Origin of the sequence: Paractinoplanes toevensis (assembly GCF_018332695.1) — a bacterium.
GTDB classification, from domain to species: Bacteria; Actinomycetota; Actinomycetes; order Mycobacteriales; family Micromonosporaceae; genus Actinoplanes; species Actinoplanes toevensis.
Genome location: NZ_BOQN01000070.1, coordinates 1 through 57457, shown reverse-complemented (window position 1 = coordinate 57457; position 57457 = coordinate 1). Strand labels below are relative to the sequence as shown.

Here is a 57457-nt window from a genome sequence, read left to right as displayed (position 1 = left end):
CGGCCGGAAAATCGGATGACACCGTACGCTGTCCGGCGCATCCTTCACCCATGACGTCACGCGGCGCACAAGCGTTCGGCCGGCCCCCGACGGTGGCCCGCTGACTTTCGCGTACGTCGTGATGGCCGCCCCACCGGGCGGCCGTTTTTGTCTCCGGCCGCCCTTCCCTGCCCGGAGGATCCCATGCCGTACCTGACCGAGGCCGCCCTCGCCGCCGACCTGGCCGTCCGTGACCTGACCGATCCGGCCGCCGGCCAGCACGCCGTCCAGCTCATCGTCGACGCCGTGCTGGCCGCCGCAACCGCCCGATGGCCGTCGGCAACCCTCACGGTCCACCGCGGATCCCGGATCGTCGACGTCGCCGACAACTACGACCGGCTCGGCTACTCCCCCGACGCCACCGCCCGGGACACGCGTCACACCCGCTACGTCTCCCCCGACCGGATGCTGCGCTCGCAGACGTCCGCCCTGGTCCCCGGCGCGGTGCGCGCGATGACCGGCACCGATGCGTTGCTCGCGTGCCCGGGTATCGTCTACCGGCGCGACTCCATCGACCGCCTGCACACCGGCACCCCGCACCAGCTCGACCTGTGGCGGATCACCGCCGGCCCACCGGCGTCTGGCCTGGCTCCGGTGCCGGCCGGCGGCGAGGAACGCGGGCTCCCCGGTGCGGCGGCGGATGAGCTGATCGAGCTCGTGGCCGTCGCGGTGAGTGCCGCGCTGCCCGGGACGTCGTGGCGGGTGCGCCCGGCCGCCCATCCCTACACCACCGACGGGCTGGAGATCGAGGCGTGGTCCGGGACGGAGTGGGTGGAGATCGGTGAGTGCGGTGTGGCGGCCGCGCACGTGCTCCGGCGGCCCGGGATCCGTGGGCTGGCGCTGGGCCTGGGCCTGGATCGCCTGGTCATGCTGCGCAAGGGGATCACCGACATCCGGCTGCTGCGTTCGGCGGACCCGCGCGTCGCCGGTCAGATGACGTCGCTCGCGCCCTACCGGCCGGTCCCGTCCGGGCCGGCCGCCCGCCGGGACCTGTCGGTGGCGATGCCGCCGGGAGTCACCGCCGAGGAGCTGGGTGACCGGGTGCGCGATCTCCTCGGCCCCGACGCCGGCCTGGTCGAGGAGGTCGCGATTCGCTCGGTGACCCCCGCCGCCGACCTGCCCGCCGCATCCCGCGAGCGGCTCGGCATCCGCGCCGACGAGGTGAACGTGCTGCTCCGGGTCATCCTCCGGGATCCGCACGGCACCCTGCCCGGCGACCGCGCCAACGATCTGCGCGACCGCATCTGGCACGGCCTGACCGCAGGCCACCACGAAACCGGCGACTCAGGGGGCCAAGCACCGGCGGAGCCGGCGGGCGCGGCGGTAGAAAGGGGACCATGACGCTCACGCCCTGCGAGGATCCGCTGCCGGCCGACTGGATCAGTCTCAGCGAGCTGCCGTGGCACCGACTCGTGACGTTCGGGCCGGAGGGCTACGAGAGCTACGCGCGGTTGCGGCTGCTGCCCGACCCGGCGCATCCGGGCGAGAGCGAGAACGACGTGTACGCGGAGGATTGGCGCGACGGTCAGCTCGCTCGCCTGTTCGGGCTGCTCGCCGCGCACACCGCAACCCCGGACGACTGTTACTTCTGCGCCTGGGAGGGCCTCGCCCAGGGCAACCCGCCCGCCCCGGCCCCGCAGGTGATCGTGCCGCACCGGCGTTACTGGCTGTTCCGCGGGCCGCTGGCCGACGCGGGTAACTGGCCGGAGTCCTACCGCCTCGGCGGCGCCGAGCCGGCCTTCGCCTGGCCGTCCGACCGGGCGTGGTGGGTCACCCTCGACGTCGACCCGCACTGGGCCGGGATCGCCGGCCCGGCCTCGCTGATCGGTTACCTCACCGCCGACCCGCACCTCGACGTCGTCGCGGCCGACCCGGCCGCGCCACAGCCGGCCTACCGCTGAGACGAGCAGAGACGGAGACGGCCGATCTCCCCGGGAGATCACGCGGATGTGGCGGATCTCAACCATGGGTGACCGGCCGTCACCACACCCGGCGGCCCCGAATCGGGGTCACCGGGCAGTTTTGTCAGAGCGGGCGAATGTTCTCCGCCTGCAGGCCCTTGGCACCCTGAGCGACATCGAACTCGACCCGCTGGTTCTCCTCGAGGGTGCGGAAGCCCGAGGTCGCGATGGCCGAGAAGTGCGCGAAGACGTCGCCGTCGCCGCTGTCCTGGGTGATGAAGCCGAAGCCTTTGTCCGCGTTGAACCACTTGACGATTCCGGTGGCCATTCTCTACTCCTTGTTGACCGTGAGGAACCGCACCGTGCGGGACCTCTCGCGTTGCCGTGTCGATCTCCCGACCTTGCCGACGAAACAGAAAACGCCTGGCGGGCCGAGATGCCCATCAGGCGTTCAGAACGTCTTAGGAAATCAAAACTGCAACGCGGCCAAGCTAGCACAGAAAGCACGCCGTCGGTGTGCCACACCACGGGCCGGAAACCGCCGCGGTGCCCGGGGACACCGCGGCGGCTCATCGATTCAGCTGGAGATCACCTTCCGCAGCAGACGGTACGCCCGGAGGTTGTCGCCCGACGTCTGGGCACGGTCGGCCTCGGCGAGGTCGGAAGCCCAGGTCAGGCCGCCGTGACCGGAGATCACCCGAGTCTGCGCGGCGTCCCGCAGAACGTCCAGCGCGCTCCCACCACCACCGGTCCGCAGGCCCCACCCGTACGGGAAAAGGGGTTGGTAGTTCGGATCTCCGACATTGATCGGGACCTGGTCCACGGTGGCCGGCCAGGACACCGGGAGGCGGCCGGTGAACGGGCGCTTGCCGAACAGCACATCGGCGACGCCGGCGCCCTCGCTGCCGGGCAGCCACGAGGCGACCAGCGCGTCGATCTCACCGAGCTGATCGGTGACGACCTGGGGACGACCGGAGACCAGCAGCACCACGCAGGTGCGGACGGCCGAACAGACCCGGTCGACGACGGCCCGGTCACCCGGCTGCAGGGTCAGGGACTTCGGTTCGGCCTGCGGCGGCGTGCACCAACCGCAGACCGGGCCGCCGACATCACCGAAACCTTCGGCGTACGGGGTCTCCCCCACCACGACCACCCCGACGTCGGCACCGCCGGTCGGGGCGGTGCCGTCCACGCTGTACGTGACCTGCGGCGCGACCTGGCGGATGGCCTGCAGGATGGTGGTGCCGGGGATCGCGGCCCCGGAGCGGCCCTGCCAGTCGATGGTCCAGCCGCCGGCCTGGTTGCCGATGTCGTCGGCGTTGCGGCCGGCCACGTAGATCTTCGCGGACTTCCGCAGCGGCAGCGCGCGGCCGGAGTTCTTCAGCAGCACCTGCGACTCGGCCACCGCTTCGCGGGCCAGGGCCCGGTGCGCGGCGCTGCCGACCTGCCCGGCGTTCGCGGCCGAGGCGTACGGGTGGGCGAACAGGCCGATCTCGAACTTCGTGCGCAGGATCCGCCGGACCGCGTCGTCGATCCGGGACATCGGCACGCCGCCCGACGCGACCTCGGCGCGCAGCAGCTCCTCGAAGCGGGGCGCCGTGTTGGGCTCCATGAACATGTCGGTGCCGGCGTTCACGCCCACCCGCACCTGGGTAGCGGTCGGCAGCGGCGAACCGGCCGGGGCGGACGGGTCGGGGATCTGGTGGATGCCCTCCCAGTCGCTGATCACCAGGCCGTCGAAGCCGAGGTCGTGCTTCAGGGTGCCGGTGATCAGCTCGCGGGAGGCGTGCATCTTGGTGGGGTTGCCGACGCCGTCCTCGGTCCAGTCCACACTGGAGAACGACGGCATCACGCTGCCGGCGTCGTGCTTGCGGATCGCCGCCCGGTACGGCGCCAGGTCGAGCCGGGCGAAGTCGGCCCGGCTGGTGACGGTGATGCCCTGGTCGATGGTGAAGTCGCCGTTGCCGGTGCCGTACTCGGTGTCGCCGTCCCCGGCGTAGTGCTTGACGGTGGCCAGAACCCCGCCGTCCTGCAGGCCGTCGATCGCCGTCTCCATCCGGATCACCAGGGCCGGGTCCTCGGCGAAGCTCTCGTAGGAGCGCCCCCAGCGTTCGTCGCGGGACACGCACACGCACGGCGCGAAGTCCCACGGGATGCCGGTGGCCCGCACCTCGGCGGCGGTCGCCCGGTAGACCCGTTCCACCAGGCCGGGGTCGCGGCCGGCACCGAGCCCGACGTTGTGCGGGAAGACCGTGGCGCCGTACACGTTGCCGTGACCGTGCACCGCGTCGATCCCGTAGATCATCGGGATCTGCAGGGGCGCGCTCAGGGCGTACGCCTGGAAGAGATTGACCATCTCCACCCAGGCGGCCGGGGTGTTGGGGGTGGGCACCGACCCGCCTCCGGAAAGGACCGAGCCGAGGCGAAGCGAGGCGACCTGGGCGGGGTCGGGCGCCATGGCGCCCCGCTCGGCCTGGGTCATCTGGCCGATCTTGTCGTCGAGCGTCATCCGCCGCAGGAGGTCCTCGACGCGCCGGCCGACGGGCAGCCGGCTGTCGAGGTACGGCAGGCCGTGCGCGTTGACGATCACGGCGGGCTTGTTCGTCAGGACGGCACCGCTGGCACGCAGGTCCAGGGGGAGCGGGCGGGCGAGCGACGGGCCGCCGGTGGGTGCGCGGACGGTGAGGGCGCGCACGGTGCCGGAGGCGGCGCCGGCCGGGAAGGTGAGGGTGCCGACGGTGGCGGGCGCGGTGAGGGCGCGGCCGTCGGAGGTGGTGACGGTGAACGGTACGGAAGTCGTGCCGCCGGCGTCGACGGTGGTGACCGCGCGCGCCGGGGCCAGGGTGACGGTCTGGACGGTCATCGCCGCCGGGAGCGGCAGCAGCATGGCGGCGAACGCGCCGGCCGCCGATCTTCTGAGGATGGTTGGACGCACGCCGTTCCTCCAGCAGTGGAGAAGGGACCTCGCTCGCTCGATCCTCACCCGAGCGTGACGAACAGGTAACCGTCGGGTTTCCACCCTGCCCGCACCAACTGGCATATCGACAGGAATCTCTACGTCCGCCTGCTGGACATGACAAGAACGGCCCGGCCGGAGCCGGGCCGTTCCGATAGGTACGTCAGAGGCGGTTGGAGGCCTCGGTCAGGACCGAGCGCAGGATCTGCTCGATCTCGATGAACTGGGCCTCGCCCGCGATCAGCGGCGGCGCCAGCTGGATCACCGGGTCGCCGCGGTCGTCGGCGCGGCAGTACAGGCCGGCCTCGAACAGGGCGCTGGAGAGGAAGCCGCGCAGCAGCCGCTCCGACTCCTCCTCGTTGAAGGTCTCCTTGGTGGCCTTGTCCTTCACCAGCTCGATGCCGAAGAAGTAGCCGTCACCGCGGACGTCGCCGACGATCGGCAGGTCGTAGAGACGCTCGAGGTACGACCGGAACAGGTCGCTGTTCTCCCGGACGTGGCCGTTCAGGTTTTCCCGCTCCATGATGTCCAGGTTGGCCAGGGCCACCGCCGAGCCGACCGGGTGGCCACCGTAGGTGATGCCGTGCGCGAACCAGTTGGTGCCCTGCAGGAACGGCTCGGCCAGGCGCTCCGACGCGATCATCGCACCGAGCGGCACGTAACCGCTGGTCAGGCCCTTGGCCACGGTGATGATGTCGGGCGTGTAGCCGTACTTCTGGCCGCCGAAGTATTCGCCGAGCCGGCCGAACCCGCTGATCACGTCGTCCGAGACCATGAGTACGTCGTACCGGTCGCAGATCTCCCGGACCCGCTGGAAGTAACCGGGCGGCGGCGGGAAGCAGCCGCCGGCGTTCTGCACCGGCTCGAGGAAGACCGCGGCGACCGTGTCGGGGCCCTCGAACTCGATGGCCTCGGCGATCCGGTCGGCCGCCCAGACACCGAACTCCTCAAGCGACATGTTCTCGTCGGGGCGCCGGTAGTAGTTGGTGTTCGGCACCCGGAAGGTGGACGGCACGAGCGGCTCGAAGTCCTGCTTGAGCGCCGGGATGCCGGTGATCGACAGGGCGCCCATCGAGGTGCCGTGGTAGGCGATCGACCGGGACAGCACCTTGGTCTTCAGCGGCTTGCCGGTGTGCTTGAAGTAGGAGCGGGCCAGCTTCCACGCCGACTCGACCGCCTCGGAACCGCCGGTGGTGAAGAAGACCCGGTTCAGGTCGCCGGGGGTGAGGTCGGCGAGCCGGTCGGCCAGCTCGACGGCCTTCGGGTGCGCGTACGACCAGATCGGGAAGTAGGCCAGCTCGCTGGCCTGTTTCGCGGCCGCCTCGGCCAGTTCCGTCCGGCCGTGCCCGGTCTGCACGACGAACAGCGCGGACAGGCCGTCGAGGAACTTACGGCCGGTGCTGTCCCAGACGTAGCAGCCGTCGCCGCGCACGATCATCGGGATGTCGTTCTTCTGGTACGACGACAGCCGGGTGAAGTGCATCCACAGGTGGTCGCGGGCGTCGCCGGCCAGCTTCGCGTAGTCGGGTGACTGAAGGTCGGTCAAGGTGAAACTCCTGCGCTCAGAGGGTGGCGAAAGCTTGTTCGAGAAGGGTGAGCCCGCGGTCGAGCTCGTCGTCGCTGATGATCAGCGGTGGCAGCAGCCGGATCACGTTGCCGTAGGTGCCGCAGGTGAGCAGCAGCAGCCCGGACTCGTGCGCGGCCTTGGCGACCGCGGCGGTGGCGGCGGCGTCCGGTTCGATCGAGCCGGGGACGACGAGTTCGACGGCGAGCATGGCGCCGCGGCCGCGGATCTCGCCGATGATCGGGTGCTTGGCGGCGAGGGCTTCGAGGCGGGGCCGGGCCACCGACTCGATGTGCCGGGCCGCACTGGCCAGGTCGAGTTCACGCATGGTCTCGATGCTGGCGAGGGCGGCCGCGCAGGCGATCGGGTTGCCGCCGTAGGTGCCGCCGAGGCCGCCCGGGTGCACCGCGTCCATCAGTTCGGCGCGGCCGGTGACCGCGGCCAGCGGCAGACCCCCGGCGATGCCCTTGGCCGTGGTGATCAGGTCGGGTTCGATGCCCTCGTCCTCGCTGGCGAACCAGGAGCCGGTGCGGCAGAAGCCGGTCTGGATCTCGTCGGCGATGAACACCGCGCCGGCCTGCTTGCTCCAGGCGGCGAGCGCCGGCAGGAAGCCGGCGGCGGGCACGACGAAACCACCCTCGCCCTGAACGGGCTCGATCAGGACCGCGGCGACATTGCTCGCGCCGACGTGCTTCTCGATCTGACCGGTGGCGTACGCGGCGGCCTGCGCGCCGTCCCGACCGCCGTCGCGGAACGGATAGGACATCGGAACGCGGTAGATCTCCGGGGCGAACGGCCCGAACCCCTGCTTGTACGGCATCACCTTGGCGGTCAGCGCCATCGTCAGGTTGGTGCGGCCGTGGTACGCGTGGTCGAACACGACGATCGCCTGCCGCCCGGTCGCGTGCCGGGCGATCTTCACGGCATTTTCCACCGCCTCGGCGCCGGAGTTGAACAGCGCCGACCGCTTCTCGAAGTCACCCGGGGTGAGCGCGGCCAGTTCCTCGCAGACCGCGACGTACTGCTCGTAGGGGGCGATCATGAAACAGGTGTGGGTGAACCGCTCGGCCTGCTCCTTGATCGCGGCGACCACCTTGGGCGCGCTGTTGCCGACGTTGGTGACCGCGATGCCGGCCGCGAAGTCGATCCACTCGCGTCCGTCCACATCGGTCATCGTGCCGCCGCCCGCGCTGCTCACGTAGGCCGGGATCATGCTGCTGACCCCGCGTGCCACCGCTGAGCTCCGGCGCCGGTGCAGGTCGTCGGAGGACGCCATGTCTCAACTCCTTCAAGCTTTGAACCCCGATCATTTCACTGATTCCGTCGTTTGCAAGAGCCAGGACAACTATTTCCGCGCTGGTAACTCGGTTACGCTGCCGCGGTGATCCCCTTCTACGTCGCCGGCCGCCCGACGGTCGGTCCGGAAAACCTCACGGTCCGTCACCCATTCGACACGTCGGTGGTCGGTGCGACCTCACTCGCCACGGAGGAACAGGTCGAAGAGGCGGTTGCCGCCGCATTTGCCGCGACCGGACCGGCCGCCGCGCTGAGCGCGGCCGACCGGGCCGGCGCGCTCGACGAGATCAGTACGCGGATCAGGCTCCGCGGCGAGGAGTTCGCTCAGCTGATCACCGCCGAGAACGGCAAACCGCTCAAGTGGGCCCGCGCCGAGGTGGCCCGCGCGGTGAGCACGTTCCGCTGGGCGGCCGAGGAGGCCCGCCGCTTCTCCGGCGACCTGCAGCGCCTGGACACCGACCCGTCGGCGGCCGGCCGGATCGCGCTGATCCGCCGGGTGCCGCGCGGCCCGGTGCTGGGCATCGCCCCGTTCAACTTCCCGCTGAACCTGGTCGCCCACAAGGTGGCGCCCGCGCTGGCGGTCGGTGCGCCGATCATCGTGAAGCCGGCCCCCGCCACTCCGCTGACGGCGTTGCTGCTCGGCGAGATCATGGCCGGCCTGGACCTGCCGTACGGCATGTTCTCGGTCCTGCCGATCCCGAACGACCGGGCCGCCGCCCTGGTCGCCGACCCGCGCCTGCCGGTCGTGTCGTTCACCGGTTCCGGCCCGGTGGGCGCCGGGATCCGCGCGGCCGTGCCGCAGAAGCACGTGACCCTGGAGCTGGGCGGCAACGCGGCCGCCCTGATCGCCCGGGACTGGGACGACCTGGACTTCGCCGCCCGGCGGATCGCCACGTTCGCCAACTACCAGGCCGGCCAGAGCTGTATCGCCGTCCAGCGCGTCTTCGTGCACCGCGACCACGCCGCGGCGTTCACGCCCAGGCTGATCGCCGCGGTCGAGGCCCTGCGCACCGGCGACCCGCGCGACGAGGCCACCGACGTCGGCCCGGTGGTCAACGCGGACGCGGCCCGGCGCATCGAGGACTGGATCGCCGAGGCGGTCACCAAGGGCGGCCGGATCCTGACCGGCGGCACCCGCTCCGGCACGACCGTCGCCCCCACCGTCCTGACCGATGTGCCGGCCGACGCGAAGGTGTGCGCCGACGAGGTCTTCGGCCCGGTCCTGGTGCTCACCGTGGTCGACGACGACGAGGCCGGCCTGGCCGCGATCGACGACTCGGCCTTCGGTCTGCAGGCCGGGGTCTTCACCCGCCGCCTGGATCTGGCCTTCCGGGCCCACCGCCGGCTCACCGTGGGCGGCGTGATCATCGGCGACGTCCCGAGCTTCCGGGCCGACCAGATGCCGTACGGCGGCGTGAAGGGCTCCGGCTCCGGTCGCGAGGGCGTCGCCAGCGCCATGGACGACTACACCGAGCCCCGGGTGATGGTGCTGACCGGCATCGATCTCTGATCGGGCCAGCGGGTCAGCGGGCGGGTTGCTCGAGCCCGGAAAGGATCAGGTCGAGCAGGCGCTCCCGGGCGATGGGTGCCTGCTCGGCGATCCAGGCGACCGCGGCGACCAGGGCGAACAGCTCGCCGGCGGTGAGGTCGGGGCGAATCGCGCCGGCCGCCTGCGCGGCCGTCAGCAGCCGTTGTACGGCGTTCTGCAGATCGACGCAGGCCGGATGCAGGGACGAGGTCTCGTCGGCGAACGTCGCGAGGATCTCGTCCGGCAGGCCGCGGTACGCCGCACAGCCGTACGCGAACTCGGTGAGCCACGCGGTCAGGGCACCGGCCGGGTCCGCGGCGTTCGCCAGTTGCGCGGCCCGCTTGCCGAGATGGTCGAACCGGCGGTGCGTCAGCTGGTCCAGCAGCGCCTCCCGGCTGGGGAAATGCCGGTAGAGGGTGCCCATCCCGACCTCGGCCCGCCGCGCGATCTCCCGCAACGAGGTCTGCGTACCCTGCTCCCGCACCGCGACCCGGGCGACCTCGAGGATCCGCTCGCGGTTGCGCCGTGCGTCATCCCGAACACCCTCCATTCCGCGATCTTGTCGATTTCCGAGGCGGCACGTACCCCAAATCGACAAGTTCGGGCCGGGGAAGGATCAGGAGTCGAAGCCCAGGCCCATCGCGTCCAGGGTGCGCAGCCAGAGGTTTCGCCTGCCCTGGTTGGCGTCGGCTCGGGCGATCGACCAGCGGGTCAGCTGGATGACGCCGCTGCGCACCGGCTCGGGCGGGAACGGGACCGGCTTGGAGCGGACCATCTTCAGCCTGGTCAACTCGGTCGGTGCGCCGGCGAGCAGGTCGAGCATGACCTTGGCGCCGAAGCGGGTCGCGCCCACGCCCAGGCCGGTGTAGCCGGCCGCGTAGGCCAGGCGGCCGCCGTGGGCCGTGCCGAAGAACGCGCTGAAGCGGCTGCAGCAGTCGATCACGCCGCCCCACTTGTTGGTGAAGCGCAACCCCTCCAGCTGTGGGAACGTGGTCGCGAAGTGGTCGGCCAGGACCTTGAAGGTCGACTCGCGCTGGTCGTGCGAGGGTTCGATCCGGCCGCCGTTGAAGTAGACGGCGTCGTAGCCGCCCCACAGGATGCGGTTGTCGGCCGTCAGCCGGTAGTAGTGGAATTGGTTGCCGGAGTCGCCGATGCCCTGCCGGTTACGCCAGCCGATCGCGGCCAGCTGCGCCTCGGAGAGCGGCTCGGTCATCAGCGCGTAGTCGTAGACCGGCACGATGAACTGCTGCAGGCGCTTGAGCAGCCGGCCGTGCGCGCCGGTGGCCAGGACCACCTGGCGGGCCCGCACCGAGCCGCGCCAGGTGTGCAGGGTCAGTGCCGCGGAGGAGGCGGCCACCCGCTGCACCGGCGAGTTCTCGTAGATCCGGACGCCGAGCGAGAGGCACGCCTGCCGCAGGCCCCAGGCCAGCCGGGCCGGGTCGACGAGCGCGCAGCCCGTACGGTCGAGAACCGCACCCCGGTAGGTGGGTGAGTCGACCTCCGCGCGCACCGCGTCCCGGTCCAGAAGTTCCACGTCCAGACCGTGCGCCGCCTCGGCGGCGAAGCCGGCCTGCAGCTCGCGCCACTGCCATTCCTCGGTGGCCACGTGCAACTCGCCGGAGCGGTGAAAGTCGCAGTCGATGGCGTAGCGATCGACGGCCGCGCCGATCTCGTCGAGATTTTCCTGGCCGAGGCGCAGGAGGGTGTCCATCTCGTCGGGGAAGCGGGACATGCCGTTGTCGAAGCCGTGGGTGATGCTGGCGGCGCAGAAGCCGCCGTTGCGGCCCGAGGCGGCCCAGCCGGCCGTGCCCGCCTCGACGATCACGACGTCGAGTGAGGGGTTCCGCTCCTTGGCGATCAGGGCGGTCCACAGGCCGCTGTACCCGGCGCCCACCACCGCGAGGTCCGCGGTGGTGACGCCGTCGAGCGGGTCGGCGGGGGCCGGAGCCCCCGCCTGGGTGAGCCAGAACGGCTCAGGAATCGCGTCTTTCAGATGGAACACGGGCGAACCCACGAGTTATCAATCCCGCTTACCTTGCCTGGAGCGAATGTTGGTCACGACGGCGATCAGGACGCCGGCCGCGAAGATCAGGGTGCCCATCACGTTGACCTGCGGGGGCAGGCCGACGCGGGTGGAGCCCCAGATCCACAGCGGGAACGTGGTGGTGCTTCCCGCGGTGAAGTTGGTGACGACGAAGTCGTCGATGGAGAGCGCGAACGCGAGCAGCACGCCGGAGAAGACCGCCGGCAGGATGATCGGGAACGTCACCTTCCAGAACGTGGTCCAGCCGGTGGCGCCCAGGTCGGCGGCCGCCTCCTCGATGGACCGGTCGAGCGTGACCACCCGGGCCCGGACGATGGTCGCGACGAACGAGATGGAGAACATCACGTGCGCGATCGTGATCGTCACCGCGCCGAGGCCGAGCGCGAGCGAGACGAACAGGCTGAGCAGGGACGCACCCATGATCAGCTCGGGCGACGAGATGGTGGCGAACATGATGATGTTCAGCGTGCCGGAGCCGCGGAACCGGTAGCGGCCGAGTGCGTAGCCGATGCCGGTGCCCAGGGCGCCGGAGATGATGCTGGAGATCACCGCGATGGCCAGGGAGGTCCACAGCGCCTTGGTCAGATCTTCGATCTCGAAGACCTTTCCGTACCACTTGAAGGTGAAGCCCTGCCACTCCTGGTTGTAGCGGCCCTTGGTGTCGTTGAAGCTGAACGCGATCATCACGAAGATGGGCACGACCAGCCAGATGATCACCAGCCAGGTGTAGATGAACAGAAGCGACTTGCCGCCGATGCGGCGCTTCGGCTTCGCCGCGTGCGACTTGGTTTCGGTCGGGCGATCGAGAACAGCCTGGCTCATCGGGCCGCCACCTTCATAACGTCCTCGGTGCCCAGCGCCCGGGCGTAGGCGAAGATGCCGATCAGCAGCACCGCCATCAGGATGAACGAGAGCGCCGACGCCGTCGGATAGTCCGAGTTGACCAGGTACTGCGCCTGGATCACCTGGCCGATCATCGTGGTCGACGAACTGCCGAGGACCTCCGAGTTGACGTAGTCCGCGCTGACCGGCACGAACGACATCAGCACGCCGGCGAACACACCGGGCAGCGCGAGCGGGAAGATCACCTTGCGGAACGAGGTGGCCGGGTTCGCGTACAGGTCACGCGCCGCCTCCACGACCCGGGGGTCGATCCGCTCGAGGGCCACGTAGATCGGCAGCACCATGAACGGCAGGAAGTTGTAGACCAGGCCGCCGATGACCGCCGGCGCCGTACCCAAAATATGGTACGAATCGGACAGTAGACCGAGGTCCTTGAGCGGTCCCAGCACCGGTCCTTCGTCCGTCAGGATCTGCCGCCACGAGATCGTCCGCAGCACGAACGACACGAAGAACGGAAGAAGCAGAAGGAAGAGGTACGTCGGTTTGCGCTTGCCGCCGTAGAACGCGATGTAGTACGCCACCGGGAAGGCCAGGACGATCAGGATGACCGTGGCGATCGCGCCGTAGATCAGGGACCGGATCAGCTGGCTGTTGTAGGCCTCGATCGCCTCGGTGTAGTTCTGCCAGTGGAACGTGAAGCGGTAACCGTTGACGACGTCACCCTGCTGCAGCGACAGCGAGAGCATCGCGATCATCGGGACGGCGAAGAACAGCAGCAGCCACAGCCCGCCCGGCAGGATGAGAAGGTACGGCGCGAGCCTACGTTTTACTCGGTCCATATCAGCCCAGCACGATCGGTTCGAAGGTCTTCTGGTAGTTCTGCTGCTCCTCGGCGGTGTCGAAGGACACGTAGTAGTGCAGCTTCGAGTACTCCGCGTCGGTCGGGAACACCAGCTTGCTGTCCGCGATCGCGAGCATCGCCGTCTTGTCGTCGCCGGAGAGCTTGGCGGCGTCCTTGCGGATCTGCTCCTGCGCGGCCGGCACCGGGGCGACGTAGTTGATGTACTCGGCCAGCGTGGCGGAGATGTCGACCTTGTAGAAGTAGTCGATCAGCGTGATCGCGTCGAGCGGGGCCTTCGCGGTGATCGGGATCGTGAAGTTGTCGGTCCAGATCGTGCCGCCCTCTTCCGGGACGAAGAACTCGAACTCCGTACCGTCCGAGAGGTTCTTCTGGAAGATGTCACCGGACCAGGCCTGGGTGATCCAGACCTCGCCCTTGCCCAGCGCGTCGACGTAGCTCTGGTCGTAGTAGTTGCGGACGATGCCGTCGCTCTTCTGCTTCTTGAGGTGGTCGGCCGCCTTCTTCCAGTCGTCGATGGTCGACTTGGCCGGGTCGATGCCGAGCGCCATCAGGCCGAAGTTGCCCAGCTCCTGGGTGTCGGAGAACATGCCGACCTTGCCCTTGAACGCCGGGTCCCACAGGTCGGCCAGCTTGGTCAGGGTGCGGCCGACCTTCTTCTTGTCGTACGCGATGCCGGTCATCCCGGACGCCCACGGCACGCTGTAGACGTTGCCCGGGTCGAAGGCTTCCTTGGCGTACGCGGGGGCCGCGTTCTTGGTGTAGTTCGGCAGCTTCGAATGGTCGAGCGGAGCCAGGAAGCCGGAGTCGCGGAACTGGCTGAACTGGAAGCTGTTGGTGATGACCATCAGGTCGTACCCGATGGACTGGCCCGCGGCGAGTTGCGGCTGCACCTTCGCGAACCAGGGACCCATCTCCTGGATGACTTCCTGGTAGTTCACCGAGATGCCGGTCTCGGCGGTGAACTTCTTCAGCTCCGGCTTCTTCGGGTCCATGTACAGCGGCCAGTTGGCGAAGTCGACGTGCTTGGTCAGGGCCTTGCCGGCCCAGAACTTCTCGACGGCGTCCGGGGCGGCGCTGGCGCCCGGGGTGCCCTTGCCCTGCACACCACACGCGGCGAGGGCGGCACCGAGTCCCGCGAGACCGGAGAGGCGAAGCGCGTCCCGGCGGCCGAAGCGGCGCTGGGTCATGCCGCGCAGGAACGACGGGTCAGAAATATTCGCAGACATCTCGTCAGACTCCGATCATGTATGAGTGCTGGGGGGCCCAGGTCAGAAAGACACGATCGCCGCGATCTGCAAGATCATCGGCGTTCGAAGCATTTTGATCGAAGACAGTAAAGTCCGCGCCCGCAGCCGTCGCTACGGTGTAGTTGGTAGAAGTTCCGTGATAAACAACCTCGTTGACAACACCGGAAAGAACACTTCCCCCGGTGGAGGACACCGGCGGCACCCCGCGGTGCAGGTCGATCTTCTCCGGGCGCACCGAGATCTCGATCTTGTCGCCGGGCCGGGCCGCGCTGCCGACCGGCACCACGACCCGGTCCTGCGCGGAGTAGGCGACCACGGCGAGGCCGTTCTCGCACCGCTCGATGTGCCCGTCGACCAGGTTCGACGTGCCGATGAAGCCGGCCACGAACCGGCTCGCCGGCCGCTCGTAGATCTCCCGCGGTGAGCCGAGCTGCTCGATGACACCGGCGTTCATGACCGCGATCCGGTCCGACATCGTCAGCGCCTCACCCTGGTCGTGGGTGACGTAGACGAAGGTGATGCCGACCTCGCGCTGGATGCGCTTGAGCTCGATCTGCATCTGCTGGCGCAGCTTGAGGTCGAGAGCACCCAGCGGCTCGTCGAGCAGCAGCGCGCGGGGGTGGTTGACCAGTGCCCGGGCCAGGGCGACGCGCTGCTGCTGGCCGCCGGACATCTCCTTGGGCGCGCGCTTCTCCATGCCGGTCAGCGAGACGATCTCGAGCATCTCGCCGACGCGCTTCTTGATGTCGGCCTTGCCGACCTTCTTGCGCTCGAGACCGAAGGCCACGTTCTGGTACGTGTTCAGGTGGGGGAAGAGGGCGTACGACTGGAACACCATGTTGACGTCGCGCTTGTTCGGCGCGACACCGGTGACGTCCTTGCCGTCGAGGTAGACCTTGCCGCCGGACGGCTCCTCGAACCCGGCGATCATCCGCATGGTGGTGGTCTTGCCGCAGCCGGACGGGCCGAGCAGCGAGAAGAACTCGCCCTGCGCGATCGCCAGGTCCATGCGCTTGACCGCGGGCACCGACTCACCGTGCGACAGGTAGTTCTTGTGGACGCCCGCGAACCGGATGGCGGGTTGAGGGGTGGTCATGTCGTGTCGTACCTCTTTGCGCGGGGGGACGTACGTACAACGGGCCTCAGCCCAGGTAACTCATAACGTGCTTGATCCGGGTGTACTCCTCGAACCCGTACATTGATAGGTCCTTGCCGTAACCCGAGTGACCGTAGCCGCCGTGCGGCATTTCCGACACGAACGGCAGGTGCGTGTTGATCCAGACGGCGCCGAAATCGAGGCGGCGGGAGACCCGCATCGCGACGCCGTGGTTCTGCGTCCAGACGCTGGCGGAGAGGCCGAAGCGGACGTCGTTGGCCCAGCGCACCGCCTTTTCCTCGGTGTCGAACTCCTGCACCGTGATGACCGGGCCGAAGACCTCGTCCTGGATCATCTCGTCGTTCTGTTTCAGGCCCGCTACGACCGTCGGCTCGAGGAAATAACCTCGGTCACCGATTCGCTTACCGCCGGCGACAATTTCCGCATAATCGGGCGTACGTTCCAGGAAACCCTGAACGCGGGACAGCTGATTGGCGTTGTTGACCGGCCCGAAAAACGCGTCTTTGTCGGACGGAGCGCCGACCTTCGTGTTTTTCGCGGAGGCAGCCAGCGCGGCGGTGAAATCGGCGGCGATCCGCGAGTGGACCAGCACCCGGGTCGCGGCCGTGCAGTCCTGCCCGGCGTTGAAGTAGCCGGCGCCGGCGATCGCCTCGGCGGTCGCCTGGATGTCGACGTCGTCGAAGACGATCACCGGCGCCTTCCCACCCAGTTCGAGGTGGGCCTTCTTCAGGTCGGCCGCCGCCGCCACGGCGACCTCCATCCCGGCTCGCGTGGAGCCGGTGATCGAGACGAGCTGCGGCGCCGGATGGGCGACAACGGCCCGGCCGGTGTCCCGGTCGCCGCAGACCACGTTGAGCACGCCGGCCGGCAGGAACTCGGCGGCGATCTCGGCGAGCAGGAGAGTGCTCACCGGGGTGGTGTCGGAGGGCTTGAGCACCACCGAGTTGCCGGCCGCGATGGCCGGCGCGAACTTCCAGACGGCCATCACCATCGGGTAGTTCCACGGGGTGATCTGCGCGCACACGCCGATCGGCTCGCGCCGGACGTAGGAGGTGTGGTCGCGCAGGTACTCACCCGCGCTCTTGCCTTCCAGGATGCGGGCCGCGCCGGCGAAGAAGCGCAGCTCGTCGAGCATCGGCCCGATCTCCTCCTGCCGGGTCGCCTCGACCGGCTTGCCGGTGTTGCGGCACTCGGCGTCGATGAGCTCGTCGGCTCGGGCCTCGACCGCGTCGGCGATCCGCAGCAGCGCCCGCTGCCGCTCGGCCGGGGTGGCGTCGCGCCAGAGCTCGAAGCCCGCCTCGGCCGAGGTCATCGCCGCGTCCACGTCGTGAGCGGAGGAGACCGGCGCCAGAGCATACGTCTCCCCCGTGCTCGGGTCGACGACCTCCGACGTCGCCCCGTCCACGGTGCCGGCGTAGTCGCCACCGACGAAGTTCCGCAGCTCTGGCCGAACGGTGCTCACTGAGTAGACCTCCTGGTTGGACGCTTGTGACAGCCCCCACAGATCGACGTGGAGGACCCTGTCACACGCGCAAGCCCTCAGACAAGGGAATCCGAAGTAATTTCCAAAACCGAAACGGAATCAGCGTTTGACCGCCCCTCGCAGCTACGCAATCCCGCGTCAGGCTGTGTAATACCGGTCGGCCACGTCGAGCGCCTCGTCGAGGATCGACAGCCCCTGGCGGACCTCGTCGGCGGTGGCCGTGCAGGGCGGCACCACGTGCACCCGGTTGAAGTGCGTGAACGGCCAGAGACCCCGTTCCTTGGCGGCCGCCGCGACCTCGTTCATCGGCCCCGCGGCCGCACCGGAGGCGTTGAACGGCACCAGCGGTTCCTTCGTCGAGCGGTCCCGGACCAGTTCGATCGCCCAGAACACGCCGAGGCCACGCACCTCGCCGACGCTGGGGTGCTTCGCGGCCAGCTCGGCCAGGCCGGGAGCGATCACATCGTCGCCCAGCGCGCGGGCGTGCTCGATGATCCCCTCCTCCTTGAAGATCTCGATGGAGGCGACCGCCGAGGCACACGCGAGGGGGTGCCCCGAGTAGGTGAGCCCACCCGGGAACGGCCGCTCCCGGAACGTCTCGGCGATCTCGTCGGAGATGACCACGCCGCCCAGGGGCAGGTAACCGGAGTTGACCCCCTTGGCGAAGGTGATCAGGTCGGGGGTGACGCCCCAGCGGTCGACCGCGAACCATTCGCCGCAGCGCCCGAAGCCCGCCATCACCTCGTCGGCGATGAACACGATGCCGAACTCGTCGCAGATCGCCCGCACGCCGGCCAGGTAGCCGGGCGGCGGCACCAGGATGCCGTTGGTGCCGACCACGGTCTCGATCAGCACCGCGGCGACGGTGCCGGGCCCCTCGAAGACGATGGTGTCCCGCAGGTGCCGCAGCGCCCGCTGCGTCTCCTGCTCCGGGCTCTGCGCATAGAACGGCGACCGATACGGGTACGGGCCCCAGAAGTGCACGACACCGACGGCGGCCGGCTCGTTGGCCCAGCGGCGCGGATCGCCGGTGGCCGTGATCGCGGCGGCGGTCGAGCCGTGGTAGCTACGGTAGGTCGACAGCACCTTGTGCCGCCCGGTGTGCCCGCGGGCCATCCGGATCGCGTTCTCGTTGGCCTCGGCGCCGCCGTTGGTGAAGAACACCTGGTTCAGGCTGCCCGGGGCCAGCTCGGCGATCAGCCGGGCCGCCTCGCCGCGCTTGTCGTTGGCGAAGGCCGGCTGGATCGTGCACAGCTTGGCGGCCTGCTCCTGGATCGCCGCGACCAGCCGCGGGTGCTGGTGCCCGATGTTGATGTTGACGAGCTGCGACGAGAAGTCGAGGTAGCGCTTGCCCTCGTAGTCCCAGAAGTAGCTGCCCTCCGCCCCGGCGATCGGGAGCGGATTGATCAGGCCCTGGGCCGACCAGGAGTGGAAGACGTGGGCGCGGTCGTCGGCGCGCACGCTCTCATCGGTAGAAGACATGAGATGTACCTTTTTATCGGGTCTGCGGGAAGCCGAGGTCAACAGAAGACGTGCCCGGGTCGGGCCAGCGCGACGTGACGACCTTCGTCCGGGTGAAGAAGTGGACGCCGTCCGGGCCGTACATGTGGGTGTCGCCGAACAACGACGCCTTCCAGCCGCCGAACGAGTAGTAGGCCACCGGCACCGGGATCGGCACGTTCACGCCGACCATGCCCACGTTCACGTCGAACTGGAACTGCCGGGCCGCGCCGCCGTCCCGGGTGAAGATGGCGGTGCCGTTGCCGTACTCGTTGTCATTGATCAGAGCAAGGGCCTCGGCGTACGTCTCCACCCGCACCACGCCGAGCACCGGCCCGAAGACCTCGTCGGTGTAGACGGCCATGTCCGGGGTGACGTTGTCGAGCAGCGTGACGCCGAGGAAGTAACCGTTCTCCGGCAGATCGGCCTCGCGCCCATCGGCGACCACCGTCGCCCCGGCTTCCGCGCCGGCGGCCACGTAACCGGCCACCTTGTCCCGGTGCACCGCGCTGATCAGCGGGCCCATCTCGGCGTTGGGGTCGGTGCCCGCGCCGATCTTCAGCTTCGGCAGCCGGGCCGCGATCGCGTCGACCAGCGGGTCGGCGATCTCGCCGACGGCGACGACGATCGAGACGGCCATGCAGCGTTCGCCGGCCGAACCGTAGGCGGCGCTCACCGCGGCGTCGGCGGCGGCGTCCAACTCGGCGTCCGGCAGCACCACCATGTGGTTCTTGGCGCCGCCCAGGGCCTGCACCCGCTTGCCGTTGGCGGTGCCGGTCTCGTAGATGTACTTCGCCACCGGGGTCGACCCGACGAAGCTGACCGCCGCGATGTCCGGGTGGGTGAGCAGCGCGTTGACCGCCTCGACGTCGCCGTTGACGACGGTGAAGACGCCGTCCGGCAGGCCGGCCTCCTTCCACAGGTTCGCCAGGAACAGCGCCGCCGACGGGTCCTTCTCACTGGGCTTGAGCACGAACGCGTTGCCCGAGGCGATGGCGGTCGTGCACATCCACAGCGGCACCATGGCCGGGAAGTTGAACGGCGTGATGCCGGCGACGACACCGAGCGGCTGGCGGATCGAGTACACGTCCACGCCGGTCGAGGCCTGCTCCGAGTAGGAGCCCTTCATCAGGTGCGGGATGCCGGTGGCGAACTCGGCGTTCTCCAGGCCCCGGGCCACCTCGCCGGCCGCGTCGGAGAGCACCTTGCCGTGCTCGCTGGTGATGACCGCGGCGAGTTCACCGGACTTCGCGGCCAGCAGCTCCCGGAACTTGAACAGCACCGCCGACCGCTTCGACAGCGAGGCCGAGCGCCAGGCCGCGCCGGCCTCCTTGGCCACCGCGACCGCGTCGGCGACCTCGGCGGCCGACGCCAGGTCGACCTCGCCGGTCTGCTGGCCGGTGGCGGGGTTGAAGACGGGGCCGACCCGGCCCGACGTGCCGGCGTGCTCTTTGCCGCCGATCCAGTGCGCGATACGAATCATGAGGCCGAGATTACGTAACACCCCTAGACCGAACAATGCTTAAAACGTACTGTCACAAAATGCTCGAGGCCGTCCGATCCAACCTCACCGATCTATCCGCCCGGGGGCTGGCCGAGGCGGTGGGCCGGGCCGTCGGCGAGGGCACTCTGGAGCCGGGAGCCAAGCTTCCCCCGGTCCGTGCCGTGGCCGCCGAGCTGCACCTCTCTCCCACCACGGTCAGTGCGGCCTGGCAACTGCTGCGCCGGGCCGGAACTATCCAGACCGACGGGCGCCGCGGCACGGTCATCGCCGAATCGCGCACCAGCGGCCCGGGGCGCTACCGCGCGGCGCTACGCGGCCGGACCGGCTTCACGCTGGACCTTTCCACCGGCGTACCGGATCCTGCGCTCCTTCCGAAGTTGCCGGCCCTGGCCGGCCTGTCCCCCGCGCCCACCAGTTACCTGGACGAGCCGGTCCTCCCCTCGCTGGCGTCGCTGCTGCGATCGACGTGGCCGTTCCCACCCGAACGCCTGGCCGTCTTCGACGGCGCGATGGACGCGATAGACCAGATTGCCTCGGCTTTGTTACGCCTCGGTGACCGCGCGATCGTGGAAAATCCGTGCTTCCCCCCGCTGCTGGATCTCCTCGAAGCGCTCGGCGTCGAGCCGGTCGGCGTCGACACCGACGACGAGGGCATGCTGCCGTCCCGCCTGTCGGCCGCCCTGTCCACCCGCCCCACCGCGGTCTTCCTGCAGCCGCGGGCCCTGAACCCCACGGGCGCGTCGTGGTCCGGCGAGCGGGCCGCCCGGCTCGCCGAGGTGCTGGCCCGCAACCCTCAGCTGTACGCCGTGGAAGACGACTCGAACGCCGACGTGTCCTCCCGCCCGCTGTTCTCGCTGGGCGCCCACCTGCCCCGGCAGACCATCCACGTCCGCAGCTTCTCCAAGTCGCACGGCCCCGACCTGCGCCTGGCCGCGGTCGGCGGCCCGTCCTCGGTCCTCGACCCGGTCCTGGAACGCCGTCTGCTGGGCCAGGGCTGGACCAGCCGCCTGCTGCAACACCTACTGCTCGAGCTGCTCACCGACGGGCCGTCGGTGGCCGCTGTCGGCCGGGCCCGCGAGGAGTACGCCCGCCGCCGCGCCCTGGTCGTCGAGGGCCTGCGAGCGGCCGGCATCGACCTGCCGGCCGGCGACGGCCTGAACCTCTGGCTCCCGGTGGCCGACGAGCAGTCCGCCCTGATCACCCTGGCCAGCGCGGGCATAGCCGCGGCCGCCGGATCCGCCTTCCTGCCGGCGGGCGGCCCACCCCACCTGCGGATAACGGCCGGCCTGATAGCCGCCGACCACGCCGCGATAGCCGCCCAGCTGGCCGCCGCCGCCCGCTCCCCCACTTTATCCGTGCCACGTTGACATACGACAACTGGTCGCGCGACACTTGGCGCGTGACTTTCAACCACCCTGTCTTCGACCACGTTCCACCCTGGACCGAAGAGGAATACCTGGCCCTCGACGAGACCACGAGCCTGGTGGAGCTGGTCCGCGGCGCTCTCTGGGTCAGCCCCTCCCCCCACAACACTCTCCACCAGGAAGTGGTCAGCCGAGTCGTCACGGCTCTCAGGTCAGGCGCGGAGAACACCGGGTTCGACGCCGTGCGTCAGATCAATGTTCGCCTCGCCCCCGATACGATCCTGAATCCGGACTTCGTGGTGTCCAAGGCCGACAACCGGCCCCGCCTCGTCACCGACGCCGCTGATATCCCCCTGATCGGCGAGGTCACCGCACCCGGCTCCGCCGTCGCCGACCGGACGTTCAAGCCCCACCTCTACGCCGCGGCCGGAATCGAGTGGTACCTCCTGGTCGAAACCGACTTTTCCGACCTGTCGGTGTCGCTCCGGCTCCACCGCCTCGCGGGCGACCACTACGTCAAGGACGCCGCGGCGAAGTTCGGCCAGACACTGAAGTCCGACGCCCCCTTCCCGTTCGCGATCAACACGACCGACCTGCTCCAGCCCGGCCCTCTGGCGGACCAGTGCTGACGCGCGCCCACTGGTCCGGTGAAGCCGGATACTGGGCGATGGGTGAAACCAACGGCCGGGTCGAGCTCATCGACGGGGCGCTGCGGGTAAGACCATCGCCGAACACCGCTCACAACGGGATAGCGCTGCTCCTCGTCACCGCCACCGCCGTCGCGGCGCGCGAAGCGGGACTTCGGTGGGCCTCCGAGCCGAACCTCCGGCTCGCCACCGATCGAATTGTCATTCCTGATCTCACGCTGGGAAGGCAGCCCTGGGCCACCAAAATCGTCCACCCCTCGGAGACCGTCCTGGTCGTCGAGGTGACTTCACCGAGCAACGCGGCTACCGATCGCGGACAGAAACGGCTCTTCTACGCCGAGGCGCGAATCCCGTGGTACCTGCTCGTCGAGCCGGACTTCACCGATTTCGAGGCGGTCACCCTCCGGCTGCTGCGGCTCGACGGGGACCACTACATCGAACATGCGGTCGCGAAGCACGGCGAGACCCTCACGTCGGACGTCCCCTTCCCGATCGACATCCGCACCAATGATCTCGTCGACCCCTGAGCAACTAGGGGCCGCCGACGAGAACAAGCCGACCACCGACGCCTGGGGCGCGGCCGGTTCGGCATGTACCTTCTCCCCTGCTGGAGGAGCTCGGCCTGGCTGAACTCACCCACGACGCTCGCAACAACCGGATGCGCGCCCGCTGACCTACGAGCCCGGATATTCGGCGTGGATGTCGCCGTCGAAATGGCGCCAGCACAGGTCGTTCATCCGCGCCGCGGCGGGAGCGTGCCGGGTCAGGATCGCCGCCACCGCCGCCGGCACGTCCGGCGGAACACCGGCGGTTGCGCACCGGCGAACGTACGCGTTGCGGGCGACCGGACCTCCGGTGGCCGGCACCGGCACCCCGCAAACCGCGGTGGCCAGCCAGTTCGCCAGGCGCATGGCCGCGTAGTCGGCGTCGTGGCCGGCGTGCCGGGCGACGAAGTCGCGCTCGGCGGGCGACAGGTCGAACCGGGGTGAGGTGGCCAGCCCGAAGTCGCCCAGGTAGATCCGTTCGCCGTCGGTCCGGATGTTGCCGAAGTGCCCGTCCATGTGCAGCAGCTCGCGGCCGGCCAGGAACGCCACGATCTCGAACAACTGCCGCTCCAGCGTCTCGGGGTCGTTCGGCCGGTCGAAGAGCGGATACGGGACGTACTCGAGAAACAGGACGAGGCTGAAGGTCGCGGCGGCCAACTCCTCGAGGCGGATGCGCACGGCCCGGTCGCCGCCGAACTGGGCGACGACGGCGTCGACGTCCCGGTGCTCAGGTGCGATTGCCGGGCGGCCGGGAAGCACGCGCCAGTGGTAGAGCAGCGGGAACGACTGCGCCTCACCGGCCAGGACGCCCTCGGTGACGATCAGGTTCGCCGCCAGCTCGCGCCAGCCGCCGAAGCCCGGACCGGCGAGGCGGAACATGCCGTACTGGCAGAAGGGAGGCAGGCCGAACAGGTTGGCCGTGCTGCGCGGATGAGCCAGCTCCCGGCCGGTCATCGGGATCCGCTTGGCGAACACCGGCACACCGCCGGCATCGAGCACCGCGGAACCGCCCCCGACGCCCACGGCTTCGACCGGCGCGCCCCGGACCAGCGCCGACAGCTCGTCGTCGGTCCGGGCGGCAAGGAGGGCCGAGGTACGGGTGTGGCGTGACCGCCGAGACACTCCGGTCCGGGTCATCGCTGGATCCTCTCCGCCGGCAAGCTCGGAGGACATTCTGCCCTTGCCTTATCGCTGGCCAGTCGTCTATGTGCAATACTTCCGGCACCGCGGTCGAAAGTTTCGAAGAGGGCCCCCGCGGCAGGCGAGGAGAGTCGGATGACCGTGGTCGGACGACGGGTGACAATCGCGACCATCGCGGAAGCCGCCGGAGTGTCGGTTCCTACGGTGTCGCGGGTGCTCAACGGGCGTACTGACGTGTCGCCCGAGACCCGGGACCGGATCGAGCATCTCCTACGCGAGCACGACTATCGGCCCCGTAACTCTCGGCAGCCGCTCCGCGCCGGATTGATCGACCTCGTTTTCCAGGACCTCGACAGCCCGTGGGCGGTGGAGCTGATCCGCGGCGTCGAGGAGGTCAACCACGCGGCGGGTGTCGGCACGGTCATTTCGGCGATACACCGGCGGACCGCGTCGACCCGGCAGTGGCTGCAGAACCTGCGCGCCCGCCAGTCCGACGGCGTGATCCTGGTGATCTCCGACGGGGCCGGCCCGATCAGCGCCGAGTTGCACCGGCTGAACGTTCCGATGGTGATAATCGATCCGGCCGGCGGCGTGGCCGCGGACGTCCCGACGATCGGGGCGACGAACTGGTCCGGTGGGCGCAGCGCCACCGAGCACCTGATCTCCCTGGGCCACACCAAGATCGGCCTGGTCGAGGGTCCTAAGCAGTTGCTGTGTTCACGTGCACGGCTGGACGGTTACCGGGCCGCTCTGGAGGAGGCCGGCCTGCGGTTGGATCGGCGGCTGATCGAGCCGGGCGACTTCCACCACGAGTCGGGTTTCCAGGCGGGGCAGCGGCTGCTCGACCGGGACGACCCGCCGACGGCGATCTTCGCGTCCAGCGACCAGATGGCGCTGGGGCTCTACGAGGCGGCCCGGCTGCGCGGCATCCGCATCCCCGACGACCTGAGCGTGGTCGGCTTCGATGACCTGCCGGAGGCCCGCTGGTCGGCGCCCCCGCTGACCACCGTGCGCCAGCCGCTCGCCGACATGGGTGGGCTCGCCGCGCGTACCGTCCTGCGGTTGTCGCGTGGCGAGCCCATCGAGACTCCCCGGGTCGAGCTCGCTACCGAGCTGGTGATCCGGGAGAGCACTGCCCTATTTGCCGAAACCGGCGGTAAGACCGCTCAGTAGCTGCCGGCGCCCGATCGCGTAGAGCAGGACGATCGGGATGGTGGTCAGCGTGACCGAGGCGGCGATGGCCGGTGTGTTCACGCCGAACTGGCCCTGGAAGTTGACCAGCGCCAAGGGGATGGTGCGCTGGTCGGGGCTCTGGGTCAGCACCAGTGGCAGCAGGAAGCCGTTCCAGATGCCCAGCGCGTTGTAGATGGTCACGGTGACCAGCGCGGGGCGGGTGAGCGGGAACGCCAGCCGCCACAGGGTGCCCCACTCGGTGGCACCGTCCATCCGCATCGATTCGAACAGTTCCTTCGGCACGTCCCGGATGAAGTTGCTCAGCACCAGGACGGACAGCGGAATGGCGAACGCGATCGACGGCAGGACGATGGCGAGCAGGGTGTCGTACAGCTTGAGCCGGATGATGATCAGATAGACCGGGATGATGACCGCTTGCAGCGGGATCGCCAGGCCCATCAGGAACATCGAGTTGGTCAGCCGCAGGAAGCGGTTGCCGATGCCGCGGATGATCGCGTAGGCGGCCATGAACGAGATCAGCACGGCCGGCACGATGGCGCCGACGGTGACGATCACGCTGTTCAGGAAGTATCGAACGATCTCGTTGTCGATGACTTCCTTGTAGTTCGCGAACGTCGGATCCGACGGCGGGGCGAACGTGTTGGTGATGAAGTAGTTCGCCTGGGTCTTGAAGCTCGTGATGACGATCCAGTAGATCGGGATCATCACGATGAACAGCCAGACCCAGCCGAGCGCGCCGCCGAACAGGTTCAGTCGCAGCAGCTTCGCGAGTGGGCTGCGCCGCCGGGTCGGGGCCGGGGTGCCCGAAACAGATACCGTCGCCATCTCAGACTCCTTCCTGCATGCTCTCGTCACCACGGCCACCGAGGCGGCGCAGCAACTGAGCAAGGACCACACCGGACAACACGAGGATCACCGCGATACACGACGCGGGGCCCATCAGGTTGGCCATGAAGCCCTTCTGGTACATCTCCAGCGCCAATGCCCGTGTCGAATCACCCGGGCCACCGCCGGTGAGCACGTAGATCAGGTCGAAGAAGGTCAGCGAGCCGACGACCATCAGCGTCGAGGACGTGATGATCGTGTACTTGATCTGCGGCAGCGTGATGGAGAAGAACTGCCGCACCCGGCCGGCCCCGTCGATCATCGACGCCTCGTACATCGACGTCGGGATCTGGCGGACCGCACCTTGGTAGATCAGCGAGTGGAACGGGATGTACTGCCAGGACACCACGAAGATCAGCACGCCGATGGCGAGTTTCGAGTCACCCAGCCAGTCCTGCTTGAGCCAGTCGACCCCGAAACCCGCGCCGAGCCCGAAGTTCGGGTCGAGCAGGGCTTTGTAGGTGATCGAGATGGCCGCCGAGGACAGCAGCAGCGGGATGAAGTACAGCACCGCCAGGAACCCGCGGTACTTCTTGGTGGCGGCCAGGAAGACACCGATCATGATGGAGATCGGCGTCTGCACCAGCCACGAGATGAACATGATTTCGAACGTCACCCAGATGGCGTGCGGCAGCCCGGGATCTTTCAGGGCCGCCGTCCAGCTGTCGAGCCCACTGGGATGGATGTCGCCGATGCCGTCCCACGTGGTGAAGCTGAGCGCGATGACACCGAGCAACGGGATGATCCCGAACGCCACGAACATCAACAGCGCGGGGATTGCCATCCACACGACGGAGCCGCTCCGCCCGCCTTTAGCGGTCGTTGGCTCCTGCACGCGTACGGCGGGCGGAGCGAGCGTCGTCATTTGCCGATGACCCCGTTCATGTTGTCGACCCACTGCTGCGGGGTGACCTGGAGCTGGAACAGCTTGGCGATGTTGTCCAGCAGGGTCTCGGCCGCGGTCGGGCTGAGCGCCTGGTCCCACGACTGGGCGAAGGTCTTGGCGCCCGAGGCGATGGCCGACATGTCCTTGAGGAACTGCGCGTCGTCGCCGGTGAACAGGCTGTCGCTGTTCTTCAGCACGGGCACGCCACCGGACTTGACCCAGCCGGCCTTCTCGTCGTCGTCGACCAGCGTCGTCGAGAAGAACTTCTTGGCCGTCTCCTGGTCAGCAGCGCTGGCCTTGGAGGAGATCGACAGGTACTGGCCGGGGTTGCCGACGGTGTTGCTCGGGTCGCCCTTGCCGCCGTCGATCGGCGGGAAGTTCATCCAGCCGAGGCCGCCGTCCTTGACGAAGCTGCCGCCGTCGGCCTTCTGGATGCCGTACGACCAGGAGCCGTGCACCATCATGGCGGCCTTGCCGGTGTAGAGCAGGGCCTGGTCGGCGTTGGAGTCGGCGGTGATCGACGAGAAGCCGTTGATGAACGCCTTCTGCTTCACCAGGTCCTGGACCTTGGTGAGCATCTCCAGCACCTGCGGGTCGGACCACGAGCCCGCCTTGCCGGCGAACACGTTGTCGAAGACCTCGGAGCCGGCCTGGCGGTCGAGCATGAACTCGAGCCACATCATGTTCGTCCACCGGGACTGGCCGGCGAGCGAGAACGGCGCGATGCCCTTGGCGTTGAACTTCGGGATCAGGTCAAGAATGTCCCCGTACGACTGCGGCGGGTTGGCGCCGATCTTCGCGAAGGCCTTCTTGTTGTAGTACAGCACGATCGGCTGCACGGTCTCGACCGGCAGGGCGTACACCTTGCCGTTGACCGTGCCGGCGCCGAACGACGACGGCAGGATCTTGTCCTTGACCGCGGCGTTCTGGCCGAGCCAGTCGGTCAGGTCGACGACCTGGTTGGCGTCGACGTACGACTTGAGGCCGCCACCGCCCCAGCCCCAGATCAGCGTCGGGGCCTGGCCGGCACCGATCGCGGTCTTGATCTTCTGCTTGTACGCGTCGTTCTGGAAGAACGTCGGGGTGATCTTGGTGTCGGGGTTCGCCTTGTTGAAGCGGTCGATCGCCGCCTGCCGAATCGGCTCACCGGGCTCGCCGCTCAGTGACCAGTAGGAGGCACTGCCGCTTCCGCTGCCGCCACTGCTGCTGCCCTTGTCACTCGGGCCGGAGCTGCCACATGCAGCGAGGGCCGCAGCACCGGCGGCCCCCGCGGTCAGACCCATGAAGTTCCGCCGGGAAATGTTGCTATTGAACACGCTGATCTCCGTACTCGAGTGCCGCGCCCTGCCGCGGCGAGTGGATCGTCGTGGAATCGGGGTAGCCGCCGTCACAAAGCCTGCAACTTTCGAACGACGACCGCAAGTTAACGTGAGGTTTCGTTAACGTAGGGTTTCAGCTTGATCATGTCAAGGGTCTTGCTCTGGTCGCGCTCCCAGCGCAAGAGTGGACCCCAGCGGGCACCCCTGCGTCGCGGCACGACCGAGCGATAAGTTCTGCTGTGAAAGTACTGAAAGTTTCGGAACATATGAGGAACGTCTTGAGGAGTGTCGCCGTGACCGAAGGACAGGCCCCCCAGCCCTGGCAGGATCCGGCGGTACCGGTTCCGGAGCGTGTCAGACTCCTGCTCGCCGCGATGACCGTCGAGGAGAAGGTTGCTCAGCTCGGCAGCCGGTGGGTCGGGAACGACATGCAGGACTCCGGCGACGAGGCGCCCAGCACCGAACCGGAGGAGACGTTGAACGTCGCCCCGATGCAGGACGTTTTCGCCGCTTCGGGCACCGTACCGCTGTCGGAGGCCAGCCGGAACGGGTTGGGCCACTTGACACGGGTCTATGGAAGCGTCCCGCTGACCGTCGAGGAGGGCGCCGCCGAGGTCATCCGGCAGCAGCGGGTGGTGCTCGGCAACTCCCGGCTCGGCATCCCGGCCATCGTCCACGAGGAGTGCCTCACCGGCTTCACGGCGTTCGGCGCCACCGTCTACCCCGCCGCGATCGCCTGGGGCGCTACCTTCGATCCCGAGCTGGTCGAGCGGATGGCCGCCTCGATCGGCCGCGACATGGCCGCCCTCGGCATCCACCAGGGCCTGTCCCCGGTGCTCGACGTGGTCCGCGACTACCGCTGGGGCCGGGTCGAGGAGACCATCGGCGAGGACCCCTACCTGGTGGCGCTGCTCGGCGCCGGTTACGTGCGCGGCCTGCAGAGCGCCGGCGTCCTGGCCACCCTCAAGCACTTCGCGGGCTACTCGGCCTCGCGCGGCGCCCGCAACCACGGCCCGGTCTCGATGGGCCGGCGTGAGCTGCTCGACGTCATCCTGCCGACCTTCGAGACCGCGGTCCGCGAGGCCGGCGCCGCCTCGGTGATGAACTCCTACTCGGACGTCGACGGCGTGCCGGCCGGCGCCGACCCGTGGCTGCTCACCGAGGTGCTGCGGGAGCAGTGGGGCTTCACCGGCACGGTCGTCTCCGACTACTGGGCGGTGCCGTTCCTGGCCACCATGCACCGGATCGCCGACACCATGGACGACGCCGGCCTGCAGGCCCTGGCGGCCGGCATCGACGTGGAACTGCCCGACACGCTGGGCTTCGGCGAGGGCCTGATCGGCAAGGTGCCGGAGGAGCTGATCGACCGGGCGGCCGGCCGCCTGCTCACCCAGAAGATCGAGCTCGGCCTGCTGGACGCCGGCTGGACCCCGGAAGGCTCGGTGGCCAACGCCGGCCAGGTCGACCTGGACTCCCCCGCCAACCGGGCCCTGGCCCGGGAGATGGCCGAGAAGTCGGTGATCCTGCTCGACCCCGGATCATCGCTACCGCTCGATCCGGAGCTGCGGAAGGTCGCCGTGGTGGGTCCGGCGGCCGCCGACCCGCGTACGTTCATGGGCTGTTACGCCTTCCCCAACCACGTGCTGCCCCGCTATCCCGGAGTGGGCCTGGGCATCGCGGTGCCGACCGCGGTCGACGCGCTGCGGCAGGAGCTGGCGGCCGAGGTCGTGCACGAGCCCGGCTGCACGGTGACCGGCGACGACCGGTCCGGTTTCGCGGCCGCCGTCGAGGCCGCCCGCGGCGCCGACGTCTGCATCGCGATGGTGGGCGACCTGGCCGGCCTGTTCGGCCACGGCACCTCGGGCGAGGGCTGCGACGCCGACGAGCTGCGGCTCCCGGGCGTGCAGGGCGAGCTGCTGCAGGCACTGCTCGACACCGGCACGCCGGTGGTGGTGGTCGTCGTCTCCGGCCGGCCGTACGCGCTGGGTGAGGTGGCCGGGCGGGCCGCCGCGCTGGTGCAGGCGTTCATGCCCGGCGAGGAGGGCGCCTCGGCCATCGCCGGCATGCTCACCGGCCGCGTCCAGCCCGGGGCGAAACTCCCGGTGCAGATCCCGAAGACCCCCGGCGGCCAGCCCGGCACCTACCTCCAGCCGGTGCTCGGCGCGGAGAACAGCGGGGTCAGCAACCTCGACCCGACGCCGCTGTTCCCGTTCGGGCACGGCCGCTCGTACACCACGTTCGAGGTCGACGACCTGCGCATCAGCGAGGCGCGGGTCCCGACCGACGGCGAGTTCACGGTGACCGTGCGGGTCCGCAACACCGGCGAGCGCCCCGGCGACGAGGTGGTCCAGCTCTACCTGCGAGACGTGGTCGCCCAGGTCACCCGCCCGGTCAAGCAGCTGACCGGCTTCGCCCGGGTGCCGCTCGAGCCGGGCGAGGCCAAGGACGTCCGCTTCAAGGTCCACACCGACCGCACCGCCTTCACCGCCCGCGACCTGCGGCGCATAGTCGAGCCCGGCGAGCTGGAGATCATGGTCGGCACGTCGGCCGGCGACCTCCCGTGCCGAGGCTCGGTGACGCTGACCGGCGCGATCCGCGAGACCGGCCGCAACCGGGTGCTGATCACCCCGGTCGAGGTCGAGAAGGCCTGAGACCCGGGCTTCCCGGCACCGTCCGCCGGGAAGCCCGAACCCAAATCGTTACCCGCACTCTGCCCGATCGGGCCGCCCCCGATGCCCGATCTTGCCCGTTTCGGCCGCCCCGCCGGCTCCTTTTTCCGTACGCGAAGGGACCGGTCCCGTGGCACCAGTTCCGCGACGCGGGGCGCGCTCTCCGCGCGCCCCCGCCGGGCGGGCCCGGCCGGCAAGCCCCCCCGCCGACCTCCGGACAGCGCTCGCCGGAGGGTGAAGAGCCGGCTCGGCCAGGCCCGACCGGTGGCATCGAAGAAGGCCGGCCGAAACTTCTCGATGTCCGACGCCGAGATTTATCCGGCACGCGTGTGCCGTTTAGTTGCTACAGTGCGTCCGGAGCACCGAGACGTCCACCCTGGAGGCCAGTCATGCTGATCGTCGCCGGAACCGGCCACGTCGATCCCGACCGCCGCGACGCACTCCTGGAAAGCCTCGCCCCCGCCTTGCGCCAGGCCCGGACCGCACCGGGATGCCTGGACTACGTGGTGGCGGCCGACCCCGTCGAAGCCGACCGGGTCAACATCTACGAGCGGTGGGAGTCGCCGGCCGACCTCGAGGCTCACCTGTCCGGCCGCCCGCAGGACGCACCGCCGATGCCGGGCGTCCGCAGCGTCGAGGTCATGCGCTACGACATCAGCGGGTTCGGCCCACTCCCCGGCTGACCGCGGCACCCGAGTCCACCGGCCGGGCAGGGCTTACGATCGCAACGATGCCGCCACCGGAGCGAACCCCACCACCCCAGCGCGCCGAACCCGCCGCGGATTCGCCCCGGCCCGAGCACGCCGACGCCGCCGCGGACCCACCCCAGCCCGAGCACGCCGACGCCGCCGCGGACCCACCCCAGCCCGAGCACACCGACGCCGAACCACTTCGGGCCCAGCGCGCCGAAGCCGCCGCGGAGCCGGTTCGAGCCCAGCGCACGGACGCCGGCTTGGAACCAGCGCGGGCTCAGCGCGCGGACGGGCGGCGGAACCAGGCTCGGGTGCTGGAAGAGGCGTTCGCGGCGTTCGCGGCGCACGGTGCCGCGGTGCCGATTCGCGAGATCGCCCGCCGGGCCGGGGTCAGCACCGGCACCGTCACGCGGCACTTCCCGACCAAGGAGGCGCTCTTCCGGGCGGTCGCGCTGCACCGGATCGAGCACCTGGTCCGCCGCGCCGAGGAGATCGCCGCCCAGGAACCGCCGGCTACGGCGTTCTTCACGTTCTTCGCGTTCCTGGTCGGCGAGAGCTCGGCCGATCACGCCGTCGGGGACGCCCTCACCGGAGCCGGTTTCGATCTCCAGGCCGAGGCGTCGACGGCCATCCGGGACTTCGGCGCGGCCATGACCGGCATGCTCACCCGGGCGCAAGAGGCCGGCGCGGTCCGCGCGGACGCCGACACCGCCGACATCAAGGCCCTGATCGCCGGCTGCCTAGCCCGCGCCAAAGACAGCAACAGCGACGGCGACCGCGAGGGCGACGGCGACCGGGAAAGAGACCGCGACGGCGACGCACAGCGGCGCATGATCGAGATCGTTTGTGCTGGGCTTCGGCCGGTGGGGGCGCGCTAAGCGAGATTGCGGTTCAGGAAGTCGATCAGGGTTGAGGCGGCGGCCAGGCGGTGGTCGGAGAGGGCGTGGTCGGTCGGGAAGGCGTGGTGTTCGAGGCGGGCGGTGGCGTAGGCCGCGACCAGCGGGTCGTGGTGGACCGCCTGGACCGACAGCGGGTCGCGGCTCGCGCCGATCAGGAGCACCGGGCGGCCGGCCAGGGCCGGGGCGAGCTCGGGCAGGCGCCAGGTGTCGCCGGCCGCCTCCGCCTCGGCGATGAGCGCCGTGCCGGACGTACCACGTAACGGCCGCAGTTCGTCGTCGAAGGCGGTCACCCACTCCGCACGTACATCCGAATCGGCGCTCGTGGCGGCAGCCAGCGCGGCCAGATCGAAGCCGGCCAGGGAGGCGACGGCGCCGACCGAAGGGTCGGCGGCGGCCGTGTGCAGCGCGGCGAAACCTCCCACGCTGTGCCCGGCCACCGCGACCCGGGCGGGATCGAACCGCGGGTCGGCGCGGACCTGCTCGACCACCGCCGCGGCATCGTCGAGGACGTGCTGCCAGGACCACGCGCCGCCGACGCCCCACGAGCCGCGGTAGTGGAACACCACCGCGGCGTAGCCGGCCCGGCGCAGGGCCTGGGCCAGGTCGAAGTTGCGTTCGTTGCCGGGGAAGCCGTGCAGCAGCACCACCACCGGGAACGGGCCGGGACCGGCGGGCAGGTGCAGCAGGCCGAGCAGCTGTTCGCCGCCCGACGCGAAGGTGACGGCCGGCGTGCTGGCCGCCGGGCGTAGCGAATCGGGGAAGTCGCCGGTCACCGGACCTCCGGGAGTAATCAGGCCGCCGGGGAGATCTCCTCCGGGTAGGCCGCGCCGAGCTCCTGGAAGACCGCCCCGTTGAGGCTGAACGCGTGCTGCGCCTCGGCGATGAGGACCGACAGCCGCTCTTCCGGGAGCGGGAGTGCGTCGAGACGCTCACGGTAGGCGATCTTGTAGGACTTCGGGTCGGCGATGTGATCGAAGTCGTAGAACGAGACGCCGCCGTCGTGCAGGCCGTAGGTGGCGGCGACCTTCTTGCCGACCAGCAGGCCGCCGCTGAGGTCGCCCAGGTAGCGCACGTAGTGGTGGGCGATGAAGTGCTCGGGCGAGGTGGGGCAGTGGGCGCGCAGGTGATCGGCGTAGCGCTGGGCGGCCGCGGTCGCCGGGTAGGAGCCACCGAGGTGGGCGAGGTCGGCCTCCAGCAACGGCACCCGGTTCAGGGCCGGGTCGGCGAACGGCGCCGCGATCTCGTTGCCGCGCATCGCCTCCGCCGCCGCCTCCAGCTCGCGGTAGACGATCAGGTACTGGGCGGTCAGTGCGGCGAAGCCCGCGCGCGGCACCGAACCGGCCATCAGGCGGGAGATGAACGACCTGGTCTCGGCCTCCCGGTGTTCGACCATGGTGGCCTTGCGGAGGCGGGCGGCGAATCCCGTCATGGTGGAGGTCCTTCCCTAGTTCGTTCGGCGAGCGCGGCGGATCAGGCGGAGGATCAGGTAGAGCAGGGCGGCGCCGAGCACGGCGACCAGGGCCCAGGGCCAGGCCCACACGCCGGTGGTGCGGGAGACGGCCGGCAACCCGGCGCCGAAGCCGGCGGGCACCACGCTGACGTCGGCGTCGAGGTGCACGGTGGGCTGCACGCCGAGGATCTTCTCGGTGACGGTGATCGAACCGCCGGGCAGCAGCTCGGGGATCTCCATCGCGGCGGTGCGGGCCAGCTCCCAGCCGAACGGGCCGGTGACCTTGACCGTGCCGGTGCCGGTCAGGCGCAGGTTGCCGGTGTTCTTCACCAGGTAGGTGACGGTCATGTCGCCACCGTCGGCCGGGTTCGCGGACTGCGCATACTCCAGTCTGACCCGGTCGATGCTCAGGGTGGGAGCGACCGTGCCGGCCACGGTGACGTAGACCCGCGCCGCGACGCGGCGATCGACCAGGACGGTACGGCCGGAGGCGTCGGTCTGCTCCTCGCTGACCGACGCGATCACGCCGCCGGCGTGGTCGCCGGGGGTCGCGCCGGCCGGGACGGTGAGGGCGAACGGGACGTCGAGCCGGGTGTTCGCCGCGACGGTGTATTCGGTCGCGCCGAGCGCGATCCACGAGCCCAGGTCGGTGGGCTGCTGCGCCGCCGGGAGCAGGGCGAACGAGCCGTCGTCGGTGTTGTACGCGTCGGTGCCGTACACCCTGAAGGTGAGCGGCCGCCGCGTCAGGTTGGTGATGCCGACGTAGTCGGTGATCCGCTCGCCGGGCGCGGCCTTGCGGATGATGTAGTCCCGGCCGTCCGGCCCCTTGGCGGTGGAGGGCTGCACCGACCAGCGCACGCTCGTCTCGCCGGGCGCGGCCTGCGCCGGGGCGGCGGGCGCGAGAACGAGAACCGCGGCCAGCGCTCCTCGGACGACAATCATGTGACTCCTTACGATAGGGGCGAGCCGGCCGGGAAATGTTGCGGATTTCCCGGCCGGTTCCCCTGTGTGCCCTGGTATCAGGCGAGGGTCAGGGTGAGGACGGCGCTGTACTCACCGGCGGCGCTGGACTCCGGAACACCGAGGTTCAGCGCCGCGCCGCACGTCGAGCTGCCGAGGCTGCTTCCCGTTTCGGCACTGCACAGGGTCTTGCTGGCGCCCAGGCCCGTGCCCGGGGTGACCGGCCCGCCCGGCGTGACGGCGTTCTGCACACCGTTCGCCGCCTTCAGTCCGCCGGCCACGACCGCGGCGGTCGGGGTCCAGCCGAGGTTCGCCGCGGGGATGGTCCCGGCCGCCGACGTGAAGTCGGTGACCTGGCCGACCAGGTCCCACCCGGCGTTGGTGCCGCGCAGGTCGCTGACGGTGACCGCGTTGAGGTTGCCGATCGCGGTCTGACCCGGGGTGACCGCCGACAGGTTCACGTCGGAACCGGCGGAGGTCAGGGTCAGCGCGCCACCGGCCACGGCCGCCTTGATCGTCTGAGCCGCCGAGCCGTTGCCGGGCTCGGGGTCGGTCGGATCGGTCGGGTCGGTGGGGTCGGTCGGGCCGGAGCCCGCCGAGGCCGAGGCGGAGGCCGTGATCGGGTCGAGCGCGGCGCCGGTGGCGTAGAAGCCGCCGAACACGCTCGCCGAACCGGCCGACAGCTTCGCGGCGAGGTTGGAGAACGTGACGGCCCCGTCGGTGACGGTGGGCGCCGTGGTCGTCACGGTGGCCAGCTCGGCCCCGTCGACGTGCGCGCTGGGCTGGGTGGTGGCCGTGAGGTCCACATCGGCCAGCAGTGAGCCCTCGCCGTCACCGTCCACGACGAGCTTCGGGTTCGCGATGGTGATCGTGAATCCGTGCAGCGGGTAGGAGAACACGATCGTTCCCCGGTACTGCATGCTCGCCGTGCCGGCCGCCGCGTCGTAGGTGCCGCCGCCGGCCGGGAAGTCGAACGTCCCGTCCGCGTTGATGGCGGCCCCGTTGGTGGCGGCGATCGGCGGGGTGCCGTTGCCACCCGACACGTAGCCACGGAACGACGCCTTGAAGCCCCAGTCGAGGCTTCCCCCCGCGACGTCGGTGGACGCGGCCATCGCGGCGGGCGCGGCCACGATCAGCGCCGCGGCCGTGCTCAGGCCGAGCAGGCCGGCGCGCAGGGCGGCCCGATTCAGGCCGTGGTTTGTGCCCATGCTCTGTGTGTTCCTTCCGGTGAGGCGGCACCCACTGATGCGGGCGCAGTTAGGGTAGCCTCACCTAAACTTCCGGGCAATTCAAGATCCAGTCCTGCTCGGCTCAGCAACTTCGGTGGAGGAGACAGGTGCGCATAGGCCTGAGAGCTGGGGTAACAGCTCTCGCTCTGCTGACATTCGTGACGACCGGCACTCCCGCTCTGGCTGCCAGGAAACTGTCGGTGTCGAAAACCAAAGGGCTTGCCAGAAGCGGCGAAACGGTCACCGTCTCCGGGTCCGGATATGACGCGACCAAGGGCATCTACGTGGCGTTCTGCCTGGACAACGGCGCGGGAGTGCTGCCCTCCCCGTGCGGTGGCGGCGCCGATCTGAGTGGTAGCTCGGGCGGCTCCGCGTGGATTTCGTCCAACCCGCCGGCATATGGAGAAGGGCTTGCCACGCCGTACGGAAAGAACGGGTCCTTCCGGGTGTCCATCCAGGTCAGTCAGATGATCGGCGATGTCGACTGCGCGGTCCGCGGCTGCGCGATCGTCACCCGGGCCGACCACACCCGCACCAGCGACCGCTCGCAGGACATGCGCATCCCGGTCCGATTCGCTGCCGCCGCAACCGGCAGCGCCTCGGGCTCCGGCGTCGCCGTCACCGCCGCGCCCGGGAAAAGCGCACCGGCCGTCAAGCAGAGCAAGCCGGTCGGGCCACCGACCGGGAAGCTGGCCACCGAGGCACCGCCGTCGGCCGAGGCCACCGAGCCGGTTGAACTGCAGGCCTTCGGACCGACGCTGACCAGGACCAGCACGGCCACTCCCCTCGGTCACTGGTGGGCGATCGGCGGGGCGTTCCTCACCGGGCTGCTGCTCGCCGTCCTGGTCGGCCGTTTCGGCCGGAGGTCGCGATGATCCGCCGCGCCCTGCTCGTCTCGGTGCTCCTGCTGACCGGCTGCACGTCGGTCAGCGAGGTCGGCGCGGCCGAGAGCACGACCAACTCCTGCGGCGTCACCACCGCCCGGCTCGCCTCCGAGGACGTCACCCCGCTCGATCCGAAACCGGCGCCGGTCCTGCCGGTCACCGTGGACTCGGCCGACGGCCGGAAGGTCACCGTCACCAGCGCCGACCGGATCCTGGCCGTCAACCTCTACGGCTCGCTCGCCGAGCTCGTCTTCAGTCTCGGCCTCGGCGGCCGGGTGATCGGCCGGGACACCTCGACCACCTTCCCGTCGGCGGCCGGGCTGCCGCTGGTCACGCCGCAGGGGCACGACCTGTCGGCCGAGGCGGTCCTCAAGCTGAACCCGTCGGTGCTGCTCGCCGACGACAGCATCGGCCCGGCCACCGCACTGGACCAGATCCGCGAGGCCGGCATCCCGGTGGTCATCGTCGACGACACCCAGAACCTCGACGCGGTGCCGAAACACATTCGGGCGGTGGCCGGCGCTCTTGGCGTCGCCGAGGCCGGCGAACGCCTGGTCGAACGGGTACAGGAAGAGATCGACACCGCCCGGAAGAGCGCTCCGGCCGACGGCCGGCAAACCAAGATCGCATTCCTTTATGTACGGGGTACCGCCGGCGTTTTCCTGATCGGTGGCCGGGGCGCCGGCTCGGACGCCATGATCGAGGCGATCGGTGCCACCGACGCCGGCACCGCGATCGGCCTCACGAAGTTCCGGCCGCTCACCAGCGAAGGGCTGATCAACGCGGCCCCCGACGTCATCCTGGTGATGACCGAGGGACTGCGATCGGTCGGCGGGGTCGACGGACTGCTCAAGCTGCCCGGCGTCGCGCAGACCCCGGCCGGCATCAACCGCCGCATCGTCGACATGGACGACGGCATCCTGCTGAACTTCGGCGGACGCACCGGCAAGGCCGTCGAGGCGCTCGCCAAGGCGGTCTACGGGCCGTGCTGACCGCGTACAAAAAGATGGGTCTGATCGGGTTCCTGATCGTCGGTCTGGCGGCCGTGTGCGTGCTCGCGGCCGGGCGCGGGCAGGTGCCGATCTCGCCGTCCGAGGTGGCCGGTTCGCTGCTGCACCGGCTCGGCCTCGGCATCGGACCGCTGCCGTCGGCCGTGCAGGGCGAGAACGCGCTGTGGCTGGTGCGCTTTCCCCGGGTAGTGCTCGCGGTGATCGTCGGCGCGTCGCTCGGCTGCGCGGGCGCCCTCATGCAGGGCGTCTTCGGCAACCCGCTGGCCGAGCCGGGCGTCGTCGGCGTCTCCTCCGGCGCCGCCGTCGGCGCCGCCGCCGCCATCGTCAGCGGCATCACCGTCCTCGGCTCGTGGACCACCGCGGCCGCCGCCTTCGCCGGCGGCGTGGTGACCACCTTCATCGTGTACGCGATGAGCCGGGCCGGCGGGCGCACCGAGGTGGTGACCCTGGTGCTCACCGGCGTCGCCGTCAACGCCACCGCCGGCGCCCTGCTCGGCCTGCTGATGTTCCTGACCGACGACGACGGGGTGCGGGCCATCGCGTTCTGGCAGCTGGGCAGCCTCGCCCAGGCCACCTGGAGTGCGGTGGCGGTGGCCGGGCCGTGCGCGCTGGCCGGCCTGGCCGTCGCCGTCGCGCTGTCCCGGCGCCTCGACCTGCTCGCCTTGGGCGAACGGCCGGCCCGGCACCTCGGCGTCGACACCGAACGGCTGCGGATCATCGCGATCGTCGCGACCGCCCTGCTCACCGCGTCGGCCGTCGCGTTCACCGGGATCATCAGCTTCGTCGGCCTGATCGTGCCGCACCTGATCCGGATGATCGCCGGGCCGGGCCACCGCGTGCTGGTGCCGGCGAGCGCGCTGGGCGGCGCGGTCGTGGTGGTGACCGGCGACCTGATCGCCCGGACCGCCATCGACTACCAGGAGTTGCCGCTCGGCGTGCTGACCGCGGTGGTCGGCGGGCCGGCGTTCTTCTGGCTGCTGCGGCGCACCCGGGCCCGGGCCGGAGGCTGGGGATGAAGGCCACCGGAGTGTCGGTGTCGCTCGGCGGCCGGACCGTCGTCTCCTCGGTCGACCTGCACGTGTCGCCGGGTGAGGTGGTCGCGCTGGTCGGGCCGAACGGCGCCGGGAAGTCGTCGCTGCTCGCCGCCGTCTCGGGCGATTTGCCGTCTTCCGGGGAGGTGATGGTGGACGAGCGCCCGCTGGATTCCTACAAGCCGATCGAACTCGCCCGGCTGCGGGCCGTCCTCCCGCAGAAGGCGGCGCTGTCCTTCCCGTTCACCGTCGGCGAGGTCGTCCGGATGGGCCGCGCGCCCTGGTCGGGGCGGCCCGAAGCCGCCGAGGACGAGGACGCGGTCGCCGAGGCGATGGAGCTGACCGAGACGACCGGCTTCGCGGCCCGGCCCTTTCCCGCGCTCTCCGGTGGCGAGCAGGCACGGGTCGCGCTGGCCCGGGTGCTCGCCCAGCGCACCCCGCTGCTGCTGCTCGACGAGCCCACCGCGGCCCTAGACCTGCGCCACCAGGAGCTGGTGCTGTCGGTGACCCGCGCCCGCGCCGCGTCGGGCACGGCGGTGATCGTCGTCCTGCACGATCTGAGCCTGGCCGCCGCCTACGCCGACCGGGCCTGCGTGCTGGCGGCCGGCCGGGTCCGCAGCGAGGGGCCACCCTCGTCGGTGTTCACTCCGGAACTGCTGTCCGAGGTGTACCAGCACGACGTGGAGGTGCTCCCCCATCCCCGGACCGGGACTCCGCTGGTGGTGCCGAGAAGGCCGTGACCACGCCCAGACCGTGCACGGGTCCCTCGGTGCGAGGCAGGATCAAGGTCCGGATGCCCAGCGACACCCCGCCGATGTCGTCGCGTGGGCTGTCGCCGACCATCAGCGTCTCGCCGGCCCGGACGTCGAGCTGCTTCAGCACGTGCGCGAAGATCGCCGGATCGGGCTTGACCAGGCCCACCTCGAACGACAGCACCACCGCGTCGATCAGGTCGGCGACGCCGGCCCGCTCGAGGCAACCGCGGATGTCCAGGCCGATGTTGGACAGCACGGCGATCTTCACGCCGCGGGCCTTGAGCTCCCGCAGCACCGGCAACGTGTCGTCGAAGACCGTCCACTGGTCGGGCAGCACCGCGTACAGGGCGGCGATCAGCTCCGGGGCGATGTCCGGCAGCAGGGCGATCGTCCGGGTGAAGACGTCCCGGTGCCGGTCGGCGCTGAGGTCGCGCTCGCTGTCCGGGTCGATCGTGTGGGCGTGGTGCCAGAGCCGGTCGAGATGCGCGGGCAGTCCCTCGGTCGGGGTCGGGGCGGTGGCCAGGTGGCGGAAGGCGTCCTCGATCCACCGGCCGGGTTCACCCCCGGCGACCAGCGTGTCGTGAAAGTCGAAGATGACCGCGTTGATCGGTGCTGGGTGCATGGCCCAACTCAATCAGCCCGCCGCGAGCCTTCTTATCCCGCAGCCAGCAGCCGGGCCAGTTCGGTGCGGGAGCGGACGCCCAGGCGGGCGAACACGTTGCGCAGGTGGTGGTCGACCGTGCGCGGGCTCAGGTGCAGCTGCTGGGCCACCTCGCGGTTGGTCGCGCCGTCGGCCACCAGGCCCGCGATGCGTTCCTGCTGGGCGGTCAGCGGCGAGGTGGTCATCGCCGGCACGCGGTCACCGGCCGCCCGCAGCTCCCGGGTGGCCTGCACCGCCCACGGTGCCGCGTCCAGGCGATGGAACGTCTCGGCCGCCTGACGCAGGTGGTCGCGAGCCTCCAGATGGCGACGGCGGCGACGCAGGTGGCTGCCGTACAGCAACTCGGTGTGGGCCCGGGCGAAACCGTGATGATGCCGGCGCAGCGCCTCCCGGAAGTGGTCGTCGGCGGCGTCGCCGTCGGTGGTCCGCAGGGCCCGGCAGCGGGCGCGCAGGGCCAGCCAGGACGGTTCGCCGGTGCGCCCCGCCCAGGCGTCGAACGCGTCCACCGGCGGAGCCGCACTGCCGGCCGCCTCGACCAGATGCGGGATCACCGCCACCCGTAGGATCGCCGACCCGCGGCCGGCCGGGGCGGCGACGATCGCGGCCAGCCGGGTCGCGGCGTCGGCCGGGCGGCCCTCGACCAGGTCGAGCAGGGCGTACGCCCAGTCGGTGAGATCGCGGGCCTCGTCGTGCCGGGCGGTGGCGTCGGTGGCCCGCCGCTCGGTGGTGGGGCGGTCGCCGACCAGGGCGGCCAGCACGGCGAGCAGCGCGACGTGGGTGTCGGCGAGATCCAGGCGGGCGGCCCGCCGGGCCGCGGCCGCGCCGTCCAGGGCGGTGTCGGTCGCGGCCGCATAGTTTCCGGCGGCCAGTTGGGCGTACGCGGCGGCCTCCAACGCCGCCGGCACCAGCGCGTGCACCCCGGCCGCGCGGGCCAGCGCCGCCGCCCGGCCGGCGATCTCCGCACCCCGCCGGTCCTGACCGATCAGGACACCGGCCATCGCCGCCGGGATCAGCAGTTTCGGGTCGTCGACGCCGGCCGCCAGCTGCAGCACCGCGCGGAAGTGCGTGAACGCCGCGTCGTCCGCACCGGACATCAGGTCGGCGAGCCCGGCGATCTGCTGCACCGCCAGGTCATTTCCGCTCGCCGTCCCGGCCCGGGCCTCCGCCTCGCGGGCCAGCGCGGTGAACCGGCCCGGATCACCGGCCCGGCCGCACGCCTCGCCGGCCAGCAGCAACGCGTCGAGGGCTCCGGGAAAATCGGTGGGGAGCAGCTCGGCGGCCACGTCGAGAAGCATGTCCCGGGCCGAGAGCGGGGCACCCCGCAGGCTCAGCTCGGCGACCAGGCTCCGGGCGCGGGCCCGCACCCCCGCGGGCGCCACGGTCCGGGCGATCCGGCGCAGCAGCGGCACCGCGTCCTGCGGGCGGCCCGCCGCCCACGCCGACCGGGCCGCCCCGAGCAGCGGGACGGCGGGGTCGGCGGCGAGCTCAGCCGCGTACCGCAAGGCAAGCGCGGCCTCGGCCGGCGCCGCACCCGCCGCGGCCTCGACCAGGTCGCGGGCAAGGACGTCGTCGGGCGCCGCCGCGACCGCGGCGCGATGCAGCAGGGCCGGCAGGCGGCGGCCCCGGGCCGCCAGAATCCCGGCGAGCATCAGGTGGGCCTGCCGGCGGCGGCCGATCGGGGCGTCCTGATAGATGACCGTACGCAGCACCGGCGGCCGGAACCGCACCCCCGCCTCGAACACTTCGACGAGCCCGGCCCGCTCGGCCGGCTCGAGATCCCCCAGCCCGCCCACCGCCCGGCCGGTGGTCGGTGGGGGCGGCGCGCAGGCCAGGTCGGCGAGGCCGGCCTGGGGTGGCGCCGCGGCCAGGAGCAGCATGGCCCGGGTCGGTGCCGGCAGCGCCGCCACGGCGGCGCGGAGCCGGTGCCCGAGCGCGCTGTCCGGCGGCAGGCTCTCCGGCAGCGGCGCGAATCCGCGCCGCTGCTGCGCGGTCAGTCGTTCGCCGAGTTCCACCAGCGCTCCCGGATTTCCCGCGCCCAGCTCGACGAGTCCGATCGCGACCTCGTCGGCGACGTCCGGCGCCACCCGGCGGATCAGCGCGTGGGCGGCCCGCTCGTCGAGCGGCCCCACCGCCCGGGCCGGCAGCCCGGAGGCGACCTCCCGGCCGGCCGGCGAATCCACCGCGGTGGCGAGCAGCACCACCGGGATCCCGCCGAGCCGCCGGATCGCCAGCTTGATCAGCTGCCAGGACGGGAAGTCGAGCAGGTCGGCGTCGTCGACCAGGCAGAGAACCGGCCCGCGCCGCGCCACCACCGCCCTCAGCAGCGCCACCACCGACATGCCGATCTGCAGCCGGCAGTCGCCGGGATCGCGCCCCTCCATCACCCGCACGAAGCCGTCATGTCGCCCGCCGGGCAGATCCGCCAGCACCGGGTCGAGCAGCCGCTGCACCCCCGAATACGGCAGATCGACCTCATCGGACAGACCCGGCGCGGCGAGCACCGTCCACCCGGCCGCCTGCCCGGCCACCGCCCGCAGCAGCGAGCTGCGCCCCGCCCCCGGCGACCCGAGATAGACCAGCCCGCCGCCCTCGGCCGACAGCACCGACAACCCACTGTCCACCAGCTCGGAACGCCCGAACAGGACAGGTTCTTGCACCACCCGTGCATCAACCATGCCCGCAGTCTTACCAACCGGTAGACCCGGAGAGAAGGGACTTTTCGCCTGACGAATATTTCCCTGTTATTACGCACTCATTGCCAGCACTGGTGATTTCGCCGATGCGCTCCCCGACGACCGGCGCAAACACTGACCGCCATCAATCGCCGACACCTTCGGGAGCGTCCTCGATGAACCCCATTCGCCGCATCCTGGCCGCCGTGGTCGCCACCGCCCTCCTGGCGCTGGCCCCCACCGCGGTCGCCTACGCCGCCGACAACCCCTACGAGCGTGGCCCCGCACCCACCACCGCCGCCCTGGACGCCACCCGCGGCCCGTACGCGGTCTCGCAGACGAACGTCTCGTCGCTGGTGACCGGCTTCGGCGGTGGCGTCATCTACTACCCGACCAGCACCGCCGACGGCACGTTCGGCGCGATCGCCATCTCCCCCGGCTTCACCGCCACCTGGTCCAGCATCTCCTGGCTGGGCCCGCGGATCGCCTCGCACGGCTTCGTGGTGATCGGCATCGAGACCAACACCCTGCTCGACCAGCCGGCCCAGCGCGGCGACCAGCTCCTGGCGGCCCTGGACTACCTGACCACGCAGAGCTCGGTCCGCAGCCGGGTGGACTCGTCCCGCCTGGCCGTGGCCGGCCACTCGATGGGCGGCGGCGGCAGCCTGGAGGCCGCGAAGGACCGCCCGTCCCTGCAGGCGGCCGTCCCGCTGGCCCCGTGGAACAGCGACAAGTCCTGGTCGGACGACCGGGTCCCGACCCTGATCATCGGCGGCCAGTCCGACACGATCGCCCCCGTGGCCAGCCACTCCATCCCGTTCTACAACACCATCCCGTCGTCCTCCGAGAAGGCGTACCTGGAGCTGCGGGGAGCCAGCCACTTCTTCCCCCAGTCGGTCAACACGCTGACCGGCCGCCTGACGGTGGCCTGGCTGAAGCGCTTCGTCGACAACGACACCCGCTACGACCAGTTCCTCTGCCCCGGCCCCACCGGCATCGCCCTCTCCGACTACCGCAACACCTGCCCCCTGTCCTGACCCGCTCCGGTGTCGCCCGGCCGGACAGCCCCGGCCGGGCAACACTCCGTTCAGACAGCGGCGCAGGTCTGCCGGTACGGCAGACCGTCGATGTAGCGGTTCCACTCCTGTCGGTCGAGTCCTCGTCCGGTGATGCGGCAGGCGATGCGCCGGGGATCGGCGCGGAGTGCGTTCAGCTCGCCGAGATCCCACTGGCGCACACCGTTGACGCCCGCGGCCGCCACGACGTCGCCACCCGGACCGAACTGCACGGCGAAGACCGGCCCGCCGGCCGGCAGCGGGGCTCCCAGCATGGCGGGACGGGTCCGGTCGGTCATGTCCCACAGCACGGTGGTGCCGTCGAAGCTGCCGCTGGCCAGGGTCCGGCCGTCCGGACTGAACTCCAGGCCGGTCACGTCGGCACGGTGGCCTTTCAGAGGTGGACCGATCCGGATCGGACGCCGGGGATCGCTCAGGTCGTACCGGATGATGCTCTGATCCCGGCTGCCGGTCACCATCGTCCGGCCGTCGGGGCTGAACGCCACCGACGTCAGCCCGTCGGTGTGATCCCGCAGCGGCGAGCCGAGGATCCGTGGGTTGTTCCGGTCGGCGATGTCCCAGAGAACCAGCGCGCCGTCGACGCCGGCGCTGGCCAGCAGTCGTCCGTCCGGGCTGAACCGCACCGCATAGACGGCGTTGGTGTGCGGTGAGGCCGGCCGGGCGAGCAGGCGGGGACGTGCCTTGTCGGTGACGTCCCACAACGTCACCCCGTGGTCCTCGTCCCCGGTGGCCAGGATTCTGCCGTCCGGACCGAAGGCGATCGTGTAGGGCGAGCCGGTGGAGCCGGACGGAGCCGAGCCGAGCCGGACCGGGTTCCGGCGGTCGGTGACGTCCCACAGTCGCACGTCGCCGGCGTCGGTCAGCGCGGCGAGCGTGTGCCCGTCCGGGCTGAAGATCGCGGGGGCGGCCAGGCCGGTCAGCGCGTTGCCGATGGGCGCCGGACGAGCCGGTTGGGTGACATCCCAGAGCGTCACCTCGGGGGCGATGCCGTCGTCGCCGAGCGTCGCGGTGGCCAGGACGCGCCCGTCCGGGCGGTAGCCGACCGAGAACGGCGGTTGCCCGCGGGCGATCTTGGTGGTGCTGAGGATCCCGGGGCGTACCCGGTCGTGGATCTCCCACAGCGCGACGGAGCTGTCCGCGCTGCCGGTGGCGAGAATCCGGCCGTTCGGGGCGAACGCCATCGCGGACAGCAGGTTGCGGTGTCCGGCCAGCGGAGCGCCGATGAGGGCGGGGTGGGCCGGATCGGCGATGTTCCACAACGCCGTCGTCCAATCGCCGCGCCCGATCGCGAGGGTGCGCCCGTCCGGGCTCAGCGCCAGCTGGACAACTCCCTTGTCGATCACCGGCACGCCGGCCCGGGACGGATGCCGCGGACGACTCAGGTCCCAGACGATCGCTCGCGTCGGCGCTTCCGGCTCGTCGCCGCCGTTCGCGGTGACCAGCGTCCGCCCGTCGGCGCTGAGGGAGAACGGCGCGGACGCACCGGGCAACATCGCCGGCAGCCGAACCGGCTCGGCGGGATTCGCGATATCCCACCGGCTGACCTCCTGGTCCTCACCGACGATCAGGGTCCGGCCGTCCGGGGTGAAGGTCAGACCCCGGAGCAGGCCACGGAACGCGGTTGTCCCCCGGCCGAGAGCAACGGGACGGGACAGGTCGGCGATGTCCCAGAGCTTCAGTCGGCGGTTGAGGGTGCCGGTGGCGAGCGTGCGGCCGTCGGGGCTGAACGCCACGCTGACGAAGTCCCCTTCCGGGGAAACCCGCAGCGACGGGGGCGGAGTGGAATGGGACTGATCGGTCAGGTCCCACAGCCGGACGTATCCGTCGGTGGTGCCCACGGCGAGCGTGAGCCCGTCCCGGCTGAAAGCCACCGAGGACACCTCCGCAGCCTGGTCGAGCCGCGCGGTGCGGAGGGGACTCGCATTCCCGGTGATGTCCCAGAGCAGGACCGTCCGGTCCGCGCTCGCGGTGGCCATGGTGCGGCCGTCCGAGCTGAACGACACCGCGGTCACCTCGTCGCGGTGGCCGTCGGCCGTCCCGGCGAATCGGGTCGAGGTCAGGATCCGGGCGAGACCGGCCCGGGTCTCCGGGTCGGCGCTGATCTCGTAGGCGGCCGTTCCCAGTAGGAGCGCCGTCCGCGGATCCGGCGTGACCAGGGTGCCGGCCTGGGCCAGCAGGGAACGGGCGGTCGCGATCTCCTGCTGATGCCGCGCGAGCTGCTGCCGGTTCTGCGCTGTCCGCAGCGACGCGTACGCGGTTCCGGTCGCCGCCAGCGAGACGATCAGCGCGGCGGACAGCACGATGACGCCCCGGGCGCGGCGCCGACGGTCCCGGCGGACGCTGGTCAGCAGGAAGTCACGGGAGTGCGGGCTGAGATCGACCGCCGTGCCGGTGAGCGAGAGCCCACGCCGGCGGCGAACGACAGCGCCGGTGTCGGCGAGGGCGGCCGCGAGTTGCCCGCGCTCCCACAGACGGTCGGGCGACCGTCCCGCCGCATCCCAGTCGGCGGCGACGACCTCGACGACCCGCTGCGCCCGCAGGGCCGTCGCGGCGCCGGCGATCGCGGCGGCGAGCGGCGGCCAGGCCGACAGGACCGCCTCGTGTGTCACGCCGACCACCACCGCGTCTCCCTCGGTGTCCGTGGTGACCAGCCGGCGGCTTACGAACGGCTCCAGTTCGGCGACGACCTCGGCGGGCAGCTGCTCACGGTGAACCCGCCGGCGCGTCGGCTGCCCCTGCTCGTCGACCGTGACGAGCCGGAGCAGCCCGGCGATCACCTCGTCCCGGGTCCGCCCGGCGGCGGCCTGGGCCTCGATCAGAGCGGCCTCGGCCTCACGCACCAGCGATCCCCGGACACCGCCGAGGTTGTCGTAGCGGGCGGCCGACAGACTGCCCCCTCGGCTCACCCCGACCGATAACTCCGCGAGGGTGAAGGCGAGAAGCGGCAGCGCGTCGCCGCCGGCGGTGTCCGTCACCAGCCGGGTCACGAGCTCCTCGTCCACCTCGATACCGGCCAGTTCTGCGGGCTTGGTCACGACGGCCGCCAGAGCGTCCCGGCGCAGCGGCCGCAGCGGAACTATCCGCGGCGGAAGGTCGGCCAGGTCCGCGCTCTCCAGTATCGGGGCCAGGAACTCCGGCCGCGCCGTGGCCACGACCCGCACCGGGCCTTCGGCGGCCACCCTCAGCAGCTCGGCGAGATGCTTGCGGGCGGCCGGCGGCGTACGCGTGAGCACCTCCTCGAACTGGTCGAACACCAGCAGCAGCTGCGGCACCGGGGAACCCGGCACGGCCGCCAGCAACTTGCCGGCGAGCTCGGCCAGTCCGTCCGGGTCGAGCAGGCAGTCCCGGATCATCGACAGTGTCCAGTCGAGCCCCCGGCGTCGTGCCTCGGCGGCCAGCTCCCGGGCCAGCGCTCCGACCGGGTCGGTGCCCGGCAGGACGGCCCGCGGGGTCACCCAGCCCGGCTCCCGGGCCATCGCCGGGATCACCCCGGCCCGGACGAACGAGGACTTTCCGCAGCCGGAGGGACCCACGACCAGCAGGATTCCGGCGGTCGTCCGCTCGGCCGGCGATCGCAGTTCACGGCACAACCGGCCGATCTCCGCGTGCCGGCCGAAGAACACCCGCTGCCGATCGGCGTCGAAGGGCCGCAGTCCGGGATAAGGACTGCGTTCGTCGGGCCAGCCCTGGCCACCGGCCGCGTCGATCCGGCTCAGTGCCGACAGCAGCGGCTCGACAGCGCCGCAATCGGCGTACTGATAGACGTGCGGCGCGAGCAGCGGATGCACCACATCGCTCTCGGCCAGCACGGGAAGCACCCGGATGCCCCGGGACTGGGCGACGCCGATTTCGGCGTTGCACCATGCCGAGTCGATACAGGCCGCGGTGACGACGCAGACCATCGCGTCCGCCCAGCGGAGGCGTTCGTACAACCGGTCCTGCCATTGCTCGCCGACCAGAATTCCGTCCTGGAGGTCCCGGTCGAAGAACAATTCGTGCCCCGCGGTCCGGAGCCGGGCATGCAGATCGGCGGCCACTCGCAGATCTTTTGAGGCATAGCTGAGAAAGACGCGCGCCACGATTCCCTCGTCCCATCACGGACGGTCAACTGCAGGACGCACCGGACCGTACACAGCGGCCGCACGCACGTCGACCAGCCGTTCGACCCCCGAAGATCGACGATCTACGTTTTGTTGCTCGCGGTCACCAACGGAATCCGCACCGCTTTCCGGAAGCCCGGGAGATCAATTGTTTTCCGCAGCTCAGTGCGGGACAGCAGGGTTTTCACTACCTATTGACAACAGTTCGGTCAATGGAGATCGTGACGACGCCGGCCGTCGCGGAACTCAGGTGCGGCGCAGGCGGCGCGTCGCGGCCGCGGCGACCGTGGTGGCGAGGATCAGACCGGCGACGATCAGGGTGTACGCCAGCCAGACCGTCGCGCCGCGGGGGTGGTACGCCGACTGCTGCCCGAAGTCGCCGACCGGCAGGATCAGGTCCAGCGTGTAGACCGGCGCGACGAAGTGCGGAGCCTTGCCGGGATCGGCGGCCCGCGGCTCGTACCACAGGAACACGATCGTCCCGACGGTGAAGAGCGCGGCGAGCCATGCGGCGGCACGGACCGGGCGGTAGCCGTAGCCGACGGTCGCATCCTGCAGGCGGCCCCACCACCGGCCGGGCCGGGAAAGCGCGTCGCGGCGATGCCGTTCGCCGGCCAGCAGCACGCTCCGCGCGTCCTCGTCACGGCCGGCGGCGCGGTACACCTGAGCCAGCTGTGCGTACGGCTGCGGCCGGAAGCCGCGCGGGTCCAGCCGCAGCCACCGCAGGCGGGCGTCGCGCTCGTCGACGTCCGCCAGCGCCTCGTAGCTCAGGCCGTCGATGCGTAGCGCCGGCGGCCAGGTCGGCGGGGTGTCGCGCAACAGCCCGAGCTTGGCGTGGCGCAGGTCGAACAGCCCACCCGGTGGCTGCGCCGGCAGCAGGATCAGCTCTCTGGCACTGAGGTGCCGGCCACTGAAGGCGACGCTGGTGGACCACTCGCCGTCGTCGAGCCCGCCGCGGGCGATGCCAGGCATGCGCAGGCTGCTCGCGGCCGCGTCGCCGCAACCGTCGAGCACCGCCCCTTCCAGGGTGAGGATGCCGTTGATCTCCGCCCGGTCGAGGCGCAGCGCGCCCCGGCAGGTGAACCCGTAGTCGGCTATCAAGTCGCGGCGTACGCGCAGCGAAGGGCCGTCGAAGGCGATGCCCGGGCCGGCCAGGTGGGTGCCTCGCATGACCAGCGAGCCACCGATCGTCGCGCCGGCGAAGCTGACCAGCCCGGTGCTGGTGGAGCCACGCACTGCGACGGTGCCGTCGATCGTGGCATCCGAGAGGTAGAGCTCGGCGAACTCGCAATCGTCAAGGGTCAGCCGCCGCAGGTGCGAGCCGTAGAAGCTGATCGGCCCGTCGACCGTGCAACGTTTCAGGGTTACCGGCACGTCGACCTCGGTGAACTCCACCTCGAACGCGCCTTGGACCCGGGCCCCGGAGAGCCGAAGCTCCGCCCGGTCGCCGGGCTGAGCCGTGACGCCGCCGAGCAGCATGAAACGCAGCGCCTCGCCGCGCACCGCAGGGTCCGTCCAGCCGACCACATCCGCTTCGGATCCGGTCGCGCACATGGCGGCGACCGCACGTTCGGTGTCGGTGAGGTCAGTCCATTCCATCACGGCATTATGCTCGACGACCGATTACCTTTTGTCTCCGTGACCTGCGCCGTCACGATGAAGATCGCTCACTGCGGCAGCGGTCCGCCGGCCAGGACGATGACGACACCGGCACCGGCCGCGATGAGCAGGGTGAGGACGGGGCCCCGGCGCAGGCCGAGGGTGAGTGCGGCGGCTCCGGCCAGGACGGCGTACTGCCAGGGCCGGTCGAGTGCCGCGGCGAGCGGAACGGCGGAGCCGAGGATGGCGCCGATCGCCGCGGGCGCGGCACCGTCCAGGAACGCACGCACGCGGCGGTCGGCGCGGAGCCGGTCGAAGCGGTGGGCGCCGAACAGGATGAACGCGAACGAGGGGCTGAACGCGACGGCGGAGGCGAGCACCCCGCCGCCGAGCCCGGCCGCGGCGTAGCCCACGACGGCCACGGTCTGGACGACCGGGCCGGGCGTGATCTGGCCGAGGGCGACGGCGTTGAGGAACTGCGGCGCGGTCATCCAGTGGTGATGGTCGACGGCGTCGGCCTGCATGAGCGGGATGATGACGAACCCGCCGCCGTAGGACAGCGCGCCGACCTTGAGCGCCGTCCACGCGATCGAGCCCAGGACCCCGGCCCCGAACCCCGCGGCGGCCAGGACCGCTGCCGGCCGGCGCGGGTGCGGGCCGGCCGGCACCCGCTGGGCGATCATCTCGGCGAAGCCGCACCCGACCAGCAGCAGTACGAGCCACGGGCCGGCGACGGCCGCGGCGACCGCCCCGAGCAGCAGGTAGCCGGCCCAGCGGGCGCGGTTGCTGTGTTCCGGGGCGCGTTTCCAGCCGGCCGGCATCAGACCGGCTCCGGCCTGAACGGCGACCGCCGCGACCGCGGCACCCGCGCCGGCACCGGCGGCCCTGACCCAGACCGGCGGGTCGCCCTCGAGGAACAGCGCCGCCAGGGCCAGGATGACGATCAGGCCGGGAACGATGAACGCGGCCCCGCCGACCAGCGCTCCGGCCCGGCCCCGGACCCGCCAGGCACAGAAGATCGCCAGTTGGGTGGAGGCGGGGCCGGGGAGAAGATTGCAGGCCGCGATGGCGTCCTCGAACTCCTGGGCGTCGAGCCAGCGGCGGTCCCGGACGCACAGCTTGCGCAGCAGGGCGATGTGCGCGGGCGGCCCGCCGAAGCCGAGGCACCCGATCCGGCCCCACTCGCGCAGAACCACCGTCAGGCTGGGGGCGGTGTCCGTCAACGGCCGGCCGGCTGGAACAGCTCCACCGGATTGCCGGCCGGGTCGTCCAGGACGATCTGCCGCCCGCCGGGCCCGGAGACGACGTCGCTGCGGAACTCGACACCGGCGGCGTGCAGGCGGGCGACCTCGGCGTCGATGTCGTCGACGAGCAGGTGGATGCGGTTCCAGCCACCGGGCTCCGGCCGGCGGCCGTCCGGCATCGCCCGCCCCGCCGAACTGGTCGGGCCGGACAGCAGGAGTCGCAGGTGACCGCGCTGCACATCGGCGAACGCGGGCAGGAAGACCCGGCCGGGCGTGAATCCGAGGTGGCTGGTGTAGAAGTCGATGGCGGCCCGGACGTCGTCCACGAGATAGCGGACGTCCACCGTGCCGTCGGTGGGGCTGGTCATGACGTCTCCTTGTTCACTCGGGCCGCGAGCGTGTGCAGCAGGTGGCCGATCCGCTCGGTGAGCTCGTCGGCGAGGCGCTCGAACGCCGGCCGGCCGGCCGGGTCCTCGGACGGGTCGGGAAGACTCCAGTGCACCGGCCGCGAGTGCCCCGGAAACCGCGGGCATATTTCCTTGACCCGGTCGCACAGGGTGATCACGTGGTCGAACCGGTCATCGGCGAACTCGTCCAGATGTTTGGATCGCGCTCCGCCGAGATCGATGCCCCGCGCGGCCATCACGGCCACCGCGTGCGGGTGGATCGGCTTGGGCCGGCTGCCGGCGCTGAACGTCTCGACGGCGCCCGCGGTGCGCTGCCGCAGCAGGAACTCGGCCATCTGCGACCGCGCGCTGTTGCCGGTGCACAGGAACAGCACCCGTCCGGTGACCGCGTCGCCGATCGTCGGCGGCCCGAGGCGCAACGCCGGGTGCAGGGAGTTCCCGGTGCCGGACAGAAGGTCGGCGCAGCGGGCCAGATCGAGTGAGTAGTAGGTGTCGCGACCGTCGGCGCTGCTGCGCCGCACGGACACCACCTCGGCCTTGCGCAGCTTGCCCAGGTGGTAGGACACCAGATTCTGCGGCTGGCCGAGCAGCGTCGTCAGTTCGTGCACCGCGAGGTCACCGCGGGCCAGCTCGCGCAGCAGCCGCCACCGCACCGGGTGGCCGGCCGCGGCCAGGAACGCCGGGGGCTCCGCACTCATCACCGCAGGTTACATCAAACCAATTTGATGCAATAGCCGGCCGCGGGCGAACTCCGTGCCTCCGCTGCCGCGGCCGGCCATCACGAACCACATCGCATCATCTGGCTCTTCGGGTCACCACCCGCTGCAGGACGATGAAGCCGAACAACAGCAGGCCGACGATGATGCGGGTCCAGGCGGCGTTCAGGTCACCCTGGAACGTGATGATCGTCTGGATCAGGCCGTAGACCATGACGCCCAGCAGAGAACCGAAGACGTAGCCCGAGCCACCGGTCAGCAGCACGCCGCCGATGACGCAGGCGGCGATCGCGTCCAACTCCAGGCCCTGGCCCTGCAGTGCCCAGCCGGAGGTGGAGTTGATGCTGAACAGCACGCCGCCGAGCGCCGCGCAGAAGCCGCTGAGCGTGTAGACCGCGATCTTCGTACGGCCGACCGGCAGGCCCATCAGCAGCGCCGAGTCGGCGTTGCCGCCGATCGCGTAGACGTTGCGGCCGAACCGGGTCCAGGCCAGCACCGCGGCCGCGATCAGCACCACGACCACCGCGGTGACCGACGTGATCTTGGTGACGACGCCGTCGGCGAGCACGATGCGGTACTCGGACAGCGCCTTCCAGAGCTTGTCCCGGATCGGGATCGAGCTCTGGTTGATGAACAGGGCGATGCCCCGGGCCAGGAACAGCCCGGCCAGGGTGGCGATGAACGGCTCCACCTTGAAGTAGTGGATCACCGCGCCCATGCCCATGCCGAGCAGCGAGCCGAGCAGCAGCACCGTCGGCAGCACGACCAGCGGCGGCCAGCCGGCCTGCAACAGGGTGGCGGTGAGCGTCGTGGTCATCGAGATGACGGCGCCGACGGACAGGTCGATGCCGCCGGTGATGATCACGAAGGTCATGCCGACCGCGACCACGATCAGCACCGCGTTGTCGCGGAACAGGTTGACCACGACGCTGGGCTGGCCGAAGTTCTCGTAGTTCGCCACGCCGGTGAAGTACATGATCAGCAGCAGCGTGAGCGTCGCCAGGATCGGGATGTACTTGGTGTGGGGCAGGTAGACCCGGCGGCGCGGATTGGTCGGCGACGGGCTCTTGTTGGTAGCCGGCGTCGCGTCGATCGTGGTCACGCGGGCACCTCCGCAGGAACGGCGGGACGCGACGGCCTGAAGCGCCCGAAAACCTTCTGCCGGAACGTAGCGGACTGGGACAGGCACAGTGCCACCACGATCACGGCCTTGAACAGCAGCGTGGCCTTGCTCGGCACGCCGACGGCCACCACGGTGACCTGCAGGGCCTGGATGAGGATCGCGCCGATGACCGTGCCGGCGATGGAGAACCGGCCGCCGATCAGGGCGGTTCCGCCGATCACCACGGCCAGGATGGCGTCGAGCTCGATCAGGTTGCCGGCCGAGATGCTGTCCGCGCTCTTGATGTTCGCGCTGTAGATCAGGCCGGCCAGACCGGCGAGGCCGCCGGAGACCACGTACACCATGATGGTGATCCGCCGGGACCGGATGCCGGCCAGCCGGCTGGCGGTCGGGCTTCCGCCGACCGATTCCAGCAGCAGGCCGAGCGCGGTCCGGCGGGTGAGCAGCACGGTCAGCACCACGGCGGCGATCGCGATCAGGAAGGCCACCGGCACCGCGAGGAAATGGCCGGTCGCGATCGTCGCGTACGGGCTGGACTGCACGTTGATGATCTGACCGTCGGTGACCAGCTGGGCCACGCCACGGCCGGCCACCATGAGGATCAGCGTGGCGATGATGGGCTGGATCCCGACCACCGCGACCAGGGTGCCGTTCCACAGTCCGAGGACCAGCGAGGCACCGATCGCGATCGCCATGATCAGCAGCACCGACCCGACGCTGTTCTGGTTGCTGAGGTCCTTGATCAGCAGGCAGGCCACCGCACCGGAGATCGCCATCACCGCACCGACCGACAGGTCGATGCCGCCGGTGGCGATCACCAGCGTCATGCCGAGCGCTACCAGCAGCAGCGGCGCGCTGCCGCGCAGGATGTCCGGCAGCACGCCGAACAGGTGCCCGTCCCGGACGGTGATGAACTGGTTGGCGGTGAAAATGTTGACGACCAGCAGGGCCACCAGGATGACGCTGGGCCAGAAAAGCCGGTGTTTGACGATGGTCATGAGGTTGCTCCGCTGGCGATGGTCTGCATGATGCGGTCGGCGTCGACGCCTTCGGTGTTCTCCAGCTCCTCGACGAGCCGCCGGTCGCGGAGCACCTCGATCTTGTGGCTGAGCCGGAGGACCTCCTCGAGCTCGGCGCTGACGAACAGCACGGCCATCCCGCCGTCGGACAGCTCGGCGACCAGCTTCTGGATCTCCGCCTTGGCGCCGACGTCGATGCCGCGGGTCGGTTCGTCGATGATCAGCAGTCGCGGCTCGGTGATCAGCCAGCGGGCGAGCAGCACCTTCTGCTGGTTGCCGCCGGAAAGGTTGCGCACCTCGCGTTCCGGGTCGGCCGGCCGGATCTGCAGGGCCTTGATGTACTTGTCGACGAGCTCGTCCTGCCGGCGGCGCGGGATCGGCCTGGTCCAGCCGCGCGAGGCCTGCAGCGCGAGGATGATGTTCTCGCGCACGGTGAGGTCGCCGAGGATGCCCTCGGTGCGGCGGTTCTCCGAGGAGAACGCGATGCCACGCTTCATCGCGGCCTGCGGGCCGCGCAAAGTCACGTCCTTGCCGTCGATCTGGAGGCTGCCGCTGTCGGCGCGGTCCGCGCCGAAGAGCAACCGCGCCAATTCCGTACGCCCGGAGCCCAGTAGCCCGGCCAGTCCCACCACCTCGCCCTCGTGGATGGTGAGGTCGAACGGTGCGATGGCGCCGGTGCGGCCGAGCCCGGTGGCGGAGAGGATAGGTGCCGCGTCGCCGGTCTTGGCCCGGATGCGCTGCGACCTGTCCTCGAGGTCCTCCAGGACGGCGAGCTCCTTGCCGATCATCTTCTCGACCAGCTGGACCTGGGGCAGGTCGGCGGTCTTGTACTCGCCGATCAGCTGGCCGTTGCGCAGCACCGTCAGCCGGTCGGAGATCTCGTAGACCTGATCGAGGAAGTGCGAGACGAACAGGATCGCCACACCGTCGTCCTTGAGCCGCCGCATGATGGTGAACAGCTGGGCCACCTCGGAGGCGTCCAGGCTGGAGGTCGGCTCGTCGAGGATCAGCACGCGGGCCGAGACGTCCACGGCCCGGGCGATCGCGACCATCTGCTGGATCGCGAGAGAGTAGGTGTCGAGGGTCGCCGACACGTCGATGTTCAGGTCGAGCCGGGCGAGCAGCGCCGCGGCGCGCTTGCGCATCAGTCCCCACTGGATGCGGCCGAACTTCCGCGGCTCACGGCCGATGAAGATGTTCTCCGCCACCGTCAGGTTGGTGCACAGGTTGACCTCTTGATAGACGGTGCTGACCCCGGCCTTCTGGGACTGCAGCGGGCCGGTGAAGTCGACCTGCTCGCCGCCCAGCGTGATGCCGCCGCCGTCGATCTCGTACACGCCGGTCAGCACCTTGATGAGGGTGGACTTCCCGGCGCCGTTCTCGCCCATCAGGGCGTGGATCTCACCCGGGAAGAGCCGGAAATCGACGCCGTCGAGCGCGACGACGCCGGGGAAGACTTTGCGGATACCGGTCATCTCGAGAACCGGGGAGGGCTCGCCCATTCGTGCTCCGTTTCACGCCCCGCGGGCCGGCCCCGGGGTGAGCCCGGGGCCGGCCGTACGAACAAAGATCAGTACTGACGGTTGGGGAGCTCGGTCTTGGCCTGCTCCTGGGTGAAGGTCGTCTCCTTGGTGAGGATCCGCTTCTCCGGGGTGCCGCCGTCCTTGACCTGCTTGACGATGTCCATCAGCTGTGGGCCGAGCAGCGGGCTGCACTCCACGATGTAGTTGATCTTGCCCTCGGACAGCGCGGTCATGCCGTCCTTGACGGCGTCGACCGTGATGATCTTGATGTCGGTGCCGGGCTTCTTGCCGGCCGCCTCGATCGCCTCGATGGCGCCGAGACCCATGTCGTCGTTGTGCGCGTACAGCACGTCGATCTTCGGCGTCGACTGCAGGAAGGTCTCCATGACAGTCTTGCCCTGTGCCCGCGTGAAGTCACCGGTCTGGGACTTCACGACCTTCAGGTTCGGGTCCGACGCGATGGTGTCCGCGAAGCCCTTCTGACGGTCGATGGCCGGCGCCGCACCCGTGGTGCCCTGCAGCTCGACGATGTTGACCGTGCCGGTCTTGCCCTTGTACTGGTCGACCAGCCACTGGCCGGCCTTCTTGCCCTCCTCGACGAAGTCCGAGCCGAGGAACGACACGTACAGCGAGGTGTCCTGCGAGTCGACGGAGCGGTCGGTCAGGATCACCGGGATGTTGGCGTCCTTGGCCTCCTTGAGCACCGCGTCCCAGCCGGAGGTGACCACCGGGGAGAACGCGATGACGTCGACCTTCTGAGTGATGAAGGACCGGATCGCGGAGATCTGGTTCTCCTGCTTGCCCTGAGCGTCGGCGAACTTCAGCTCGATGCCGGCCGCCTTGGCCGAGTCCTGGATGGACTTGGTATTGGCAGTACGCCAGCCGCTTTCCGCGCCGACCTGGGAGAAGCCGAGGACGATCTTGTCATCGGAGCCGGAGCCGGAACCACTTGACGAGTCGTCACCGCCGCCACAGCCGGCCAGAGCCGAACCGAGCAGCACGGCACCGACCATCGCAACAGACAGTCTCTTGAGCACTACTTCCTCCTTCAAGCGGACCTGGAGCCCATGCGCAGGGTTGTGAACGTTAACAGGGAGAGGTTCCCGCGCATGCGTCAGTTTCAAAAGGGGAACAGCCGGTGGTGGAGACCGGTCTCCATCACCGTGACCAACCCGGGGCTTGAAGACGCCTCCGGTTACTGCGTTTCGCGAGTGTTACCGTTCTCAACAGGCGAGTCAAGAGGTGATCGCTCTTTGTTACCGGAAGATTGCATCGATGGCTCCCAGCAGGAGATGGTCGGGCAAGACGCCTTCCAAATCGCCCGGCTGTGAGCGCCAACAGCCCGGACCTGGTGATTCACACCGGCCATGATGGACCAACCGGCCGTCCGAGCCGGTCGCACCACGCCCGGTCAGAATTTTTCGGTGACCAGCGAGCGATGACCGACGATATCGGCACACTCCCGGCAACCTGCCCGTAACTCGGGATATTGACCTGCATCTAACTGTTGAGATCGTTAACAGAGACAACCGTCGAGTCCGCTCCAAGATCACGAGCCGGAAATGCCGCCGTTACAGCACCGACACCGCCGATCACCTCCCGAAACGCGGTTTTCGCAGGTCAGTGCGGGACCTGGTGAATGTCACGAACAGATAACGGCGACGTAGTCGGCCCTTGACAGCGCGTCGAAGGGCCAAGCATGTTTGCGTTCACATTTCGCCCGCCAAAAGGGGACAGCCGATGAAGGCCCGTCTACGCCGTGACCGACGAGATGGACCATGAGCGCGGCCATGCAGCCGCACCGCGGGCCGGTCATGTCCGACGTCGCGGCCCGCGCCGGCGTCTCGCACCAGACCGTGTCCCGGGTGCTCAAC

The 57457-nt window shown here is 70.3% G+C and carries 50 protein-coding genes (1 of these 50 cut by a window edge); 18 read left to right on the top strand and 32 right to left on the bottom strand.

The features are described from left to right. From Ato02nite_RS27645 to Ato02nite_RS27635, 3 genes are all read left to right on the top strand, one after another. A protein-coding gene (locus tag Ato02nite_RS27645) for an SAM-dependent methyltransferase (protein ID WP_213009550.1) crosses the window boundary here: on the top strand, positions 1-19 show its 3' portion. The gene continues 779 nt to the left of window position 1, outside the view; 19 of the gene's 798 nt are visible here — the last part of the coding sequence; the start codon falls outside the window, past its left edge; it ends in the stop codon at positions 17-19. A gap of 164 nt (positions 20-183) precedes the next feature. Next, positions 184-1380 carry a PheS-related mystery ligase SrmL gene (gene srmL, locus Ato02nite_RS27640; protein ID WP_213009549.1) on the top strand — a complete coding sequence of 399 codons (1197 nt, stop codon included), beginning with the start codon at positions 184-186 and terminating at the stop codon, positions 1378-1380. After that, positions 1377-1940: a hypothetical protein gene (locus tag Ato02nite_RS27635; RefSeq protein WP_213009548.1), complete on the top strand. Its 564-nt coding sequence runs from the start codon at positions 1377-1379 to the stop codon at positions 1938-1940. Before srmL ends, Ato02nite_RS27635 begins: the two co-directional genes overlap by 4 nt. A gap of 124 nt (positions 1941-2064) precedes the next feature. Here the strand turns inward: Ato02nite_RS27635 and Ato02nite_RS27630 are convergent, their stop codons facing one another. The 4 genes from Ato02nite_RS27630 to gabT form a co-directional block, all read right to left on the bottom strand. After that, the gene (locus Ato02nite_RS27630) at positions 2065-2268 is read right to left on the bottom strand and encodes a cold-shock protein (RefSeq protein ID WP_213009547.1); all 204 of its coding nucleotides are present in this window, start codon (positions 2266-2268) and stop codon (positions 2065-2067) included. Between the two features lie 249 nt (positions 2269-2517). Then, the gene (locus Ato02nite_RS27625) at positions 2518-4875 is read right to left on the bottom strand and encodes a glycoside hydrolase family 3 protein (RefSeq protein ID WP_246607465.1); all 2358 of its coding nucleotides are present in this window, start codon (positions 4873-4875) and stop codon (positions 2518-2520) included. A 184-nt stretch (positions 4876-5059) separates the two neighbouring features. After that, positions 5060-6442, bottom strand: a complete 1383-nt coding sequence (locus Ato02nite_RS27620; RefSeq protein WP_213009546.1) for an aspartate aminotransferase family protein — start codon at positions 6440-6442, stop codon at positions 5060-5062. A 16-nt stretch (positions 6443-6458) separates the two neighbouring features. After that, positions 6459-7736, bottom strand: coding sequence for a 4-aminobutyrate--2-oxoglutarate transaminase (gene gabT / locus Ato02nite_RS27615; protein ID WP_213009545.1), 1278 nt, complete (start codon positions 7734-7736; stop codon positions 6459-6461). Positions 7737-7841: 105 nt separating this feature from the next. On the opposite strand from gabT, the gene Ato02nite_RS27610 reads away from it, so the two are divergent. Further along, a complete protein-coding gene (locus tag Ato02nite_RS27610) occupies positions 7842-9266 on the top strand; it encodes an aldehyde dehydrogenase family protein (RefSeq protein ID WP_213009544.1) in 1425 nt (474 codons plus the stop codon). 13 nt (positions 9267-9279) lie between these two features. Here Ato02nite_RS27610 and Ato02nite_RS27605 read toward each other — a convergent pair whose 3' ends face one another. The 9 genes from Ato02nite_RS27605 to Ato02nite_RS27565 all read right to left on the bottom strand — a co-directional run bounded on the left by Ato02nite_RS27605 (position 9280) and on the right by Ato02nite_RS27565 (position 19863). Further along, on the bottom strand, positions 9280-9834 hold the full coding sequence (locus Ato02nite_RS27605; RefSeq protein ID WP_213009543.1) for a TetR/AcrR family transcriptional regulator: 555 nt from the start codon (positions 9832-9834) through the stop codon (positions 9280-9282). Between the two features lie 66 nt (positions 9835-9900). Further along, entirely contained in the window at positions 9901-11286 is a 1386-nt protein-coding gene (locus Ato02nite_RS27600) for an NAD(P)/FAD-dependent oxidoreductase (RefSeq protein ID WP_213009542.1), read from the bottom strand. A gap of 18 nt (positions 11287-11304) precedes the next feature. Then, entirely contained in the window at positions 11305-12150 is an 846-nt protein-coding gene (locus Ato02nite_RS27595) for an ABC transporter permease (protein ID WP_213009541.1), read from the bottom strand. Beyond that, on the bottom strand, positions 12147-13010 hold the full coding sequence (locus Ato02nite_RS27590; RefSeq protein WP_213009540.1) for an ABC transporter permease: 864 nt from the start codon (positions 13008-13010) through the stop codon (positions 12147-12149). Before Ato02nite_RS27590 ends, Ato02nite_RS27595 begins: the two co-directional genes overlap by 4 nt. Before the next feature lies 1 nt (position 13011). After that, the gene (locus tag Ato02nite_RS27585; RefSeq protein WP_246607464.1) at positions 13012-14259 is read right to left on the bottom strand and encodes a polyamine ABC transporter substrate-binding protein; all 1248 of its coding nucleotides are present in this window, start codon (positions 14257-14259) and stop codon (positions 13012-13014) included. 4 nt (positions 14260-14263) lie between these two features. After that, on the bottom strand, positions 14264-15376 hold the full coding sequence (locus tag Ato02nite_RS27580) for an ABC transporter ATP-binding protein (protein ID WP_213009539.1): 1113 nt from the start codon (positions 15374-15376) through the stop codon (positions 14264-14266). A 46-nt stretch (positions 15377-15422) separates the two neighbouring features. After that, on the bottom strand, positions 15423-16859 hold the full coding sequence (locus tag Ato02nite_RS27575) for a gamma-aminobutyraldehyde dehydrogenase (RefSeq protein ID WP_246607463.1): 1437 nt from the start codon (positions 16857-16859) through the stop codon (positions 15423-15425). Positions 16860-17018: 159 nt separating this feature from the next. After that, complete coding sequence (locus Ato02nite_RS27570) at positions 17019-18362, bottom strand: aspartate aminotransferase family protein (RefSeq protein WP_213009538.1); 1344 nt, start codon at positions 18360-18362, stop codon at positions 17019-17021. A gap of 13 nt (positions 18363-18375) precedes the next feature. Next, the gene (locus tag Ato02nite_RS27565) at positions 18376-19863 is read right to left on the bottom strand and encodes a CoA-acylating methylmalonate-semialdehyde dehydrogenase (RefSeq protein WP_213009537.1); all 1488 of its coding nucleotides are present in this window, start codon (positions 19861-19863) and stop codon (positions 18376-18378) included. A 59-nt stretch (positions 19864-19922) separates the two neighbouring features. Here Ato02nite_RS27565 and Ato02nite_RS27560 point away from each other — a divergent pair, with 59 nt between their 5' ends. From Ato02nite_RS27560 to Ato02nite_RS53085, 4 genes are all read left to right on the top strand, one after another. Beyond that, a complete protein-coding gene (locus tag Ato02nite_RS27560) occupies positions 19923-21251 on the top strand; it encodes a GntR family transcriptional regulator (RefSeq protein WP_213009536.1) in 1329 nt (442 codons plus the stop codon). Beyond that, positions 21248-21877, top strand: coding sequence for a Uma2 family endonuclease (locus Ato02nite_RS27555; protein WP_246607462.1), 630 nt, complete (start codon positions 21248-21250; stop codon positions 21875-21877). Before Ato02nite_RS27560 ends, Ato02nite_RS27555 begins: the two co-directional genes overlap by 4 nt. Beyond that, on the top strand, positions 21871-22422 hold the full coding sequence (locus Ato02nite_RS27550; protein WP_246607461.1) for a Uma2 family endonuclease: 552 nt from the start codon (positions 21871-21873) through the stop codon (positions 22420-22422). Before Ato02nite_RS27555 ends, Ato02nite_RS27550 begins: the two co-directional genes overlap by 7 nt. A gap of 77 nt (positions 22423-22499) precedes the next feature. Then, positions 22500-22568 (top strand): DUF6855 family protein, encoded by a 69-nt coding sequence (locus Ato02nite_RS53085; RefSeq protein ID WP_369076928.1) that lies wholly within the window; start codon positions 22500-22502, stop codon positions 22566-22568. A 1-nt stretch (position 22569) separates the two neighbouring features. Here Ato02nite_RS53085 and Ato02nite_RS27545 read toward each other — a convergent pair whose 3' ends face one another. Next, positions 22570-23577 (bottom strand): protein kinase family protein, encoded by a 1008-nt coding sequence (locus Ato02nite_RS27545; protein WP_246607459.1) that lies wholly within the window; start codon positions 23575-23577, stop codon positions 22570-22572. Between the two features lie 138 nt (positions 23578-23715). On the opposite strand from Ato02nite_RS27545, the gene Ato02nite_RS27540 reads away from it, so the two are divergent. Further along, positions 23716-24753 carry a LacI family DNA-binding transcriptional regulator gene (locus Ato02nite_RS27540; RefSeq protein ID WP_213009535.1) on the top strand — a complete coding sequence of 346 codons (1038 nt, stop codon included), beginning with the start codon at positions 23716-23718 and terminating at the stop codon, positions 24751-24753. Here the strand turns inward: Ato02nite_RS27540 and Ato02nite_RS27535 are convergent. The 3 genes from Ato02nite_RS27535 to Ato02nite_RS27525 all read right to left on the bottom strand — a co-directional run bounded on the left by Ato02nite_RS27535 (position 24718) and on the right by Ato02nite_RS27525 (position 27861). Further along, the gene (locus Ato02nite_RS27535) at positions 24718-25599 is read right to left on the bottom strand and encodes a carbohydrate ABC transporter permease (protein ID WP_213009534.1); all 882 of its coding nucleotides are present in this window, start codon (positions 25597-25599) and stop codon (positions 24718-24720) included. The two genes, Ato02nite_RS27540 and Ato02nite_RS27535, sit on opposite strands and share 36 nt — an antisense overlap. A gap of 1 nt (position 25600) precedes the next feature. Continuing rightward, positions 25601-26443: a carbohydrate ABC transporter permease gene (locus Ato02nite_RS27530; RefSeq protein ID WP_246607458.1), complete on the bottom strand. Its 843-nt coding sequence runs from the start codon at positions 26441-26443 to the stop codon at positions 25601-25603. A gap of 77 nt (positions 26444-26520) precedes the next feature. Beyond that, positions 26521-27861, bottom strand: coding sequence for an extracellular solute-binding protein (locus tag Ato02nite_RS27525; RefSeq protein ID WP_213009532.1), 1341 nt, complete (start codon positions 27859-27861; stop codon positions 26521-26523). Positions 27862-28157: 296 nt separating this feature from the next. On the opposite strand from Ato02nite_RS27525, the gene Ato02nite_RS27520 reads away from it, so the two are divergent. The 3 genes from Ato02nite_RS27520 (at position 28158) to Ato02nite_RS27510 (ending at position 32103) form a co-directional block, all read left to right on the top strand. Continuing rightward, on the top strand, positions 28158-30515 hold the full coding sequence (locus Ato02nite_RS27520; RefSeq protein WP_246607457.1) for a beta-glucosidase family protein: 2358 nt from the start codon (positions 28158-28160) through the stop codon (positions 30513-30515). Positions 30516-30922: 407 nt separating this feature from the next. Beyond that, the gene (locus tag Ato02nite_RS27515; protein WP_213009530.1) at positions 30923-31216 is read left to right on the top strand and encodes a putative quinol monooxygenase; all 294 of its coding nucleotides are present in this window, start codon (positions 30923-30925) and stop codon (positions 31214-31216) included. A gap of 47 nt (positions 31217-31263) precedes the next feature. Beyond that, positions 31264-32103: a TetR/AcrR family transcriptional regulator gene (locus tag Ato02nite_RS27510; protein WP_213009529.1), complete on the top strand. Its 840-nt coding sequence runs from the start codon at positions 31264-31266 to the stop codon at positions 32101-32103. On the opposite strand, the gene Ato02nite_RS27505 is transcribed toward Ato02nite_RS27510, so the two are convergent. The 4 genes from Ato02nite_RS27505 to Ato02nite_RS27490 form a co-directional block, all read right to left on the bottom strand. Then, complete coding sequence (locus Ato02nite_RS27505; protein WP_213009528.1) at positions 32100-32897, bottom strand: alpha/beta hydrolase family protein; 798 nt, start codon at positions 32895-32897, stop codon at positions 32100-32102. The genes Ato02nite_RS27510 and Ato02nite_RS27505 overlap by 4 nt on opposite strands. Before the next feature lie 17 nt (positions 32898-32914). After that, positions 32915-33553: a biliverdin-producing heme oxygenase gene (locus tag Ato02nite_RS27500; RefSeq protein WP_213009527.1), complete on the bottom strand. Its 639-nt coding sequence runs from the start codon at positions 33551-33553 to the stop codon at positions 32915-32917. Between the two features lie 15 nt (positions 33554-33568). Next, the gene (locus Ato02nite_RS27495; protein ID WP_213009526.1) at positions 33569-34516 is read right to left on the bottom strand and encodes a WxL protein peptidoglycan domain-containing protein; all 948 of its coding nucleotides are present in this window, start codon (positions 34514-34516) and stop codon (positions 33569-33571) included. A 77-nt stretch (positions 34517-34593) separates the two neighbouring features. Next, on the bottom strand, positions 34594-35742 hold the full coding sequence (locus Ato02nite_RS27490) for an HtaA domain-containing protein (RefSeq protein WP_213009525.1): 1149 nt from the start codon (positions 35740-35742) through the stop codon (positions 34594-34596). A 221-nt stretch (positions 35743-35963) separates the two neighbouring features. Here Ato02nite_RS27490 and Ato02nite_RS27485 point away from each other — a divergent pair, with 221 nt between their 5' ends. From Ato02nite_RS27485 to Ato02nite_RS27470, 4 genes are read left to right on the top strand one after another with little or no spacing between them, the layout of a single operon-like run. Then, on the top strand, positions 35964-36638 hold the full coding sequence (locus Ato02nite_RS27485) for a hypothetical protein (RefSeq protein WP_213009524.1): 675 nt from the start codon (positions 35964-35966) through the stop codon (positions 36636-36638). Then, positions 36635-37639 (top strand): heme/hemin ABC transporter substrate-binding protein, encoded by a 1005-nt coding sequence (locus Ato02nite_RS27480; protein WP_213009523.1) that lies wholly within the window; start codon positions 36635-36637, stop codon positions 37637-37639. Before Ato02nite_RS27485 ends, Ato02nite_RS27480 begins: the two co-directional genes overlap by 4 nt. Further along, the gene (locus Ato02nite_RS27475; protein ID WP_246607456.1) at positions 37633-38673 is read left to right on the top strand and encodes a FecCD family ABC transporter permease; all 1041 of its coding nucleotides are present in this window, start codon (positions 37633-37635) and stop codon (positions 38671-38673) included. Before Ato02nite_RS27480 ends, Ato02nite_RS27475 begins: the two co-directional genes overlap by 7 nt. Then, the gene (locus Ato02nite_RS27470) at positions 38670-39428 is read left to right on the top strand and encodes a heme ABC transporter ATP-binding protein (protein ID WP_213009522.1); all 759 of its coding nucleotides are present in this window, start codon (positions 38670-38672) and stop codon (positions 39426-39428) included. The genes Ato02nite_RS27475 and Ato02nite_RS27470 overlap by 4 nt, the downstream gene beginning before the upstream one ends. Here Ato02nite_RS27470 and Ato02nite_RS27465 read toward each other — a convergent pair. Both Ato02nite_RS27465 and Ato02nite_RS27460 read right to left on the bottom strand, forming a co-directional pair. Beyond that, positions 39331-40065: an HAD family hydrolase gene (locus Ato02nite_RS27465; RefSeq protein WP_213009521.1), complete on the bottom strand. Its 735-nt coding sequence runs from the start codon at positions 40063-40065 to the stop codon at positions 39331-39333. The two genes, Ato02nite_RS27470 and Ato02nite_RS27465, sit on opposite strands and share 98 nt — an antisense overlap. A gap of 32 nt (positions 40066-40097) precedes the next feature. Further along, positions 40098-42779: a LuxR C-terminal-related transcriptional regulator gene (locus Ato02nite_RS27460; protein WP_213009520.1), complete on the bottom strand. Its 2682-nt coding sequence runs from the start codon at positions 42777-42779 to the stop codon at positions 40098-40100. A 173-nt stretch (positions 42780-42952) separates the two neighbouring features. Between Ato02nite_RS27460 and Ato02nite_RS27455 the strand changes: the two genes are divergently transcribed. After that, on the top strand, positions 42953-43813 hold the full coding sequence (locus Ato02nite_RS27455) for an alpha/beta hydrolase family protein (protein ID WP_213009519.1): 861 nt from the start codon (positions 42953-42955) through the stop codon (positions 43811-43813). A gap of 50 nt (positions 43814-43863) precedes the next feature. On the opposite strand, the gene Ato02nite_RS27450 is transcribed toward Ato02nite_RS27455, so the two are convergent. The 9 genes from Ato02nite_RS27450 to Ato02nite_RS27410 all read right to left on the bottom strand — a co-directional run bounded on the left by Ato02nite_RS27450 (position 43864) and on the right by Ato02nite_RS27410 (position 56596). Next, complete coding sequence (locus Ato02nite_RS27450) at positions 43864-47931, bottom strand: nSTAND1 domain-containing NTPase (protein WP_281419802.1); 4068 nt, start codon at positions 47929-47931, stop codon at positions 43864-43866. Positions 47932-48198: 267 nt separating this feature from the next. Further along, positions 48199-49551 (bottom strand): hypothetical protein, encoded by a 1353-nt coding sequence (locus tag Ato02nite_RS27445; RefSeq protein WP_213009517.1) that lies wholly within the window; start codon positions 49549-49551, stop codon positions 48199-48201. A gap of 68 nt (positions 49552-49619) precedes the next feature. Beyond that, complete coding sequence (gene chrA / locus Ato02nite_RS27440) at positions 49620-50774, bottom strand: chromate efflux transporter (protein WP_213009516.1); 1155 nt, start codon at positions 50772-50774, stop codon at positions 49620-49622. After that, a complete protein-coding gene (locus tag Ato02nite_RS27435; RefSeq protein WP_213009515.1) occupies positions 50771-51163 on the bottom strand; it encodes a VOC family protein in 393 nt (130 codons plus the stop codon). The genes chrA and Ato02nite_RS27435 overlap by 4 nt, the downstream gene beginning before the upstream one ends. Next, complete coding sequence (locus Ato02nite_RS27430) at positions 51160-51900, bottom strand: metalloregulator ArsR/SmtB family transcription factor (RefSeq protein ID WP_213009514.1); 741 nt, start codon at positions 51898-51900, stop codon at positions 51160-51162. Before Ato02nite_RS27430 ends, Ato02nite_RS27435 begins: the two co-directional genes overlap by 4 nt. A 97-nt stretch (positions 51901-51997) precedes the next feature. After that, positions 51998-53020 carry a galactofuranose ABC transporter, permease protein YjfF gene (yjfF, locus tag Ato02nite_RS27425; RefSeq protein ID WP_213009513.1) on the bottom strand — a complete coding sequence of 341 codons (1023 nt, stop codon included), beginning with the start codon at positions 53018-53020 and terminating at the stop codon, positions 51998-52000. After that, the gene (locus tag Ato02nite_RS27420; protein ID WP_213009512.1) at positions 53017-54039 is read right to left on the bottom strand and encodes an ABC transporter permease; all 1023 of its coding nucleotides are present in this window, start codon (positions 54037-54039) and stop codon (positions 53017-53019) included. Before Ato02nite_RS27420 ends, yjfF begins: the two co-directional genes overlap by 4 nt. Next, entirely contained in the window at positions 54036-55562 is a 1527-nt protein-coding gene (locus Ato02nite_RS27415; RefSeq protein WP_213009511.1) for a sugar ABC transporter ATP-binding protein, read from the bottom strand. The genes Ato02nite_RS27420 and Ato02nite_RS27415 overlap by 4 nt, the downstream gene beginning before the upstream one ends. A 68-nt stretch (positions 55563-55630) precedes the next feature. Further along, a complete protein-coding gene (locus tag Ato02nite_RS27410; protein WP_213009603.1) occupies positions 55631-56596 on the bottom strand; it encodes an ABC transporter substrate-binding protein in 966 nt (321 codons plus the stop codon). Between the two features lie 765 nt (positions 56597-57361). On the opposite strand from Ato02nite_RS27410, the gene Ato02nite_RS52865 reads away from it, so the two are divergent. Beyond that, a partial coding sequence (locus tag Ato02nite_RS52865; RefSeq protein ID WP_307854011.1) for a LacI family DNA-binding transcriptional regulator occupies positions 57362-57457 on the top strand: 96 nt, incomplete at its 3' end.

Excerpts from the sequence above, each read along its gene's own strand:
- Ato02nite_RS27565 (WP_213009537.1), bottom strand. The coding sequence starts at position 19,863 with ATGATTCGTATCGCGCACTGGATCGGCGGCAAAGAGCACGCCGGCACG.
- Ato02nite_RS27530 (WP_246607458.1), bottom strand. The coding sequence starts at position 26,443 with ATGGCAATCCCCGCGCTGTTGATGTTCGTGGCGTTCGGGATCATCCCG.
- Ato02nite_RS27580 (WP_213009539.1), bottom strand. The coding sequence starts at position 15,376 with ATGACCACCCCTCAACCCGCCATCCGGTTCGCGGGCGTCCACAAGAAC.
- Ato02nite_RS27470 (WP_213009522.1), top strand. The coding sequence starts at position 38,670 with ATGAAGGCCACCGGAGTGTCGGTGTCGCTCGGCGGCCGGACCGTCGTC.
- Ato02nite_RS27630 (WP_213009547.1), bottom strand. The coding sequence starts at position 2,268 with ATGGCCACCGGAATCGTCAAGTGGTTCAACGCGGACAAAGGCTTCGGC.
- Ato02nite_RS27480 (WP_213009523.1), top strand. The coding sequence starts at position 36,635 with ATGATCCGCCGCGCCCTGCTCGTCTCGGTGCTCCTGCTGACCGGCTGC.
- Ato02nite_RS27515 (WP_213009530.1), top strand. The coding sequence starts at position 30,923 with ATGCTGATCGTCGCCGGAACCGGCCACGTCGATCCCGACCGCCGCGAC.
- Ato02nite_RS27415 (WP_213009511.1), bottom strand. The coding sequence starts at position 55,562 with ATGGGCGAGCCCTCCCCGGTTCTCGAGATGACCGGTATCCGCAAAGTC.
- Ato02nite_RS27545 (WP_246607459.1), bottom strand. The coding sequence starts at position 23,577 with ATGACCCGGACCGGAGTGTCTCGGCGGTCACGCCACACCCGTACCTCG.
- Ato02nite_RS27635 (WP_213009548.1), top strand. The coding sequence starts at position 1,377 with ATGACGCTCACGCCCTGCGAGGATCCGCTGCCGGCCGACTGGATCAGT.
- Ato02nite_RS27435 (WP_213009515.1), bottom strand. The coding sequence starts at position 51,163 with ATGACCAGCCCCACCGACGGCACGGTGGACGTCCGCTATCTCGTGGAC.
- Ato02nite_RS27570 (WP_213009538.1), bottom strand. The coding sequence starts at position 18,362 with ATGTCTTCTACCGATGAGAGCGTGCGCGCCGACGACCGCGCCCACGTC.
- Ato02nite_RS27535 (WP_213009534.1), bottom strand. The coding sequence starts at position 25,599 with ATGGCGACGGTATCTGTTTCGGGCACCCCGGCCCCGACCCGGCGGCGC.
- Ato02nite_RS27585 (WP_246607464.1), bottom strand. The coding sequence starts at position 14,259 with ATGTCTGCGAATATTTCTGACCCGTCGTTCCTGCGCGGCATGACCCAG.
- Ato02nite_RS27445 (WP_213009517.1), bottom strand. The coding sequence starts at position 49,551 with ATGGAATGGACTGACCTCACCGACACCGAACGTGCGGTCGCCGCCATG.
- Ato02nite_RS27465 (WP_213009521.1), bottom strand. The coding sequence starts at position 40,065 with ATGCACCCAGCACCGATCAACGCGGTCATCTTCGACTTTCACGACACG.
- Ato02nite_RS27590 (WP_213009540.1), bottom strand. The coding sequence starts at position 13,010 with ATGGACCGAGTAAAACGTAGGCTCGCGCCGTACCTTCTCATCCTGCCG.
- Ato02nite_RS27455 (WP_213009519.1), top strand. The coding sequence starts at position 42,953 with ATGAACCCCATTCGCCGCATCCTGGCCGCCGTGGTCGCCACCGCCCTC.
- Ato02nite_RS27420 (WP_213009512.1), bottom strand. The coding sequence starts at position 54,039 with ATGACCATCGTCAAACACCGGCTTTTCTGGCCCAGCGTCATCCTGGTG.
- srmL (WP_213009549.1), top strand. The coding sequence starts at position 184 with ATGCCGTACCTGACCGAGGCCGCCCTCGCCGCCGACCTGGCCGTCCGT.
- Ato02nite_RS27605 (WP_213009543.1), bottom strand. The coding sequence starts at position 9,834 with ATGGAGGGTGTTCGGGATGACGCACGGCGCAACCGCGAGCGGATCCTC.
- Ato02nite_RS27490 (WP_213009525.1), bottom strand. The coding sequence starts at position 35,742 with ATGGGCACAAACCACGGCCTGAATCGGGCCGCCCTGCGCGCCGGCCTG.
- gabT (WP_213009545.1), bottom strand. The coding sequence starts at position 7,736 with ATGGCGTCCTCCGACGACCTGCACCGGCGCCGGAGCTCAGCGGTGGCA.
- Ato02nite_RS27540 (WP_213009535.1), top strand. The coding sequence starts at position 23,716 with ATGACCGTGGTCGGACGACGGGTGACAATCGCGACCATCGCGGAAGCC.
- Ato02nite_RS27495 (WP_213009526.1), bottom strand. The coding sequence starts at position 34,516 with ATGATTGTCGTCCGAGGAGCGCTGGCCGCGGTTCTCGTTCTCGCGCCC.
- Ato02nite_RS27500 (WP_213009527.1), bottom strand. The coding sequence starts at position 33,553 with ATGACGGGATTCGCCGCCCGCCTCCGCAAGGCCACCATGGTCGAACAC.
- Ato02nite_RS27560 (WP_213009536.1), top strand. The coding sequence starts at position 19,923 with ATGCTCGAGGCCGTCCGATCCAACCTCACCGATCTATCCGCCCGGGGG.
- Ato02nite_RS27510 (WP_213009529.1), top strand. The coding sequence starts at position 31,264 with ATGCCGCCACCGGAGCGAACCCCACCACCCCAGCGCGCCGAACCCGCC.
- Ato02nite_RS27410 (WP_213009603.1), bottom strand. The coding sequence starts at position 56,596 with ATGGTCGGTGCCGTGCTGCTCGGTTCGGCTCTGGCCGGCTGTGGCGGC.
- Ato02nite_RS27460 (WP_213009520.1), bottom strand. The coding sequence starts at position 42,779 with ATGGTTGATGCACGGGTGGTGCAAGAACCTGTCCTGTTCGGGCGTTCC.
- Ato02nite_RS27430 (WP_213009514.1), bottom strand. The coding sequence starts at position 51,900 with ATGAGTGCGGAGCCCCCGGCGTTCCTGGCCGCGGCCGGCCACCCGGTG.
- Ato02nite_RS27595 (WP_213009541.1), bottom strand. The coding sequence starts at position 12,150 with ATGAGCCAGGCTGTTCTCGATCGCCCGACCGAAACCAAGTCGCACGCG.